The 57,671-nt window shown below is 73.2% G+C and carries 49 protein-coding genes (2 of these 49 running past the window's edge); 24 read left to right on the top strand and 25 right to left on the bottom strand.

The genetic code is table 11. The annotated features are described in order from the left end of the window. The 3 genes from QMC84_RS13290 to QMC84_RS13280 form a co-directional block, all read right to left on the bottom strand. Positions 1-945, bottom strand: partial view of an ABC transporter ATP-binding protein gene (locus tag QMC84_RS13290; RefSeq protein WP_300375292.1) — the 5' portion only. It extends 924 nt beyond the left edge of the window; only the first 945 of its 1,869 coding nucleotides appear in the window; its start codon is at positions 943-945; its stop codon lies beyond the left edge, outside the window. Next, positions 942-2,729, bottom strand: coding sequence for an ABC transporter ATP-binding protein (locus QMC84_RS13285; protein ID WP_300375291.1), 1,788 nt, complete (start codon positions 2,727-2,729; stop codon positions 942-944). Before QMC84_RS13285 ends, QMC84_RS13290 begins: the two co-directional genes overlap by 4 nt. Positions 2,730-2,973: 244 nt before the next feature. Beyond that, the gene (locus tag QMC84_RS13280; protein ID WP_300375290.1) at positions 2,974-7,860 is read right to left on the bottom strand and encodes an NAD-glutamate dehydrogenase; all 4,887 of its coding nucleotides are present in this window, start codon (positions 7,858-7,860) and stop codon (positions 2,974-2,976) included. A gap of 187 nt (positions 7,861-8,047) precedes the next feature. On the opposite strand from QMC84_RS13280, the gene QMC84_RS13275 reads away from it, so the two are divergent. Next, positions 8,048-9,010: an IS481 family transposase gene (locus QMC84_RS13275; protein ID WP_300375289.1), complete on the top strand. Its 963-nt coding sequence runs from the start codon at positions 8,048-8,050 to the stop codon at positions 9,008-9,010. A gap of 36 nt (positions 9,011-9,046) precedes the next feature. Then, entirely contained in the window at positions 9,047-9,922 is an 876-nt protein-coding gene (locus tag QMC84_RS13270; RefSeq protein WP_300375288.1) for a patatin-like phospholipase family protein, read from the top strand. 15 nt (positions 9,923-9,937) lie between these two features. Here QMC84_RS13270 and QMC84_RS13265 read toward each other — a convergent pair whose 3' ends face one another. Then, entirely contained in the window at positions 9,938-10,918 is a 981-nt protein-coding gene (locus QMC84_RS13265; RefSeq protein ID WP_300375287.1) for a DUF2804 domain-containing protein, read from the bottom strand. A 33-nt stretch (positions 10,919-10,951) separates the two neighbouring features. On the opposite strand from QMC84_RS13265, the gene QMC84_RS13260 reads away from it, so the two are divergent. Beyond that, positions 10,952-12,220 carry an ArgE/DapE family deacylase gene (locus QMC84_RS13260; RefSeq protein ID WP_300375286.1) on the top strand — a complete coding sequence of 423 codons (1,269 nt, stop codon included), beginning with the start codon at positions 10,952-10,954 and terminating at the stop codon, positions 12,218-12,220. Between the two features lie 105 nt (positions 12,221-12,325). Here QMC84_RS13260 and QMC84_RS13255 read toward each other — a convergent pair whose 3' ends face one another. From QMC84_RS13255 to QMC84_RS13240, 4 genes are all read right to left on the bottom strand, one after another. Further along, positions 12,326-13,735 carry a dihydrolipoamide acetyltransferase family protein gene (locus tag QMC84_RS13255; protein WP_300375285.1) on the bottom strand — a complete coding sequence of 470 codons (1,410 nt, stop codon included), beginning with the start codon at positions 13,733-13,735 and terminating at the stop codon, positions 12,326-12,328. Between the two features lie 11 nt (positions 13,736-13,746). Continuing rightward, on the bottom strand, positions 13,747-14,727 hold the full coding sequence (locus tag QMC84_RS13250) for an alpha-ketoacid dehydrogenase subunit beta (protein WP_300375284.1): 981 nt from the start codon (positions 14,725-14,727) through the stop codon (positions 13,747-13,749). Then, positions 14,724-15,806: a pyruvate dehydrogenase (acetyl-transferring) E1 component subunit alpha gene (pdhA, locus tag QMC84_RS13245; protein ID WP_300375356.1), complete on the bottom strand. Its 1,083-nt coding sequence runs from the start codon at positions 15,804-15,806 to the stop codon at positions 14,724-14,726. The genes QMC84_RS13250 and pdhA overlap by 4 nt, the downstream gene beginning before the upstream one ends. 327 nt (positions 15,807-16,133) lie before the next feature. After that, entirely contained in the window at positions 16,134-17,048 is a 915-nt protein-coding gene (locus QMC84_RS13240) for a cation diffusion facilitator family transporter (protein ID WP_300375283.1), read from the bottom strand. 99 nt (positions 17,049-17,147) lie between these two features. On the opposite strand from QMC84_RS13240, the gene QMC84_RS13235 reads away from it, so the two are divergent. Next, on the top strand, positions 17,148-18,167 hold the full coding sequence (locus QMC84_RS13235; RefSeq protein ID WP_300375282.1) for a glycoside hydrolase family 43 protein: 1,020 nt from the start codon (positions 17,148-17,150) through the stop codon (positions 18,165-18,167). 22 nt (positions 18,168-18,189) lie between these two features. Next, a complete protein-coding gene (locus tag QMC84_RS13230; RefSeq protein ID WP_300375281.1) occupies positions 18,190-18,477 on the top strand; it encodes a DUF1905 domain-containing protein in 288 nt (95 codons plus the stop codon). Positions 18,478-18,619: 142 nt separating this feature from the next. On the opposite strand, the gene QMC84_RS13225 is transcribed toward QMC84_RS13230, so the two are convergent. The 4 genes from QMC84_RS13225 to QMC84_RS13210 are packed head-to-tail and all read right to left on the bottom strand — an operon-like array spanning position 18,620 to position 22,458. Next, complete coding sequence (locus QMC84_RS13225; RefSeq protein WP_300375280.1) at positions 18,620-19,588, bottom strand: glutathione S-transferase C-terminal domain-containing protein; 969 nt, start codon at positions 19,586-19,588, stop codon at positions 18,620-18,622. Between the two features lie 43 nt (positions 19,589-19,631). Then, a complete protein-coding gene (locus tag QMC84_RS13220) occupies positions 19,632-20,804 on the bottom strand; it encodes a glycoside hydrolase family 3 N-terminal domain-containing protein (protein ID WP_300375279.1) in 1,173 nt (390 codons plus the stop codon). A gap of 19 nt (positions 20,805-20,823) precedes the next feature. Then, a complete protein-coding gene (hisC, locus tag QMC84_RS13215; RefSeq protein WP_300375278.1) occupies positions 20,824-21,894 on the bottom strand; it encodes a histidinol-phosphate transaminase in 1,071 nt (356 codons plus the stop codon). Between the two features lie 9 nt (positions 21,895-21,903). Beyond that, the gene (locus QMC84_RS13210; RefSeq protein WP_300375277.1) at positions 21,904-22,458 is read right to left on the bottom strand and encodes a VanZ family protein; all 555 of its coding nucleotides are present in this window, start codon (positions 22,456-22,458) and stop codon (positions 21,904-21,906) included. A 183-nt stretch (positions 22,459-22,641) separates the two neighbouring features. Between QMC84_RS13210 and QMC84_RS13205 the strand changes: the two genes are divergently transcribed. The 8 genes from QMC84_RS13205 to rocD all read left to right on the top strand — a co-directional run bounded on the left by QMC84_RS13205 (position 22,642) and on the right by rocD (position 29,367). Further along, positions 22,642-23,049, top strand: a complete 408-nt coding sequence (locus tag QMC84_RS13205) for a phage holin family protein (protein WP_300375276.1) — start codon at positions 22,642-22,644, stop codon at positions 23,047-23,049. 3 nt (positions 23,050-23,052) lie between these two features. Further along, positions 23,053-23,637, top strand: a complete 585-nt coding sequence (locus QMC84_RS13200) for a low molecular weight protein-tyrosine-phosphatase (RefSeq protein ID WP_300375275.1) — start codon at positions 23,053-23,055, stop codon at positions 23,635-23,637. Beyond that, entirely contained in the window at positions 23,634-24,512 is an 879-nt protein-coding gene (locus QMC84_RS13195) for a fructosamine kinase family protein (RefSeq protein WP_300375274.1), read from the top strand. Before QMC84_RS13200 ends, QMC84_RS13195 begins: the two co-directional genes overlap by 4 nt. A gap of 75 nt (positions 24,513-24,587) precedes the next feature. Continuing rightward, positions 24,588-25,292: a response regulator transcription factor gene (locus QMC84_RS13190; RefSeq protein WP_300375273.1), complete on the top strand. Its 705-nt coding sequence runs from the start codon at positions 24,588-24,590 to the stop codon at positions 25,290-25,292. Further along, complete coding sequence (locus QMC84_RS13185; protein ID WP_300375272.1) at positions 25,289-26,704, top strand: HAMP domain-containing sensor histidine kinase; 1,416 nt, start codon at positions 25,289-25,291, stop codon at positions 26,702-26,704. The genes QMC84_RS13190 and QMC84_RS13185 overlap by 4 nt, the downstream gene beginning before the upstream one ends. Further along, a complete protein-coding gene (locus QMC84_RS13180; protein ID WP_300375271.1) occupies positions 26,701-27,249 on the top strand; it encodes a hypothetical protein in 549 nt (182 codons plus the stop codon). Before QMC84_RS13185 ends, QMC84_RS13180 begins: the two co-directional genes overlap by 4 nt. Positions 27,250-27,260: 11 nt before the next feature. Continuing rightward, positions 27,261-28,103, top strand: coding sequence for an acyl-CoA thioesterase domain-containing protein (locus tag QMC84_RS13175; RefSeq protein ID WP_300375270.1), 843 nt, complete (start codon positions 27,261-27,263; stop codon positions 28,101-28,103). Between the two features lie 22 nt (positions 28,104-28,125). Beyond that, the gene (gene rocD / locus QMC84_RS13170; RefSeq protein ID WP_300375269.1) at positions 28,126-29,367 is read left to right on the top strand and encodes an ornithine--oxo-acid transaminase; all 1,242 of its coding nucleotides are present in this window, start codon (positions 28,126-28,128) and stop codon (positions 29,365-29,367) included. A 49-nt stretch (positions 29,368-29,416) separates the two neighbouring features. Here rocD and QMC84_RS13165 read toward each other — a convergent pair whose 3' ends face one another. From QMC84_RS13165 to QMC84_RS13135, 7 genes are all read right to left on the bottom strand, one after another. Further along, positions 29,417-31,285 carry a sialidase family protein gene (locus QMC84_RS13165; RefSeq protein WP_300375268.1) on the bottom strand — a complete coding sequence of 623 codons (1,869 nt, stop codon included), beginning with the start codon at positions 31,283-31,285 and terminating at the stop codon, positions 29,417-29,419. Positions 31,286-31,471: 186 nt separating this feature from the next. Continuing rightward, on the bottom strand, positions 31,472-32,920 hold the full coding sequence (gene zwf, locus QMC84_RS13160; RefSeq protein WP_300375267.1) for a glucose-6-phosphate dehydrogenase: 1,449 nt from the start codon (positions 32,918-32,920) through the stop codon (positions 31,472-31,474). 81 nt (positions 32,921-33,001) lie between these two features. Further along, positions 33,002-34,285 carry an anthranilate synthase component I family protein gene (locus tag QMC84_RS13155; protein WP_300375266.1) on the bottom strand — a complete coding sequence of 428 codons (1,284 nt, stop codon included), beginning with the start codon at positions 34,283-34,285 and terminating at the stop codon, positions 33,002-33,004. A 20-nt stretch (positions 34,286-34,305) separates the two neighbouring features. Further along, on the bottom strand, positions 34,306-34,869 hold the full coding sequence (locus QMC84_RS13150; protein WP_300375265.1) for an aminodeoxychorismate/anthranilate synthase component II: 564 nt from the start codon (positions 34,867-34,869) through the stop codon (positions 34,306-34,308). 124 nt (positions 34,870-34,993) lie between these two features. After that, positions 34,994-36,970, bottom strand: coding sequence for an anthranilate synthase family protein (locus QMC84_RS13145; protein ID WP_300375264.1), 1,977 nt, complete (start codon positions 36,968-36,970; stop codon positions 34,994-34,996). A 115-nt stretch (positions 36,971-37,085) separates the two neighbouring features. Continuing rightward, positions 37,086-39,278: a UvrD-helicase domain-containing protein gene (locus QMC84_RS13140; RefSeq protein ID WP_300375263.1), complete on the bottom strand. Its 2,193-nt coding sequence runs from the start codon at positions 39,276-39,278 to the stop codon at positions 37,086-37,088. 237 nt (positions 39,279-39,515) lie between these two features. Beyond that, positions 39,516-40,286 carry an enoyl-CoA hydratase-related protein gene (locus QMC84_RS13135; RefSeq protein ID WP_366145751.1) on the bottom strand — a complete coding sequence of 257 codons (771 nt, stop codon included), beginning with the start codon at positions 40,284-40,286 and terminating at the stop codon, positions 39,516-39,518. Between the two features lie 55 nt (positions 40,287-40,341). Between QMC84_RS13135 and QMC84_RS13130 the strand changes: the two genes are divergently transcribed. From QMC84_RS13130 to QMC84_RS13100, 7 genes are all read left to right on the top strand, one after another. Beyond that, complete coding sequence (locus QMC84_RS13130; RefSeq protein WP_300375261.1) at positions 40,342-41,871, top strand: molybdopterin-dependent oxidoreductase; 1,530 nt, start codon at positions 40,342-40,344, stop codon at positions 41,869-41,871. Between the two features lie 133 nt (positions 41,872-42,004). Further along, on the top strand, positions 42,005-42,661 hold the full coding sequence (locus QMC84_RS13125) for a fasciclin domain-containing protein (RefSeq protein WP_300375260.1): 657 nt from the start codon (positions 42,005-42,007) through the stop codon (positions 42,659-42,661). A 54-nt stretch (positions 42,662-42,715) separates the two neighbouring features. After that, positions 42,716-43,342 (top strand): ECF RNA polymerase sigma factor SigK, encoded by a 627-nt coding sequence (gene sigK / locus QMC84_RS13120; protein WP_300375259.1) that lies wholly within the window; start codon positions 42,716-42,718, stop codon positions 43,340-43,342. Then, on the top strand, positions 43,339-44,070 hold the full coding sequence (locus tag QMC84_RS13115) for an anti-sigma factor (RefSeq protein ID WP_300375258.1): 732 nt from the start codon (positions 43,339-43,341) through the stop codon (positions 44,068-44,070). Before sigK ends, QMC84_RS13115 begins: the two co-directional genes overlap by 4 nt. Further along, a complete protein-coding gene (locus QMC84_RS13110; protein ID WP_300375257.1) occupies positions 44,067-46,052 on the top strand; it encodes an FAD-dependent oxidoreductase in 1,986 nt (661 codons plus the stop codon). Before QMC84_RS13115 ends, QMC84_RS13110 begins: the two co-directional genes overlap by 4 nt. Then, positions 46,049-47,299, top strand: coding sequence for a cyclopropane-fatty-acyl-phospholipid synthase family protein (locus QMC84_RS13105; RefSeq protein ID WP_300375256.1), 1,251 nt, complete (start codon positions 46,049-46,051; stop codon positions 47,297-47,299). The genes QMC84_RS13110 and QMC84_RS13105 overlap by 4 nt, the downstream gene beginning before the upstream one ends. Then, positions 47,296-48,078 (top strand): DUF1295 domain-containing protein, encoded by a 783-nt coding sequence (locus QMC84_RS13100; RefSeq protein ID WP_300375255.1) that lies wholly within the window; start codon positions 47,296-47,298, stop codon positions 48,076-48,078. The genes QMC84_RS13105 and QMC84_RS13100 overlap by 4 nt, the downstream gene beginning before the upstream one ends. A gap of 4 nt (positions 48,079-48,082) precedes the next feature. Here QMC84_RS13100 and QMC84_RS13095 read toward each other — a convergent pair whose 3' ends face one another. After that, the gene (locus QMC84_RS13095) at positions 48,083-48,475 is read right to left on the bottom strand and encodes a PLD nuclease N-terminal domain-containing protein (RefSeq protein ID WP_300375254.1); all 393 of its coding nucleotides are present in this window, start codon (positions 48,473-48,475) and stop codon (positions 48,083-48,085) included. A gap of 160 nt (positions 48,476-48,635) precedes the next feature. On the opposite strand from QMC84_RS13095, the gene QMC84_RS13090 reads away from it, so the two are divergent. The 3 genes from QMC84_RS13090 (at position 48,636) to QMC84_RS13080 (ending at position 50,516) form a co-directional block, all read left to right on the top strand. After that, a complete protein-coding gene (locus QMC84_RS13090; RefSeq protein ID WP_300375253.1) occupies positions 48,636-49,202 on the top strand; it encodes a protein-L-isoaspartate O-methyltransferase in 567 nt (188 codons plus the stop codon). Between the two features lie 41 nt (positions 49,203-49,243). Further along, positions 49,244-50,011, top strand: a complete 768-nt coding sequence (locus tag QMC84_RS13085) for a tyrosine-protein phosphatase (protein ID WP_300375252.1) — start codon at positions 49,244-49,246, stop codon at positions 50,009-50,011. 94 nt (positions 50,012-50,105) lie between these two features. After that, complete coding sequence (locus QMC84_RS13080) at positions 50,106-50,516, top strand: DUF3054 domain-containing protein (protein WP_300375355.1); 411 nt, start codon at positions 50,106-50,108, stop codon at positions 50,514-50,516. Here QMC84_RS13080 and QMC84_RS13075 read toward each other — a convergent pair. Beyond that, entirely contained in the window at positions 50,473-51,540 is a 1,068-nt protein-coding gene (locus QMC84_RS13075) for an NADH:flavin oxidoreductase (protein WP_300375251.1), read from the bottom strand. The genes QMC84_RS13080 and QMC84_RS13075 overlap by 44 nt on opposite strands. A gap of 452 nt (positions 51,541-51,992) precedes the next feature. Between QMC84_RS13075 and QMC84_RS13070 the strand changes: the two genes are divergently transcribed. Next, positions 51,993-53,609, top strand: coding sequence for a hypothetical protein (locus QMC84_RS13070; protein ID WP_300375250.1), 1,617 nt, complete (start codon positions 51,993-51,995; stop codon positions 53,607-53,609). A gap of 31 nt (positions 53,610-53,640) precedes the next feature. On the opposite strand, the gene QMC84_RS13065 is transcribed toward QMC84_RS13070, so the two are convergent. The 4 genes from QMC84_RS13065 to QMC84_RS13050 all read right to left on the bottom strand — a co-directional run. Beyond that, positions 53,641-54,675 (bottom strand): YihY/virulence factor BrkB family protein, encoded by a 1,035-nt coding sequence (locus QMC84_RS13065; protein ID WP_300375249.1) that lies wholly within the window; start codon positions 54,673-54,675, stop codon positions 53,641-53,643. Positions 54,676-54,679: 4 nt separating this feature from the next. Further along, entirely contained in the window at positions 54,680-55,912 is a 1,233-nt protein-coding gene (gene dinB / locus QMC84_RS13060) for a DNA polymerase IV (RefSeq protein ID WP_300375248.1), read from the bottom strand. Positions 55,913-56,048: 136 nt separating this feature from the next. Beyond that, positions 56,049-56,843 (bottom strand): hypothetical protein, encoded by a 795-nt coding sequence (locus QMC84_RS13055; RefSeq protein ID WP_300375247.1) that lies wholly within the window; start codon positions 56,841-56,843, stop codon positions 56,049-56,051. Positions 56,844-56,868: 25 nt separating this feature from the next. Beyond that, on the bottom strand, positions 56,869-57,671 hold the 3' portion of the coding sequence (locus QMC84_RS13050; protein ID WP_300375246.1) for an acyl-CoA dehydrogenase family protein. It continues 358 nt past the right edge of the window; 803 of the gene's 1,161 nt are visible here — the last part of the coding sequence; its start codon lies beyond the right edge, outside the window; it ends in the stop codon at positions 56,869-56,871.

Genomic DNA, 57,671 nt, shown 5'->3' with positions numbered 1-57,671 from the left:
CTCGCCCTGGTAGGCGCGGTAGCCGCCGTACAGCAGGACCAGCGCGATGGTGATGTTGCCGATCAGGCGGATGCCGGGCATGAACCAGGCGACCAGCCGGAACGCGACCAGGTTGGCGGCGCGGTACTGGTCGTTGACGTCGTCGAAGATCTCCTGGTTGCGCGACTCGCGCCGGAAGGCCTGCACCGCGCGGATGCCGCCCATCGACTCCACGAAGTGGACGATGACCAGCGCGACCTTCTCGCGGGTGACCTGGTAGCTGCGCGCGGACTCCTTGCGGAACCAGTTGGTCAGCCAGGCGAGGAACGGGCCGCACAGCAGCGCGACCAGCCCGAGCTTCACGTCGAGGAGCACCAGGATCCCGGCGGTGCCGACCAGGGTGAGCGCGGCGGTGACCAGGCCGTCGAAGCCCGTCTCGAGCATCTCGTAGATCGCGTCGACATCAGAGGTCTGCCGCGAGATCACCCGCCCGGAGGTGTAGCCGTCGTGGAACGCCGGGCTGAGCGCCTGGAAGTGGCGGAACACCCGGCGTCGTACCTCGAAGAGCACGTCCTGGCCGATCCGCCCCGAGCGCACGAGGAAGAGGTTGCGCGACACCGCCTGCACCAGCGTCGCCACCAGCACGGCCCCGACGATCAGGAGCAGCGGATCGAGGTCGCCGGACTCCTGGATCGGCGGGATGCCGGTGTCGATGCCCTCCTTGACGAGGTACGGGATCGACAGCCGCGCGGCGTTCTCGACCACGACGATGAGGACCAGCGCCTGGATCGCGCGGCGGTACGGCGCGAGCAGCTCGCGGAGCAGCCGCCGGGAACCGCCCCCCAGGCCGCCGGCGGTCATCCGCTCCGCCGCCTCGTCGGCGTCGACCTCCGCCACGCCCCGCCAGCGCCGGACGTCGGTGTCGGCCTCGGTCCCGATGTCGGCGCGGTCGGCGGGCTGGTTCATGCCGCACCGCCCTCGGTGTCGTCGAGGGCCTCCGCGGCCAGCAGCTCCCGGTAGGCGGGCACGGTGGCCAGCAGCTCGCGGTGGTCGCCGACGTGGGTGATGGTGCCGTCCTGGATCAGCGCGACCCGGTCGGCGAGCAGCACGGTGGAGGCGCGGTGGGCGACGACCAGGCCGGTGGTGTCCGCGAGCACCCGGCGCAGCGCCTCCTCGACCAGCCGCTCGGTGTGCACGTCGAGTGCGGAGAGGGTGTCGTCGAGGACCAGCACCGTCGGGTGGGCGAGCACCGCCCGGGCCAGGGCGAGGCGCTGGCGCTGGCCGCCCGAGAGCGCCATCCCCTGCTCGCCGATCCGGGTGTCCAGCGCCCAGGGCAGGTCCCGGGCGAACCCGGCCTGGCTGACCTCGAGCGCGGAGTGGATCTCCTCCTCGGTGGCGTCGGCCCGGCCCAGGGTGAGGTTCTCCCGGGCGCTCATCGAGAACAGCGTCGGCTCCTCGAAGGCCGTGGCGACCAGCTGGCGCAAGTGCCGCAGGCGCAGCTCGCGGACGTCGACCCCGTCGATGGTGACCCGACCGGCGGTCACGTCGTACAACCGCGGCACCAGCGCGGTGAGGATCGTCTTGCCGGAGCCGGTGGCGCCGACCAGCGCCACGGTCTCGCCCGGCGCGATGTCGAGGTTGACGTCGTGCAGCACCAGCTCGTCGGGGGCGTCGGGGAACGCGAAGTCGACGTGCTCGAAGCGCACGTGCCCGCGGGGCCGCTCGATCTCGCGCGTGCCGGTCACGATGGCGGGGGTGGTGTCGAAGATCTCCAGGATGCGGGCGGCCGCGGTCATCGCCTCCTGGGCCATCGCGAGGATCACGCCGAGCGACGCGATCGGCCACACCAGCGAGAGCATCAGGGTGATGAACGCGACCAGCTCGCCGGGCGTCAGGTAGCCCTTGCCGACGCCGATCGCGCCGAGCAGCAGCACGACGACCACGGCGAGGTTGGGGATCACCTCGAGGAAGGTCCAGAACTTCGCCGACAGGCGGACCTTGTCCATGCTGGTCGCGTGGAGGGAGCGGGCGGCGGCTTCGTACTGCGCGGAGACGTGCTCGCTGCGCCCGAAGGACTTGATCACGCGGATGCCGACCGCGCCCTCCTCGGCCAGGGTCGCCAGATCGCCCTGCTCGTCCTGGACCCGGCGCGAGATCAGCACGTAGGACCTCTCGAACCGCATCGAGAGCCACACGATCGGCGCGGCGGTCGCCGCGACGACCAGGCCGAGCGGCCAGTACATCTCCAGCAGCACGACGGTCACGATCGTCAGCTGGAGGACGTTGGTGATCAGGAAGATCAGCCCGAAGCCGCTGAACCGGCGGATCGCGGACAGGTCCGTGGTGGCGCGCGAGAGCAGCTGGCCGGACTGCCACCGGCTGTGGAAGCTCATCGGCAGCTGCTGGAGGTGGTCGTAGAGGTCGCCGCGCAGGGCGGTCTCCAGGTCGAGCACGGTGGCCGACTGGACCCACCGGCGCCACCAGATCAGCACCGCCTCGAGCACGCCGAGCGCGAGCGCGAGCAGCCCGAGGCCGATCAGGCCGCGGGACTCGTGGTGGGTGACCGGGCCGTCGATCAGCGCCTTGGTGACCAGCGGGATCGCGATCGAGAGCCCGACCCCGCCGAGGGACGCGAGCAGCATGATCGTCATCGACAGGGCGTGCGGGCGGAGGTAGCCGCGCAGCCGCCACAGCGAGTGGACCCCGGCGGGTGGGTCCTGGTCGGGCGCGGGGCCGGCAGAGTCGGGCATCGTTGCTCGATCCTAGGTCGGCCCGCCGACACCCGGCGACGGGATTGATGCCGCTACCTCTCGACGGCGATCACCTCGTCCGGACGCGCGCGGGGCGCGCCGGCCGTCCATGCCCCCCGCGCCGCACCGGCGGCGGAACTCCACGTCGTTTGGTCACCAACGGCGGACCGAACCGGGCCCAGTCACGCCGTTGGTGACCAAACGACGACGTTCTGGACGGGCGGGGCGGGCCGCCCGGCTCGGGTCAGCCGGTCGCGAGCAGCCCGCGCACGATGCGCAGCCCGACCGAGAGCCGGGCCAGGTCGGCCGCGTCGTCGGCGCAGATCTCCTCGAGCGTGGCGGCCGCACGCGGCACCAGCACGCCGTCGGCGTCCTCCCAGGCGGCGATCCGGTCCGCTGCCGGGTCGTCCGCGGAGGTCGTCGCGAGCACCTGCGCGGTGAGCTGGGTGTGCACGTCGTGCAGGTCGTCGCGCAGCGCCGCCCGGGCCATCGTCTGCCACCGGTCGTCGCGCGGCAGGCCCAGGATCCGCTGCACGAGCGCGGCCAGTCCGAGCCGCTCCCCCAGCGCGAAGTGCACCCGGGTCACCTCGGCCGGGTCGAGACCCTCCCGGGCGGCCACCTCGACGATGCCGAGCAGCATGTAGGCCGGCGGCAGCACGGCGACCCGGCTCGCCACCTCGGCCGGCACGCCCTCGGCCTCGAGGCGGTCACGCCGGTCCTGGTACGCCGCGAGCTCGCGGCCGGTCATCAGGTCCGGCAGCTCGGCCAGCACCCGCTGGACCGGCCCGGAGAACTGGTCCACAGTGCCCTGGCTGTCCAGCGGCGGCCGCCGGTTGTTGACCAGCCACCGCGAGGCCCGCTCCACCAGCGTGCGCATCTCCAGCCGCATCCGGGTCTGCACCGCGGCGTCCAGCTGGTTGTCGAGCTCGCGCAGGGCGTCACGCACGGGCAGCGAGCCGAAGATCTCGCGGGCCACGAAGTTGGCGCGGGTCAGCTCGGCGCCACTGGCGCCGGTCTCCCCGGACAGCCGCGGCCAGAACGTGATCCCGGCGCCGTTCACGATGTCGTTGACGACCTGGGTCACGATGATCTCGCGGCGCAGCGGGTGCTCGTGGATCTGCGGACCGAAGCCGTCCTGGACCGGCTGCGGGAAGTACGCCCGCAGGTCCAGGTCGAGGTACGGGTCGTCGGGCAGGTCGGAGGCCAGCAGCTCCTCGGCCAGCGCGATCTTGGTCCAGGCGAGCAGCACCGACATCTCCGGGGTGGTGAGGCCCGCCCCGCGGTCGAGCCGGCGGCGCACCTCGCGGCTCGTGGGCAGGCCCTCGAGCTCACGGTTGATGAGACCGTCGCGCTCCAGGCTGCGGATCCACTCCTCGTGGACGTGCAGCATCGACCCGGCGTTCGCGGCCGCGTTCGCCAGCGCGAGGTTCTGCTCGTAGTTGTCCCGCAGCACCAGGTCAGCGACCTCGTCGGTCATCTCGGCGAGCAGGGTGTTGCGCTGCTTCTCGGTGAGGTCGCCGTTCTTGACCACCCGGTCCAGCAGGATCTTCAGGTTCACCTCGTGGTCGGAGGTGTCGACGCCCGCGGAGTTGTCGATGAAGTCGGTGTTGATCCGGCCCCCACGCCCGGCATCGGCGGCTCCGGGACCGCCCTCCAGGGCGTACTCCACGCGGCCGAGCTGGGTGAACCCGAGGTTGCCGCCCTCGCCGACGCAGCGGGCCCGCAGCTCACGGCCGTCGACGCGGATGCCGTCGTTCGCCTTGTCCCCGGCGTCGGCGTTGGACTCCTCCGAGGACTTCACGTAGGTGCCGATGCCGCCGTTCCAGAGCAGGTCGACCGGCGCGAGCAGGATGGCGCGCATCAGCTCGGCCGGCGTCATCGACTCGATGCCGTCGGCGATGCCGAGCGCGCCGCGCACCGCGTCGTTGAGCGCGATCTTCTTCAGCGAGCGCGAGTAGACGCCGCCGCCCTCGGAGATCAGCGCATGGTCGTAGTCCTGCCAGCTCGAGCGGGGCAGCTCGAAGAGCCGCTTGCGCTCGGCGTACGACGCGGCCGCGTCCGGGCTCGGGTCCAGGAAGATGTCGCGGTGGTCGAAGGCCGCGACCAGGCGGGTGTGCTCGGAGCGGAGCATGCCGTTGCCGAAGACGTCGCCGGACATGTCGCCGATGCCGACGCAGGTGAAGTCCTCGGTCTGGCAGTCGACCCCGCGCTCGCGGAAGTGCCGCTGCACCGCGACCCACGCGCCTCGGGCGGTGATGCCCATGCCCTTGTGGTCGTAGCCGACCGACCCGCCGCTGGCGAACGCGTCGCCCAGCCAGAAGCCGTAGTCCTTGGCGACGCCGTTCGCGATGTCGGAGAACGCAGCGGTGCCCTTGTCGGCGGCCACCACCAGGTAGGAGTCGTCGCCGTCGTGGCGCACCACCTGCTCCGGCGGGACCGTCTCTCCGTCGACGAGGTTGTCGGTGATGTCGAGGAGCCCGGAGATGAACGTCTTGTAGCAGGCGACGCCCTCGGCCAGCCACGCGTCGCGGTCGCTGGGGGCAGGGAGCTGCTTGCAGAAGAACCCGCCCTTGGCGCCGACCGGCACGATCACGGTGTTCTTCACCATCTGCGCCTTCACCAGGCCCAGCACCTCGGTGCGGAAGTCGTCGCGCCGGTCCGACCAGCGCAGGCCGCCCCGGGCGACCGCGCCGAAGCGCAGGTGCACGCCCTCGACGCGTGGGGAGTACACGAAGATCTCGAAGCGCGGCCGCGGCTCGGGCAGGTCCGGGATCCCGGCCGGGTCGAGCTTGAACGAGATGTAGGAGCGCACCCCGCCCCCGCGGGGCGTCTGGAAGTAGTTGGTGCGCAGCGTGCCGTGGATGTGCGCGAGGTAGGAGCGCAGGATCCGGTCGTGGTCGAGGCTCGCGACGTCGTCGAGGGCCCGGATGATCCGCTCCTCGATCATCTCGGCTCGGCTGAGGTCCGCCGTCGGGTCGAAGCGGACCTCGAAGAGCAGCACCAGCAGCCGGGTGATGTCGACGTTGCTGCTGAGTGCCTCGTGGATGTAGTCCAGCGCGAACGGCGAGTTCCCCTGGCGCATGTACTTGGCGTACGCGCGCAGCACCGTCGCCTGGCGCCAGGTCAGGCCGGCCCCGAGGACCAGCGAGTTGAAGCCGTCGATCTCGTTGTGCCCGTCCCACACCGCCCGGATGGCGTCCTGGAACAGCTCGCGTGAGTTGTCCGGCAGGGCCCGGTCGTAGCGCAGGCCGAACTCGTAGATGTACGTCGGCCGCTCGAGCCCGTCGAGGTCGTAGGGCCGCTCGTCGACGACCTCGACCCCCATCGAGGACAGCATCGGCAGGACCTCCGAGAGCGACAGCGGCGGCCCGATCCGGTACACCTTCAGCCGCGCCTCGCCCTGGCCCGCGTCGAGGTCCTGGTGGAGCGACAGGTCGAGTCCCGCGCCGTTCTCGCCGAGGCGGACGTCCTCGAGCCGGCCGAGGTCGAGCGCCCCGATCCGGGCTGGGAAGTCCTCCTTGTAGGCCTCCGGGAACGAGTCGAGGTAGCGGCGGGCCAGCCGTGCGCCGTCCTCCTCGCCGTACTCCGCGAGCACCGCGGTGGCGAAGTCGTCGCGCCACGAGCGGGACGCCTCGGTGAGGCGGCGCTCGAGCTCGGCGGAGTCGACCTCGTGGATCGCCGAGCCCTTGGGCGGGTGCACGACGAAGTGCACCCGGGCGGTCGTGGACTCGGTCAGCCGGACGGTGAACTCCACGGTGGCGCCGCCCAGGCTCTCGCGCAGGATCTCGGAGAACCGCTCCCGGACCGCGGTGTTGTAGCGGTCGCGGGGGAGGTAGACCAGCACCGACACGTAGCGCCCGTAGGTGTCGCGCCGGATGAACATCTTCAGCTGGCGGCGCTCGCGGGCATGCATCGCGGCCTCGGCCATCGGGGCCAGCTCGTCCACGCTGGTGTGGAACAGCTCGTCGCGCGGATAGGTCTCGAGCGTGTCCAGCAGCGCCTTGCCGTCGTGGCTCTGCGGCGAGAAGCCGATCCGCTTGAGGACCGCGGCCGCGCGGTCGCGCAGCAGCGGGATGCGGGTCAGTGACTCGGTGTAGGCCGCGCTGGAGAACAGGCCGAGGAACCTGCGCTCGCCGACGACCTCGCCGTTCTCGAACCTCTTCACGCCGACGTAGTCGAGGTACGCCGGGCGGTGCACCGTCGAGCGGGAGTTCGCCTTGGTCAGCACCAGCATGGTCTTCTCGCGCGCCTTGGCCGCTGCCTGGGCCGGCAGCTTGCCCGACGAGGTCGACATGTCCTGGTCGGCGCGCAGGATGCCCAGGCCGGTGCCGGGGACGCCGCGGAGGTGCTCGCTGTCGTCCTGCCGCTCGAGGTGGTACTCGCGGTAGCCGAGGAACGTGAAGTGGTCGTCGGCCAGCCACTGGAGCAGGTCCCGCGCCTCGCGCACCTCGTCGGCGTCGACGCCCTCGGGCGGCTCGACGGTCAGCTCGTGGACGATGTCGGCGACCTGGGCGTGCATCTTCGACCAGTCCTCGACCGACTCGCGCACGTCGCGCAGCACCCGTTGGATCGACTCCTCGACCTGCCCGAGGTCCTCGCCCTCGGGGATCCGGTCGATCTCGACGTGCATCCACGACTCGCGGCCGAGCTCGCGGCCGGTCTCGTCGGAGTCGGTCTCGTCGGAGCCGGGACCGACCTCGCGCAGGTCGCCGGTGATGTCGCGGACCACGTCGAAGAGCGGGTGGATGACCAGGTGCACGTCGCGCATCTGGCGCGACAGCTCCATGGTCAGCGAGTCGACCAGGAACGGCATGTCATCGACGACGACCTCGACGACGGAGTGCCCCGCGGCCGACCAGCCCTGGTCGCCCGGCGTCGGCGTGAACACCCGGACCCGGGCCGTGCCCTGGGGGCGCTCGGCAGCCAGCCGGTAGTGCGACGCGAACGCGCCGTACACGTCGACGGCGGAGCGCTCGCACACGTCCTCGGCGGCGACATGGCGGTAGTAGGCCCGGATCAGGCCCTCTGCGGCGTCGTGGGGTGGGCTGCCCGTCCCCTTGCCCCTGCGGGCCAGGGCAGCCGCTTCGGACAGCAGCTCGGACAGGTCCTGCTCACGCGTCGTCGTTGACACGGGTCCGACATTAGGACGCCGCCGTCCGTCCACCAACTCCGCCCCGCCGAGTCGACGGTCCCGGACCTCTGAGAGGCCCCTAGATGTACCCGGCCAGGACGTTGGTAGCGGCGAGCCTGGTTGAACGAACGAGAACCTCCGAATGGGATGTGGCTTGTCTAAGGCCCACTCCCACCCGGAGGTTCTCGTGTCCCACGGTAGTGCCCGGCTGACCGTCCATGGTCGCCGCTTGATCGTCCAGCGCCACCAGGCCGGTTGGCCTCAAGCCCATATCGCGGCCGCGATGGGCGTCTCCCGCAAGTGCGTCAGAACCTGGATCGACCGCTTCGAGGCTGAAGGCGATCCCGGGCTGGTGACGCGGTCCTCGCGTCCGCACACGATGCCGACTCGCACCAGCCCCGAGGTCGAACAAAAGGTCCTGGCCGCCCGGGCCACACATCGCGACGGCGCAGACGTGCTCGGCCCGAAGGTCGGGGTGCCGGCCCGGACGGTGTCTCGGATCCTGCGCCGCCACGAGATGCCCTACCTGCGTGAGTGCGACCCGATCACCGGCGAGGTGATCCGCTCCTCGAAGGCGACCGCGGTCCGCTACGAACGCGAACGGCCAGGCGAGCTGGTCCACATGGACGTCAAGAAGCTCGGACGCATCCCCGATGGTGGTGGCTGGCGCGTCCACGGACGAGGCATCCCGCGTGACCGCGTCAACGGCCCCGGCTACGACTACGTGCACTCACTGGTCGACGACTACACCCGCCTGGCCTACAGCGAGGCCCTGGCCGATGAGAAGGGCGCGACCTGCGCAGGGTTTCTCGAACGCGCCATCGTCTACTTCGCCGAGCATGGAATCGCTCGAATCGAGCGGTTGATGACCGACAACGCCTTCGCCTACCGCCACTCCGCAGACCTCAAGCGCGTGTGCGCCGAGCACGACATCCGGCAGAAGTTCATTCGCCCCCACTGTCCCTGGCAGAACGGCAAGGTAGAGCGCCTCAACCGCACCCTGGCCACCGAGTGGGCCTACCGACAGACCTTCACCAGCAACGCCGAACGCGTAGCAGCTCTTGCCCCCTGGCTCGAGCACTACAACACTGAGCGCCGCCACAGCGCACTCGGAGGCAAGCCGCCGATCAGCCGCCTGCTACCAACCTGATGGCCGGGTACACCTAGGCGCCGTACCCTCGGAGTCATGCGCGTGGCCCTCGCCCTCGGCTCCGGCGGGGCCCGCGGCTACGCCCACATCGGCGCGATCGAGGAGATCCGGGCCCGCGGCCACGAGATCGTCGCGATCGCCGGCTCGTCGATGGGCGCGCTCGTCGGCGGCCTGGCCGCCGCCGACCGGCTCGAGCCCTACACCGAGTGGGCCCGCTCGCTGACCCAGCGCGACCTGTTCCGGCTCCTCGACCCGAAGTGGTCGGCCCCCGGCGCCATCGCCGCCGGCCGGTTCTTCGCCGAGGTCGAGCGGCTGGTCGGCGGGCAGCGGATCGAGGACCTGCCGGTCCCGTTCACCGCCGTCGCCACCGACCTGCACGCCCGCCGCGAGGTGTGGTTCCAGCGCGGCCCGTTGGTCTCCGCGATCCGCGCCTCGACCGCGATCCCGGGCGTGATCACGCCGGTGGAGATGAACGGCCGGCTGCTCGCCGACGGTGGGCTGATGAACCCGGTCCCGATCGAGCCCACCGCCATCTCCGTGGCCGAGCTCACCATCGCGATCTCCCTCCAGGGCGCCCGCACCGCGCACGAGCGGGCCACCCCGGCGCGCGAGCCCGCGAGCCCGACCTGGCGCGAGGAGCTCGTCGAGCGGGTACGCCGTACCGTCGGCCGGACCGCGGAGCCCGAGCCGCCCACGCTGCTCGAGCAGGTGCGGCTCTCCGACGTCGTCGGGCTGTCCATGGACGCGATGCAGGGGCTGATCACCCGGTACCGGATGGCCGGGCTCCCGCCGGACGTGCTGGTGACGGTGCCGGTCGGCGCCGCCCGGTCGCTGGAGTTCCACCGCGCCGCGGAGATGATCGAGCTCGGCCGCACCCTCACCGCCGAGGCGCTGGACGCGGCCGGGCACTGACCGGCACCCGACGGGTCACCAGCGGTTGCGGGCCTCCTCGGCCCAACCGACCAGCCCGTCGAGCGGCACCCGCTCGCCGTCGTCGGTGGCGGCCCAGCCGCTGAAGCGGCCGAAGCACTGGTGGGTCTCGTTGGCCACCACCCCGAGGTTGGTCTTGTCCACGCGCTCGTGGAACGGCTCGAGCCGGGCGTCGACACGCGGCCCGTGGATCCGCCACGGTCGTCGCCAGTCGGTGCGGTCGTACTCCCAGGCCAGCTCCTCGCCGATCTTGTGCGCCCGGCCGTCGACGAACAGCGCGTTCTCGGTCAACCCGGTGCCGTCGGTCCACTTCCCGCCGAGCGTGATGCCGACCCGCTCCGACGAGCCGGCCGCCCAGTTCCAGGTGATCGCGTAGGGCCACTTGCCGCGCCCGTGGTCGAGGACCGCCCACCCCTCGGTCACGTCGTACGGCGTGCCCTCGAGCACGACCCGCCCGGTGACGGAGCGGGCGACGTCCTTGACCGTGTACTGGAAGCGGCGGGTGCTCCACGGCACCACCACCCCGACGCACTCGCCCCCGGCGCCGACCGCCAGGTCCACCTCGATCCCCGGCGCGCTCGCCCGGACCACGACCCCGCCGGGCGCACCGGTCCCGCCGGGCGCGTCGGCCAGCTCGATCCGCAGCCGCCCGGCCTCGACCAGCGTGCGGCCGCCGACCCCCGGCGCCAGCGCCACCCCGCGGGCCAACGGCGGCACCTCCTCGTGCGACCAGGTCCGCCCGGTCTCACGGTCCAGCACCCACACCGAGCAGACCCCGGCGTAGCCGAGCGACGAGGCGACCACCCCGAGGCAGAGCCGCGGCGTCACGACGCCCCAGTACTCCCAGCGCTTCGCCCGGCCCCAGCCGCGCAGGTTCGCGCGGTGCAGCGGCCGGCGCGACCAGCCGACCGCGTCCGGGTCGAGCCGGCCGCCGGGCAGGCACAGGTCGACCGGCGTCGTGATCTCGCGTTCTGCCACAGGGGTGGTCTATCAGTTACTAACCTTCGGCCCGTGCCCTACCGAGATCTCAGCGACCGTGAGCTGCGCGCACTCGCGTTCGTCGACGAGCGCGAGCTGGTCCGTGACCTCGTGGAGCTCGTCTCGGTCCCCAGCATCAGCGGCAGCGACGCCGAGTGCGACGTCCAGCACCGGCTCGCCAAGCAGCTGGGCGAGCTCGGGCTCGACGTCGACCTGTGGCAGCTCGACCTGGACCGGCTGACCGCCGACCCGGCGTTCCCCGGTTGGGAGGCGCCGCGCACCGAGAGCTGGGGCCTGGTGGCCGCCAGCGGGCCCGGCGAGCCCGAGCTGGTCCTCCAGGGCCACGTCGACGTGGTGCCGCCGGGCGACCTCGGCGCGTGGCGCGCCGACCCGTTCGGCGGGACCGTCACCGGCCGGCGCGTGCACGGCCGCGGCACCTGCGACATGAAGGCCGGCGTGGTCGCCAACCTGGCCGCGGTCCGCGCCGTGCGCGCCGCGGGGATCGCGCTCACGAGGCCGTACGCCGTGCAGCTGGTGGTCGGCGAGGAGGACGGCGGACTCGGCGCCTTCGCCACGCTCGAGCGCGGGCACCGGGGCCGGGCCTGCATCATCACCGAGCCCACCAGCGGCACGATCACCACCGCGAACGCCGGAGCCCTCACCTTCGAGCTCCGGGTCCCGGGGGCCGCGACCCACGCGAGCACGTCGTACGCCGGCGTCAGCGCGCTGGAGAAGTTCTGGCCGCTGCACGCCGCGCTCGCCGCGCTCGAGGCGCGCCGCAACCGCGACGTCCACCCGCTGATGGCCGAGTACCCGCTCGCCTACCCGCTCTCGATCGGCAAGGTCGGCTGCGGCGACTGGGCCAGCACCGTCCCGGACCTGCTGGTCGCCGAGGGCCGGCTCGGCGTCGCGCTCGGCGAGGACCCCGACGACGCGCGCGCCGAGCTCGAGGAGGCGATCGCCGAGGCCGCGTGCGCGGACCTGTGGCTGCGCGACCACGCGCCGACCGTCGCGTGGACCGGGGGGCAGTTCGCCAGCGGGCAGTACGCCGAGGGGAGCAGCGCGCTGCTCGACCTGGTCGCGACCGCGCACGCCGATGTCACCCAGGGGCCCCGGCCGCGCGAGCGCGGGGCGCCGTACGGCAGCGACCTGCGGCTGTACGCCGCCGCCGGCATCCCCACGCTCCACTACGGCCCCGGCGACGTCCGGCTCGCCCACGGCCCGCAGGAGGCGGTCGACGTGGACGAGCTGGTCGCCGTCACCGAGAGCCTGGTGCTCGCCCTGATGCGGGCCTGCCGCTGATCACCAGCGGTTGCGGGCCTCCTCGGCCCGGCCGCGTTCGCCGGGACGTCATACCGACGGAGGAGGGGGACACACTGTCCGTATGACGTCCCGGCGACGAGCGGCTCAGAAGAGCAGCGCGGAGGCCGGGTCCGCCATGATCCCCGCGACGTCGGCGAGGTAGCGCGAGCCCTTCTCCCCGTCGATGTGCCGGTGGTCGAAGGAGAGCGCCAACGTGGTCAGGTCGCGTGCCACGATCTCGCCGGTCGCCTCGTCGACCCACGGCTGCTTGCGGATCGCGCCGAAGCAGAGGATCGCGGACTCGCCGGGGTTGATGATCGGCGTACCGGAGTCGACGCCGAAGACGCCCACGTTGGTGATCGTGAACGTGCCGCCGGCCATCTCGGCCGGCTGGGTCTTCCCCTCGCGCGCGGTCGCGGTCAGCGCGTTCAGCGCCTGCGCGAGCTCGAGCAGGCTCATCGAGTCGGCGTCCTTGACGTTGGGGACGACGAGTCCGCGCGGGGTGGCCGCGGCGATGCCAAGGTTCACGTAGCGCTTGTAGACGACCTCCTGCGCCGCGTCGTCCCACCACGAGTTGATCTCGGGGGTCCGCCGCATCGCGAGCAGGCACGCCCGGGCCAGCACCAGCAGCGGTGAGACCCTGACCTCGCGGAACTCGCGCCGCGCCTTCAGCCGCTCGACCAGCTCCATCGTGCGGGTGACGTCGATGGTGACCCACTCGGTCACGTGCGGGCTGGTGAACGCCGACCGGCTCATCGCCTGCGCCATCATCTTCCGCACGCCCTTGATCGGCTCGCGCCACTCCCGCTCGCCGCCGCCGGCGGTCGAGGTGCGAGGCGCCCCGGCGCCGAGCCCCGGAGCCCCGGACGCGTCACCGCCGGCCGCGGACTCCACGTCCTCCCGCGACACGGTGCCGTTCGGCCCGCTCGGCGTGAGCGTGGTGATGTCGACGCCGAGGTCCTTGGCCAGCTTGCGCACCGGCGGCTTGGCCAGGGTGCGCGCCGCGGCCGGGGTGTCCAGCGGCGCGGCGGCGGTGGCGGGCACCGGCTCCTCGTCGGCCTCGACCATCGGCGCTCCGCCGGTCTCGAACGCGGCCTGCGCCTGCATGTGCGCGGCCATCGCCCCGGAGGGCACCTTGCGGGCCCGGCGGACCGGCCCCCGGTCGGCCTTGTTGCGGCCGACCAGGCTCTCGCCCTCGCCGCCCCCGGACGCGGCCGGGTTGGACAGGTCGATCGCCTCCGGCGCCTCCGGCGCGCCACCGGCCGCCGGCTCGTCGGCCACGTCGTCGCCGATCGCGATGATCGGCGTGCCGACCGGGATCATCTCGCCCTCGGCGACCAGGATCGCGCTGACCGCACCGGCGTACGGCGAGGGCAGCTCGACGATCGACTTCGCGGTCTCGATCTCGACGACGATCTGGTTGATCTCGACGACGTCGCCCACGGCGACGTGCCACTTGACGATCTCGGCCTCGGTCAGGCCCTCGCCCGGGTCGGGCAGCTTGTACTCAGGCACGCGGGCCTCCTTCAGAACTCGAGCGAGCGGTCGACGGCGTCCAGCACCCGGTCCAGGTCGGGGAGGTAGTCCTCCTCGATCCGGGACGCCGGGTAGGGCGTGTCGAAGGCTCCGACCCGCAGCACCGGTGCCTCCAGGGAGTAGAAGCACTGCTCGGTGATCCGGGCCGAGAGCTCCGCGCCCAGGCCGAGGTTGACGTGCGCCTCGTGGGTCACGACCACCCGGCCGGTGCGGCGTACCGACTCGTAGACGGGCGTCATGTCCAGCGGCGAGAGCGTGCGCAGGTCGATCACCTCGAGCGAGCGGCCCTCGGTGGCGGCGGCCTCCGCCGCTGCCATCGCGGTCTTCACCGTCGGGCCGTAGGCGAGCACCGTGATGTCGGTGCCGCGCCGCACCACCCGGGAGCTGAACAGCGGGGCCGGGGTGGCGGTGTCGTCGAGATCGGCCTTGTCGGCGTGGTACTGCCGCTTGGGCTCGAGGAAGATCACCGGGTCGTCGCACGCGATCGCCTGCTGGATCATCCAGTAGCCGTCCACGGGGTTGGAGCAGGCCACCACCTTCAGGCCCGGCGTGTGCGCGAACTGCGCCTCCGGGCTCTCGCTGTGGTGCTCGACCGCGCCGATGCCGCCGCCGAACGGGATCCGGATCACCATCGGCATCCGGGACTTGCCCTGGCTGCGGAACGTCATCTTCGCGACCTGGCAGACGATCTGGTCGTACGCCGGGTAGACGAACCCGTCGAACTGGATCTCGACCACGGGCCGGTAGCCGCGCAGCGCCAGCCCGACGGCGGTGCCGACGATGCCGGACTCGGCCAGCGGCGAGTCGATGACCCGGTCCTCGCCGAAGTCCTTCTGCAGCCCGTCGGTGATCCGGAAGACACCGCCGAGCTTGCCGACGTCCTCGCCCATGAGCAGGACCTTCGGGTCGTCCTCCATCGCCTTGCGCAGCCCCATGTTGAGGCCCTTGGCCAGCGTGATCTTGGTGCTCATGCCTGCGCCCCCTCAAAGGACTCGAGGTAGGCGGCGAACGCCTCCCGCTGCTGCTCGAGCTCCTCGGTGAGCTCGGTGTAGACGTGGTCGAAGATGCTCAGCGGCGAGGGGTCCGGCAGCGCCCTGCAGCCCTCGCGGAGCCGGGCACCGAGGTCGGCCGCCTCCTCCTGGACGCCGGCGAAGAACCCGTCGTCAGCGATCCCGTTGCGCCGCAGGTAGGCCTCGACGCGGGCGATCGGGTCCTTGAGCTTCCAGCGCTCCAGGTCGTCGGAGAGCCGGTAGCGGGTCGGGTCGTCGGTCGTGGTGTGCGCGCCCATCCGGTAGGTGTAGGCCTCCACGAACGTCGGGCCCTGGCCGTCGCGGGCCCGGTTGAGCGCGGCCTTGGTGACGGCGTACGTCGCCAGCACGTCGTTGCCGTCGACGCGGACGCCGGGGAAGCCGAAGCCGAGCGCGCGCTGGTAGAGCGGGATCCGGCTCTGCCGCTCGAACGGCTCGGAGATCGCCCACTGGTTGTTCTGGCAGAAGAAGACCACCGGTGCGTTGTAGGACGCGGCGAAGACGAACGACTCGTTGACGTCGCCCTGCGAGGAGGCGCCGTCGCCGAAGTGCGCGATGACCGCGGCGTCGCGGTCGGGGTCGCCGGTGCCGACGACGCCGTCGCGCTGCATGCCCATGGCGTAGCCGGTGGCGTGCAGGGTCTGGGCGCCGATCACGATCGTGTAGAGCCCGAAGTTGTTGGCCTTCGGGTCCCAGGAGCCCTGGTCGACGCCGCGGAACAGGCCGAGCAGGTCGAGCGGGTCGATGCCGCGGCACCAGGCGACGCCGTGCTCGCGGTAGGTCGGGAAGACGTAGTCCTGGGGGCGCAGCGCGCGGCCGGCGCCGATCTGTGCGGCCTCCTGGCCGAGCAGCTGGGCCCAGATGCCGAGCTCGCCGTGCCGCTGCAGCGCGGTCGCCTCGGTGTCGATGCGACGGGTGAGGACCATGTCGCGGTAGAAGCCGAGGATGGCGTCGTCGCCGAGGTCGAAGGAGAAGTCGGGGTGCTCCACCCGCTCTCCCTCGGGCGTGAGCAGCTGGACCAGCTCGGGTCCGCCGTCCTGCTGGGAGGGCCCGAAGACCTCGGCGAGGTCGGGGCCGAAGCCAGCCGTGTTCGCGGGGTTGCCACCCGCTGCCTGCTGGGTCACGTGCGCTCCTTCGAGTCGTCGGCGGTACGGGGTCTCCGCGTGCCGATGTCGGCCGCTCCGGACGCGGGGCGCGGGGGGTGTGGCGCCCTGTGACCCGGAACACAATCGTGCACGTTCAACCTACCGGTGCCACCGTCGGACCCGCCAATCAACCGGGGCAACCAACCGGGCAACCAACCGGGGCGATCGTTGCGCGAGCGGCTCACCTCGGCGCACCACGGGTCGTCAGTGGACCTCGCCGAGGTCCTCGTGCTCGCGGTGGCTGACCGGCTCGACCTGGAAGGTCGAGTGCCGCAGGTCGAAGTGCTCCGCGGTGCACTCGCACAGCCGGTCGAGGACGCCACCGACGCCGAGCTCGGCGAGCACCTCCTCGGTGACGGTCACGTGGGCCGACAGGCTCGGCATCCCGCTGGTGATCGTCCAGGCGTGCAGGTCGTGGACGTCGACGACGCCGGGCATCGCGAGCAGGTGCCGGCGTACGTCGTCCAGGTCGAGGCCCTGCGGGGCGACCTCGAGCAGGATCGACGCGGACTCGCGCAGCAGCACCAGCGAGCGCGGCAGGATCAGCGCGGCGATCACCAGGGACGCGATCGGGTCGGCGCGGTCGAGGCCCCAGGCCCAGATGACGGCGCCGGCCAGCACCGCGAGGACCGATCCGACCAGGTCGGCGAACACCTCGTTGGCCGCGCCGCGCAGGTTGAGCGATCCGGTGTCGGAACGGTTGAGGATCACCAGCGACACGGCGTTCGCGACCAGGCCGACCGCGGCGAACGCGACCATCGGCCCGGCGTCGACCGACACCGGGTCGGCGAGGCGGGAGATGCCGGCCCAGGCGAGGTAGCCGCAGACCACGAGCAGCACCAGGGCGTTGACCAGCGCTGCGAGGATCTCGGCCCGGTGCAGGCCGAACGTCGAGCGGGGGCCACCGCCGTGCGCCGCGACGTACGACGCCCCCAGCGCCAGCACCACGGCCGCGGCGTCGGTGGCCATGTGGCCGGCGTCGGCGAGCAGCGCCAGCGAGCCGGTGAGCAGCGCACCCACCACCTCGACCGCCATCACGAGGACGGTGATCGCGAGCACCACCCGCAGCCGGCCGCGGTCCTCCGCCCGCCCCGCCGCGTGGTCGTGGTCGTGCCCCATGTCCGCATTGTGCCAACTCCACAGATTCTGCTGCGCGGCGCCGATGCCCAGGTGATCCTGTCGCCGCACGACAGGACGCGACACGTTTGGCGGGGACACATGGGGTGGGGGAGGCGGGCGGCTGCGGCCGCTCTGACGACGATGCTGGCCGCGGTGCTGACCACGGCACTGACGGTTGAGCTGATGCCGGACGCGTCGGCGGTGCGGCTGCGGCCGCCGGCGCAGCGGGTGACTCCGGTCCTGCACCGGGAGGGGTTCGCCGACCCCTCGGTGGTGTCGATCGCGGGGGGCTACCTGGCGATCTCGACCGGGTGGCGGGCGCCACGAGCCGTGTCGAGCTCGCCGCGCGGTCCGTGGCACTCGGTGCGCCCGGCCCTGCCGGACCTCCCGCGGTGGGTGCGCTCACCGCAGATCTGGGCCTCCGAGCTGGTGCGGTCGCGCACCGGCTGGCTGCTCTACTACTCCGCGGTCGCGCACGGGAGGACCCGCCGCTGCATCGGCGTCGCGAGGGCACGGCGCCCCCTCGACGTGTTCCACACCGTCGGCCGCCGGCCGCTGGTGTGCCCGCGGCGCGGCGCGATCGACCCCTCCGGCTTCGTGCGCGGCAACGGCGTCCGCTACCTGCTGTTCAAGACCCAGGGGAACCCGACCTCGATCCGGCTGCTCCGGCTCACCCGCGACGGCCGGCACCGCGGCCACCACGCCCACCCGCGGGTGCTGCTGCGCAGCCGGCACACGGTCGAGAACCCGGTCCTGGTCCGGCACCGGCGGCACCTGGTGCTGTTCACGTCCGAGGGCTACTTCGGCAGCTGCGGCTACGAGACCACGTGGCGCCGCTCGAGGAGCCTGTTCCGCTGGGGCCGGTCCGAGCCGCACCCGCTGCTGCGGCGTACCAACACCGGCATCTGCGGGCCCGGCGGCGCCGACGTCGTCACCGCGGGCCGCAAGCACCCGGTGATCTACTTCCACGGCTGGACCTGCGGGAAGCGCCGGCCGTGCCCGCCGCGGTTCGTCCTCGGCCGGGCCAAGCGGCCCTTCGCGCGCCGGGTCATGTATGCCGCCCACCTGCGCTGGCGGCACGGCGCGCCACGGGTGCACGGCTTCATCCGGCGGCACTGAGCCAGCTCCTACCCTGTCCGGCATGGAGCTCGCCTTCGACGGGGAGGTCTGGGAGTGGCGCGGGCCGGCGCCGTACCACTTCGTCAGCGTGCCCGAGGACGACTGCGAGCAGCTGGCCGAGACCGCGGCGGCGGTGACCTACGGCTGGGGGATGATCCCGGTCACCGTCGAGGTCGGTGCGACCCGCTGGACCACATCGCTGTGGCCCAAGGACGGTGGCTACGTCGTGCCGCTGAAGGACCAGGTGCGCCGGGCAGAGGGCCTCGAGCTCGGCCAGCAGGTCACGGTGCGGCTGGTCGTCGACGTCTGAGCCGGCCGGTGGCGGCCGATCCCCGGACGGACGCGGCGCGGGCCGCCCGGACTTCTCAGGCAGAACCTGCACTTCTCGGGTGAAACTTCGGCCGATAGGTACTGGTTTCCCCGGGTACCCGGGGAAACCGACGACGGCAGCGCTACAGCCGGTCCCGCCCGTGCGGGGTCAGCCAGACCGACGGGTCCGGGCCCTGGGGGACCACGCCCGACGGGTTGATGTCCCGGTGCACGACGTAGTAGTGCCGCTTGATCTGGTCGAAGTCGGTGTTGTCGCCGAACCCCGGCGTCTGGAACAGGTCGCGGGCATAGCCCCACAGCGCCGGCATCTCGGTGAGCTTGTTGCGGTTGCACTTGAAGTGCCCGTGGTAGACCGCGTCGAAGCGGGCCAGCGTGGTGAACAGGCGTACGTCGGCCTCGGTGAGCCGGTCGCCCATCAGGTAGCGCCGGTCGGTGAGCCGCTCCTCGAGCCAGTCCAGCGCGGTCCACAGCCGGTCGTAGGCCTGGTCGTAGGCCTCCTGGGTGCCGGCGAACCCGCACCGGTACACGCCGTTGTTGACCTCGGTGAAGACCCGCCGCATCACCTGGTCCATCTCCTCGCGGAGGTCGTCGGGCCACAGGTCGGGCGCGTCCGGGCGGTGGTGGTCGCGCCACTCGAAGAACAGGTCGTGGGTGAGCCACGGGAAGTCGTTGGTGACCACCGCGCCGGTCGGCACGTCCACGACGGCGGGCACCGTGATGCCGCGCGGGTAGTCGGGATAGCGGGCGAAGTACGCCTCCTGCAGCCGCTCGATGCCGAGCACCGGGTCCCGGACCCCGGGGTCGAGGTCGAAGGTCCAGCTGCGCTCGTCGTGGGTGGGCCCGCAGAGCCCCATCGAGAGCACGTCCTCGAGCCCGAGCAGTTGGCGCACGATGATCGAGCGCGTCGCCCACGGGCAGGCCTTCGCCGCCACCAGCCGGTAGCGACCCGGCTCGACCGGCCACAGCTCGCCCTCGACCGGGCCGTGCTCGGGCCGGCGCCCCTCGCGGGTGATCCGGTCGGGGATGTATGTCATGTCGCGGTCGAACTCACCCGACGTGAGGTACCTGCCGCCGCCCGAGTCCTCGCCCATGCCTCCACCTTAGGTGAGAGTTCAACCATGGCGGGCCCACGGCTCAGAGCAGGTGCCGGTCCTGCTTGGCGCGCAGCACCCGCAGCACCGCGGCGTCCACCTTGGCCCGGAACCGCTCGCTGGTGCGCGCGCGACCGAGGACCGCGCGGTACATCGCCGGCACCGGGTCGGGGTCGACGCTGAGCACGATGTCGCCGCCGGCGCCGATGAAGCGCAGCGCCCGACCGGCCGGGCTGTAGCCCGCGACCTGCCTGGCCCGGGCCAGGTCGTCGGAGATCACCACGCCGCGGAACCCGAGGTCGCCGCGCAGCATGGTGCCGATCACGAACGGCGAGAACGCCGCGGGGTTCCGCCGGTCGAGGTGCTCGTAGTACGCCGTCGACATCATCACGAACGGAACCCCCGCGCCGATGGCCGCCCGGAACGGACGGAGGTAGGCGTCGTGCCGGGTCGTCACGTGGTCGGTGACGCCCGCGTGGGTGTCGGTGTTGGCGCGCACCCGGCCCAGTCCCGGGAAGTGCTTCACGGTGGGTACGACGTCGCCGTCGGCCATGCCGTTGAGGAACGCGACCCCGTGCCGGGCGACGACCTTGGTCGTGAAGCCGAACTCGCGGTCGTAGCGGCCGATCGGCGGGTTGTGCCGGGCGGCCTCGCGGCTGGGGACCGTGTCCATGACCGGCGCCAGGTCGAGGTTCACGCCGGCCCGGCGCAGCTGCCCGGCCCACACCTTCGCGGCGCCCCGCAGCCGGCGCGGCTCCCACGTCCCCTGCTCGAGCGCGGAGGGGATGTCGGAGAACCCGGGCCCCTGCAGGACGCGGACCGCTCCGCCCTCCTGGTCGGTGGCGACGAACAGGCGGACCCCGCCGGTCGACGCCCGGTCGACCTCGGCGCGCATCGCGCGGGAGACCCGCGCCGGGGCCCGGACGCCGTCGTAGCTGCGGCCGGCCAGCATCACGTTGCCGACGTGGAGGCGGTGGATCTGGGCGCGGGTGGCGCGGTCGACCCGGTCCGCGGGCGTGCCGACCATGAACAGCTGCCCGACCCGCTGGGCCAGGCTCAGCTCCCGGAACACCGACGCCGCGGTGCGGGTCTCCTGGTGCCGACCGCTGGTCGCGGACGCGTGCGCGTGGGCGGAGCCGGTGGCGGGCACCAGCAGCCCGGTGCCCAGGACGGCGGCCGCGAGGGCGACCCGGACCGGACGGAGCGACGACAACACGCGTCGGCACGCTACCCGGTCAGCGGGTGAATGCGGCAGCGACCCGGAGCAGCCGGTCGTTGGCCTCGGTCTCCCCGATCGAGACCCGGGCGCCCTCGCCCGCGAACGGGCGGACCACGATCCCGGCCTCGTCCGCGGCTGCGGCGAAGTCCGCCGTCCGCTCGCCGAGCTCGAACCAGACGAAGTTGCCCTGGGCGTCGGGGACGTCCCAGCCGGCCTCCGCGAGCCCCGCCACGACACGGGCGCGCTCGGCGACCAGGGCCTCGACCCGCTCCAGGAGCTCGGCCTGGCGCTCCAACGACGCGATGGCCGCGGCCTGGGCGACGGTGGAGACGCCGAACGGCAGCGACACGGCGCGCAGTGCGGCCGCGATCGGCGCGGGCGCGACGGCGTACCCGACACGGAACCCCGCCAGCCCGTAGGCCTTGGAGAAGGTGCGGGTGAGCACCACGTTCTCCCGGGCGCGGTAGGTCGCGAGGCCGTCGACCGGGTCGGCCATCCGCACGAACTCCAGGTACGCCTCGTCGACGACGACGAGCACGTGCGGCGGCACCTTCGCGAGGAACGCGTCCAGCTCGGCCTGGGTGACCGCGGGCCCGGTCGGGTTGTTGGGGGTGCAGACCAGCACCACCTTGGTGCGGTCGGTGAGGGCGGCGGCCATCGCGTCCAGGTCGTGCCGGCCGTCGGCCAGCACCGGCACCTTGACCGCGGTCGCGGCCGCGGCGGTCACCGCGATCGGGTAGGCCTCGAACGAGCGCCAGGCGAACACGACCTCGTCACCCGGCTCGCAGAACGCCTGCACCAGCTGGTAGATCAGCCCGACCGACCCGGTGGCCACCGACAGGTGGTCGGCCGGTACCGCGAACTTCTCCGACAGGGCGGCGTAGAGCCCGGCGCTGCCCATGTCGGGGTAGCGGTTCATCGCGGCGACGCCGGCCCGCACGGCCTCGATGACCCCGGGCAGCGGCGGGTAGGGGTTCTCGTTCGAGGAGAGCTTGTACGACGTCATCCCGGGTCGGACCGTCGGCGGCTTGCCGGCGACGTACGGCGGGATCTCCGCGACGGTGCGCCGGGGCTGGGGGCTGGTCATGGGGCCACCCTAGTGAGGACGGCGGCGGCGCCAGGGGCGCAGCAGCAGGGCCAGCACGATCCCGATCGCGACCCCGACGACCGCGCCGGTGACGTTGTCGACCACGTCGGTGACGTCGCAGGCCCGGTCGAGCCGGGCCAGGGCCAGCTGGGTGGCCTCGATCACCACGGAGTAGCCGGCCAGGACGGCCAGTCCGGCCGGCACCAGCACCCAGGCCGCGCGCCACCGAGCGGCCGCGAGGACGAGCAGGGCGCCGGGCGGCACGAACACGACCGTGTTGAGCAGCCGCTGACCGCCGGAGAAGATCCAGAACGCGTCCGGCGCCGGTCCGCCGAGGTCCCACGAGCAGGTGGTCAGCCGGCCCTCCGCGGGCACGATGCCCGGCGCGCCGTTCGCCGGGATCAGCGTGATCGAGGCGATCACCGCCAGCGACCAGACCAGCCCTCCGACCGACGCGGCGGTCACCCACCCCAGCCGGCGCAGCGCCAGGGTGAGCAGCAGGCAGGCCGCCGCGGACACGACGACCAGGAGCAGCATCACCTGCACGCCGCCGACCGGGAACACGGCGTCGAGGCTATCCGGCGGCCGGCGGGACAGCCCGGCTCGGACCTCTCGGCCAATACCTGCACTTCTAGGCCGAAGTTTCGGCCGAACAGTACCGGTTTCCCCGGGTACCCGGGGAAACCGCCGCCGGGACGGCAGCGCAGAGACCCCCGAGCCACACCTCGGTCCCCATAGGATCGAGGTGTGGGTCTCTTCAAGCTGCTCGGCTGGCTGCTGACGAACGCGGTCGCGCTCGCCGTCGCGTGCCAGCTCTTCGACGGGATCGGCTTCCACGGGGGCGCCAGGAACGGGTGGGACGAGGTGGCCGACAAGGTCTGGCCGCTGCTGTTCGTCGCGCTGATCCTGGGCGTCGTGAACTCGTTCGTGAGCCCGGTCCTGAAGTTCCTGTCGATCCCGTTCGTCATCATCACGCTGGGCCTGTTCCTGTTGGTGATCAACGCCCTGATGCTGCTGTTCACCGAGTGGCTGGCCGGCCTGTTCGACATCGACTTCTACGTGCACGGGTTCTGGACCGCGGTCGGCGGCGCGCTCGTGATCACGGTCGTCACCTGGATCGTCGGCCTCCTGCTCGGCGACGCCGAGGGGGCCTGAGCCGTGGTGGCGCCGGCGCTGCCCCCGGCCCGGACCCCCGGCCGGTACCACGTCGCGGTGGTGTGCCTGGGCAACATCTGCCGCTCGCCGATGGCGCAGGTCGTGCTCAGCGAGCGGGTCGCCGACGCGGGCCTCGACGACCGGGTCACGGTGACCAGCGCCGGCACCGGCGGCTGGCACGTCGGCGGCCCGATGGACCCTCGCGCCGCCGCCACGCTGACCCGGTCGGGGTACGACGCCTCCCGGCACCGGGTCCGCCAGTGGGACGCCCGGGACGCCGCGGACCTGGTGCTGGCGATGGACGCGCAGAACCACGCCGACCTCTCCGACCTCGAGGACCCCGCTGTGGGCACCGCCGAGGACCCCGCTGTGGACACCGCCGTGGACCCGCCGGACGGGACCGGCCGGGTCCGGCTGTTCCGCGAGTTCGACCCGGTCGAACCCGGCGGCGACGTGCCCGACCCGTACTACGGTGGGGACTCCGGATTCGAGGAGGTGTTCGCGATGGTGGAGCGCACGGCGAGGTCCCTGGTGCAGACCCTGGAGCGCGAGCGCCCCTGGAGCGGCGGGGGTGAGCGGGTCTCGTGACCCGACAGCCGCTGGTCGCGCGCCGGGCCGAGGAGCTCCTCGGATCCTCGGTGGTGGCCACGGCGCCGGTCGCCGGCGGCGACATCTCCACGGCCACCCGGCTACGGCTCAGCGACGGCACGACGGCGCTGATGAAGACGCTGCCGCACGCCCCGGAGGACTTCTTCGCCGCGGAGGCGGCGGGGCTGCGCTGGCTCGCCGAGGCGACGTCCGCCGGCGGGGCCCAGGTCCCCGCGGTCCTCGGCGTCGACCACGAGTGCGTGATCGTGCGCTGGGTCGAGCCGGGCAAGAACTCCGTCGACGCGGCCACCGGGTTCGGCCGCGCGCTCGCGGCCACCCACGCGGCCGGGGCGCCGTCGTACGGCGCGGACCGCGACGGCTTCATCGGCCGGCTGCCGCTGCCCAACCGGCCGACCGACAGCTGGGCGGAGTTCTACGCCGCGCGCCGGGTGCTGCCCTACCTCAAGCTCGCGCGCGACCGCGGCGCCGCGACCGCCGAGCAGGCGGCCGCGATCGAGGCGGTGCTCCCCCGGCTCGCCGACCTGGTCCCCGAGGAGCCGCCCGCCCGGCTGCACGGCGACCTGTGGAACGGCAACGTGCTGTGGGGCCTGGACGGGCAGGCGTGGCTGATCGACCCGGCGGCGTACGGCGGGCACCGTGAGGTCGACCTCGCGATGCTGGCGCTGTTCGGGCTGCCGCACCTGCCGCGGATGCTCGACGCGTACGCCGAGGCCGCCGCCGAGACCGCGCCCCTGACCGACGGGTGGACCGAGCGGGTGGCGCTGCACCAGGTGTTCCCGCTGCTCGTGCACGCCTGCCACTTCGGCGGCGGCTACGCCGGCCGGGCCGCCGAGGCCGCCGCCCGCTTCGCCTGAGCCGCCCGGCCGGGACCGGCCGCGGAGCCGGTCGGTTCTCAGTCCCGGCTCAGGCTCGGCTGGCAGAGTATGAGCGTGACCACGCCCATCGCTCCCCGGCCGCGCGTGCTCGTCGTCGACGACGACCGGGCCGTGCGCGAGTCGCTGCGGCGGTCGCTGGAGTTCAACGGCTACGAGGTGGTGCTGGCCGCCGACGGCGCCGAGGCGCTGGCCGGCATCTCCGCCGCCGCCCCCGACGTGGTCGTGATGGACGTGATGATGCCCCGGCTCGACGGCCTGGAGACCACCCGGGCGCTGCGCACCGCCGGCAACGACCTGCCGATCCTGGTGCTCACCGCCCGCGACGCCGTGGGCGACCGGGTCGAGGGCCTCGACGCCGGCGCCGACGACTACCTCACCAAGCCGTTCGCCCTCCAGGAGCTGCTCGCCCGGCTCCGGGCCCTGCTCCGCCGGGTGGTCCCGCACGAGGACGCCGACGACGAGGTGCTCTCGTTCTCGGACCTGTCGATGGACGTCGGCACCCGCGAGGTGCGCCGTGGCGAGCGGGTGATCGAGCTGACCCGCACCGAGTTCGCGCTCCTGGAGATGTTCCTGCGCCGCCCGCGACGGGTCCTGGAGCGCTCCTTCATCCTCGAGGAGGTGTGGGGCTACGACTTCCCCACGACCGCGAACTCCCTCGAGGTGTACGTCGGCTACCTGCGCCGCAAGACCGAGGCGGAGGGCGAGACCCGGCTGATCCACACCGTCCGCGGCGTGGGCTACGTGCTGAAGGAATCGTGAGCGTCTTCCCGCCGGTCCCTGCGGACGGGCGGTGGCACTACCGCCGCTCGCTCGCCAGCCGGGTCACGCTGCTCACCACGATCGCGGTCGGCGTGACCGTCGCGTTCGTCGCCGCCGGCGCCTATCTCACCGTCCGCATGCAGATGCAGACGACGCTCGACGACTCACTGGTCGAGCGGGCCGCGACCGCCTCCCTCGACCTGTGCCAGAACGACCTGCACATCCCCGACGAGTACCTCGGGGCGGCCGACGTCTGGGTCGCCTGCCTGCAGGGCGGCGTCGGGGTCGCGACCTCGGTCGACAACAGCTCCCCGATCAGCCTGCTCGGCTCCCCCGAGGCGGCGGTGGTCGCCGGCGAGCGGCAGCAGTCGCTGCGCACCGTGGTCAGCAAGGGCGGCGACACCCACTGGCGGGTGATCGCGCTACGTCGCGACGGCGGCCAGACGATGATCCTCGCCCAGTCGCTGGAGTCCCAGCAGAACGTCCTCAACCGGCTCGGCATCGTGATGTTCCTCTTCGGGCTCGCCGGGGTGATCGCCGCCGGCATGGCGGGCTGGGCGGTGGCCCGCAACGGGCTGCGACCGGTGCGGCGGCTCACCTCGTCGGTGGAGGAGATCGCCCGCACCGAGGACCTGCGCCCGCTCCCGATCGAGGGCGACGACGAGATCGCGCGGCTCGCCACCGCGTTCAACCAGATGCTCGCCGCACTGGCCGCCTCCCGGGACCGGCAGCGCCAGCTGGTCGCCGACGCGGGCCACGAGCTGCGCACCCCGCTCACCTCGCTGCGCACCAACCTCGACCTGCTCGGCCAGGCCGACCGGGGCGGCGTCGACCTCCCGCCCGAGGCGCGCGCCGAGCTGCTCGACGACGTCGCCGCCCAGATCGAGGAGATGACGACGCTGATCGGCGACCTGATGGAGCTGGCGCGCGACGAGCCGCTCACTCACGTGGTCGAGCCGGTCGACCTGCCGGAGCTGGTCGACCGGGCCGTCGCGCGGGTCCGCCGGCGCGCGCCGGCGGTGACCTTCGACGTGGCCGTCGACCCCTGGTTCGTGGTCGGCGAGAGCTCCGGCCTCGAGCGCGCCGTGACGAACCTGCTCGACAACGCGGCCAAGTGGAGTCCGGCCGGTGGGACCGTGCGGGTCCGGCTCGAGGACGGCGTGCTGACCGTCGACGACGAGGGGACCGGCATCTCCGAGGAGGACCTGCCGCACGTCTTCGATCGGTTCTACCGCTCGCAGGAGTCCCGGTCGATGCCCGGCTCCGGGCTCGGGCTCTCGATCGTGCGGCAGGTCGCCGAGCGGCACTCCGGCACGGCTCGGGCCGGCAGCTCGCCGGCCGGCGGCGCCCGGCTCACCCTGTGGCTGCCCGGCTCCCACGCGCCGGTCCCGGACTGGACCCCCGCCCCGTGAGGCGGGCGCTGCCCGCCGTCGCGCTCCTCGCGGCGGCGCTCGCCGCCGGCTGCTCGTCTGACGGCGCGGGCGGCTCGGGCGGCCCGGGCGGTCCGGGGTCAGCGGCGTCGGACGCCGCCGACGTGGGCTGGAGCCCCTGCGACGGGCTGGACGCCGTGCAGGTGAGCCGTTGGGCCGGGCAGCGGATGACCGAGCAGACCGGCACCGCCGACCAGCCGCGGTGCGCGTTCACGCCGGTGGCCGACGGCGGTCCGGCGTTCGACGTCAACTACCTCTTCTTCGGCGGCGGGCTCGACGAGGCCTGGCGGACGATGGGCTCGATCCAGGGCCGGGTCACCCGGCTCGCGGTGCCCGGCGCCGACGCCGCCCGCCTGGTCGTGCACGCCCGCCGCCCGGCCGTGCTCGTCACCGGCTTCGTGCAGAGCGGCGGCCTGGTGCAGAGCGTGAACGCCGTCCAGCTCCGCCCGTACGACGAGCGGCGGGTCGTCTCCGCGACCCGACGGCTGCTCGCGGCCCTGGTGCGCGCCGCCCCCGAGCGGCCCTGAACAATGGCGCCGTGACCGACGCGATCTCCTTCTTCACCCGCGACGGCGACGACCTGGTCCCCGAGCCGCTGGCCTGCAGCATGTGGAGCCAGGACCAGATGCACGGCGTCGCCCTCAGCGGCGCGCTGGCCTGGGCCGCGGAGCGGCGGCTCGCCGAGGCCGGCCGCACCGACCTGCGCCCGGCCCGCTGGGCGGTCGACCTGTTCCGCCCGGCCCGGATGGTGCCGTGCACCCTGAGCGCGGCGGTCGAGCGGGAGGGCCGCCGGATCTGCCTGGTCGACGTGATCCTGTCCCAGGACGGGGAGCGGGTGGCCCGCGGCACCGCGACCTTCCTGCAGCCCTCGGCGAGCACCGCAGGCGAGGTGTGGGAGCCCGCCGAGCGCCCGGAGGCCCCGGCGCCGGAGGTCGTGCCGCCCTCGGCGGTCCCCCGGGCGCCGTACGTGCGCTCCTCGGCCGGTTGGTCCCAGGACTTCCTCGCCCACCAGAACGCGGCCCGCAAGGCCACCTGGAGCACGGCGGTGCCGGTGGTGGCCGGCGAGCCGGTGACCGGCTTCCAGGCCGCGGCCGCGACCGCCGACGGCGCCAGCATGGTGACCAACTGGGGCACCCGCGGCATCGAGTACATCAACACCGACATCACGCTGACCCTGGCGCGCGAGCCCGAGGGCGTCGAGATCGGGCTGCTGGCCACCGACCGGGTCGAGCACGACGGCATCGCGGTCGGCACGGCGACGGTGTTCGACCGGCGCGGGCCCCTGGGCAGCGTGCTGGTGGCAGCGCTCGCCAACGCCCGCCGTACCGTCGATCTCGGGTCCGTCACCTACACCGACGACGGGCGACGCGGCAGTCCTTGAGGAGCGGTGAGACGATGCAGGCATGACGGGCATCCAGACCACCGAGGCGGGCATCCTGCCGTTCAGCGACACCCAGGCTCACGTCGAGCTCACCGAGGCGTACGCCGCGCACAACTACCACCCCCTGCGGGTGGTGCTGTCCTCCGGCGAGGGCGCCTGGGTCACCGACGTCGAGGGCCGTCGCTACCTCGACTGCCTGGCCGGCTACAGCGCCCTCAACTTCGGGCACTCCCATCCCCGCCTGGTCGCCCGGGCCACCGAGCAGCTGACCCGGCTGACGCTGACCTCGCGGGCGTTCTACAACGACCAGCTCGGCCCGTTCGCCCGCGACCTCGCGGCGCTGACCGGCAAGGAGCTGATCCTGCCGATGAACTCCGGCGCCGAGGCGGTGGAGACCGCGATCAAGGTGGCCCGGAAGTGGGCCTACCTGGTCAAGGGGGTGCCCGAGTCCCAGGCCACGATCGTCGCGATGGAGGGCAACTTCCACGGCCGCACGACCACGATCGTGTCGTTCTCGAACGACGCCGCGGCCACCGCCCACTACGCGCCGTACACCCCCGGGTTCCGGCTGGTGCCGTACGGCGACCTCGAGGCGCTCGCGGCCGCGGTCGACGAGACGACCGCGGCGGTGCTGCTCGAGCCGGTGCAGGGCGAGGCCGGCGTGATCGTGCCACCCGAGGGCTACCTGCAGGGCGTCCGGGCGCTGTGCAACTCCAGCGGCGTGCTGATGATGGCCGACGAGATCCAGTCCGGCCTGGCGCGCACCGGCCGGACCTTCGCCTGCGACCACGAGGACGTGGTCCCCGACGTGTACATCCTCGGCAAGGCGCTCGGCGGCGGCCTCTACCCCGTCTCGGCGATCGCCGCGGACGGCGACGTGCTCTCGGTGATCACCCCGGGCACCCACGGCTCGACGTTCGGCGGCAACCCGCTGGCGGCCGCGATCGGCCGCGAGGTCGTCGCGATGCTGGAGACCGGCGAGTTCCAGGAGCGCGCGGCCACGCTCGGCGCGCGGCTCGACGCCGGGCTCGGCGCGCTCATCGGCCAGGGCATCGACACGGTCCGCACCCGCGGGCTGTGGGCGGGGGTCGACATCAGCCCGGACCTGGCCACCGGCCGGCACGTCTGCGAGCAGCTGCTCGACCTCGGCATCCTCGCCAAGGAGGCGCACGGCCAGACGGTGCGGCTCGCGCCGCCGCTGGTCGCCTCCGAGGAGGACGTCGACCTGCTGGTCGGGGCGTTCGCGGAGATCTGCTCGGGCTGAGCGCCCGCGGCGTGGGGGCCGGACCGCCCGGCCCGACCCCCCGTGTGCCTCAGTTGCTGTACGCCGCGCCGAAGATGTCCTGGTCGAGACCTCCCGCGTTCGGGCAGGTGTCGGTGCCGAAGCTGCCGTCCGGGTTCGCGGTCCGGCACTGCAGGACGTCGAACCCCTCGCCACCGTCGTAGCGCGGGTCGTCGCCACCGACCACCTGCCGGGTGTCGGTCCAGGTGCCGAAGGCGAAGTTCCCGACGCTCGACACGTAGTTGTAGTCGCCGTGGAACGGGACCCGCCGGTCACCGAACATCTCGTAGTTCGGCATCTGTGAGCTCGACGACAGCCGGACCACCGACCAGGTGGCGCCGCCGTCGGCCGAGGACGCGCCGTACGTGTCGAGCCCGACCGTCGGCAGGTGGAAGCCGGCGGCGTCGGTCGCCGACGCGTTGCCGGGCGGGTTCTGCACGCTGTAGCCGGGGTCGTTGCGGCTGTCGTGCCAGAGCGCGAACAGGTATCCGCCGTCGGCGCTGATGTCGGGGAACAGCTGGTGGCCGACCGGGGTCGGAGCCAGCAGCCGCGGCGTCACCCAGCCGCCGTTGCCGACCTTCACGGTGAGGTAGACCGCGCCCTGCCCCACCATCAGCGTGCCGTTGCGGACCGGCGCGGTGTTGTACGTCGACGTCGACGGCACCTCGGTCGAGGGGATCGTGGCGTCGTACACCAGGTAGACGGTGTTGGACGGGTCGGCCGGGTCGGCGGTGATCCGAGGCTGGCTGTCATGCCGGAAGAACACGAAGCCGCTCCGGCAGGCGAACGGGCCGGACCCGCAGTCGCGGGAGTCGCCGGCCGAGCTGGGCTCGACGTCGGACTCCGGGCCGTCGGCGTGCTCGAAGGCGTCCTCGTGGGCCGCCTCGGCCGCCTGCGGGTCGCCGGCCGAGTCGGCGGCGTCGAAGCCGTCGAACTGCGCCGCGACCGCGGGCCTGGTGAAGCTGCGGCCACCGTCGGTGGACCGCACCCACAGCATCGCGTCGTGGCCGGTGGCGCGGCTGCCGACCGTGCCGTTCCACGCGACGTAGACGGTGCCGTTCCGGGTCACCGCGATGTCGGCGAACTGGTTGCCGAGCGAGCCCTCGGAGATCCGCATGGGCTGGCTGAAGGTCCGTCCGTGGTCGGTGGACCGGGCGAACATGATCTCGTTGTTGCCGCGCAGGCCCTGGAAGACGCTCCAGGCGACGTAGACGTTGCCGGCGTAGCTGCTCGAGAGACCGCGGTCCACCTCGATCGAGGTCTTGTCGTTGAAGCGGCTGTTGAGCGCGGGGCCGCCCTTGCCGACGACCACCGTGCGCACGTAGTGCGCGGCGTGCTGGTCGTAGGTCGCGACCCAGACGCTGCCGTTCTGCGGTGCGACCCGGTTGAAGGCGTTGCCCATGTAGAACAGGCGGCCGTCACGGTCCCAGGCCTGCACGGGGTCACCGGCGTTGGTGATGCCGCGCTGGTGCAGCGGGCTCGCAAGACCCTCGGCGGAGCTGTCGGTGGGGTAGCCGGGCAGCAGCGAGTCCGTCCAGGTGCCGCCGCCGTCGGTGGACCGGTAGAAGCCGGCCCAGGTGCCGCCGGCGAGCTCGACGGTGCAGTAGTCGTTCGACCCGGCGGTGACGATGCTCGGGTTGCCGGGGTCGACCGCGGCGGTCGGCTCGTTCTGCTGCCGGCGGTTGGTGCCGCAGGTGGTGATCGCGTCTCCGGTCGACGGGGTCGCGCCGTTGGCCTTCACGTAGGAGCTGTCGACGCTGACCGGGGTGTCGGGGCCGGTGGCGGCCTCGGCGACCGAGGTGAGGGCGAGCGGAAGCGCAGCGGCCGAGACGGCCGCGAGCAGGACGATGCCTCGGTGGAGGCGCCTGGGGTGCTGGCTGGGGTGGTGGTGGGTGGCCATGACTCTCCCGAAAAGAAGTGATGGCGCGGCACCGTGATCGGTGCCGTGGGTCCGACCGGGCTCCGCCGTGGTGGGCGGAGCGGGTCTGAGCCATCTCGCAAGGTACGCCCGCGGGGCGCCCGTCGTCACCCCACGGATCCGCACCGGGTTCCGCGGGCCGCCGCCGGTGGTGAGCGCCGGCCCCGACTAGGGCCGGTACGCGTCCTTGGACTCGCGCCAGGACCGCTCGAACGGCAGCCGCCACGCGTGCGGGGCGACCAGCTGGTGGATCGCGTTGGGGCCCCAGCTGCCGGGGGCGTAGGTGCGGACCGGCGGCGGGCTCTCCAGTACCGGCGTGGACCGCTCCCACAGCGTCTCGATGCCCTCGGCGGTGGTGAACAGGGTGTGGTCGCCGCGGATCGCGTCGTGGATCAGCCGCTCGTAGGCCTCGAGCACCCCGCCCGACGACGTGGTCTCGTGGGTGGCGAACTGCATGGACAGCTTCTCCAGCTTCATGCCCGGGCCGGGCCGCTTGCCGTAGAAGGACAACGACATCCGGGACTGGTCGGCGAGGTCGAACGTGAGGTGGTCGGGGCCCTGGGTGCCCGCGTTGGACCCGGGCGGGAACATCGCGAGCGGGGGCTCCTTGAACGCGATCGAGATGATCCGGGCGCCCTCGGCCAGCTTCTTGCCGGTGCGCAGGAAGAACGGCACCCCGGCCCAGCGCCAGTTGTCGATCTCGACCCGGAGGGCCACGAACGTCTCGGTGTCGGAGTCGTCGGCCACGTCGGGGTGGTCGCGGTAGCCGGCGTACTGGCCGCGCACCACGTTCCGCGGCTCGATCGGGAGCATCGAGCGGAACACCTTGAGCTTCTCGTCGCTGATCGGGTCCGGCGCGAGCGAGGTGGGCGGCTCCATCGCCATGAACGCGAGCACCTGCATCAGGTGGGTGACGACCATGTCCCGGAAGGCGCCGGTGGTCTCGTAGAACCGGGTGCGGCCCTCGAGGCCGAGGGTCTCGGGTACGTCGATCTGCACGTGGTCGATGAAGTTGCGGTTCCAGATCGGCTCGAAGAGGCCGTTCGCGAAGCGGAACGCGAGGATGTTCTGGGCCGCCTCCTTGCCGAGGAAGTGGTCGATGCGGAAGATCTGGCTCTCGTCGAACACCTCGTGGAGCCGGGCGTTGAGGCGCCGGGCCGAGGCCAGGTCGGTGCCGAACGGCTTCTCCATGATGATCCGCGAGTGCTCGACCAGCCCGGCCGCGTCGAGCTGGTGGACCACGTCGAGCGCGGCCTGGGGCGGCACGCTCAGGTAGTGCAGACAGTCGACGTCGCGGCCCGGGGAGCCCAGGTCGGCCCGGCAGCCGCGGACCGCCTCGGCGAGCGCCGCCGGGCCGGCGGACTGCGAGACGTAGCGCAGCATCGTGCTGAACCGGTCCCAGCGGTCCTCGTCGAAGCGGCCGTGGCCGAACTCCTCGCAGGCGGCGCGGGCGATCTTCACGAACGTCTCGGTGTCGATGTCCTCCAGCGAGGTGCCCACGATCCGGGCGTCCTGGATCAGGCCCGCCTGCCACAGCCGGAGCAGACCCGGCAGCAGCTTGCGCCGGGACAGGTCGCCGGTGGCCCCGAACAGCACGATGACGTGCGGGTTCTCCATGGCGTGGCCGGTATCCACGCGGCGCGGATCTGACACCCGCGCCGGCAGCCCTCAGTCGCCCTCGGTCGCCCTCGGTCGCCCTCAGTCGCCCTGCGGCAGCTCGTCGAGCGCGGTCAGCAGCCGGTCGGCCTTCCACCGGGACTCGGCGTACTCCTCGGCGACCTCGGAGCGGACCGTGATGCCGCCGCCGGTGCCGAGGAGGTAGTCCCCGTCGCCGGTGGTCGTCAGGGTGCGGATGACCACGCCGAGGTCGGCGCGCCCGTCGGCGCAGACCCACCCGAAGGCGCCGGCGTACGGCCCGCGCGGGGTGGCCTCGACGTGCTCGATCACCTGCATCGTGCGCAGCTTCGGCGCACCGGTCATCGAGCCGGCCGGGAACAGCGCGCGCAGCGCCTGGACCGTGGTCACGTCGTCGCGCAGCCGGCCACGGACCGCGCTGACCAGCTGGTGCACGGTCGCGTAGGACTCGACGTCCATCAGCGTCGGGACGTCCACGGTGCCGGGCCGGCACACCATCGAGAGGTCGTTGCGGAGCAGGTCGACGATCATCAGGTTCTCGGCCCGGAACTTCGGGTCGGTCGCCAGCCGGTGGCGGCCGGCCTCGTCCTCGGCCGGCGTCGCGCCGCGCGCCGTAGTGCCCTTGATCGGCTTGGTCTCGATGGTGCGGTCGGCGGTGACCAGCGCGTAGCGCTCCGGGCTGGAGCTGAGCAGCCAGGCGCGGGCGTCCGGCACGTCGCGGACGTCGTGCTGGAGGAACCCGGCGTACGGCGCCGGGTTGAGCTCGCGCAGCCGCAGGTACGCCGTCACCGGGTCGACCCCGCTCTCCGTCCGCACCCGGTAGGTCAGGTTGACCTCGTAGCTGTTCCCCGCCCGCAGCTGCTCCTGGACCTCCTCGAACGCGGTGCAGTAGGCGGCGGGGGCGGCGTCGGTTTCCCCGGGTACCCGGGGAAACCTGCACTGTTCGGGGGAAACTTCGGCCGATAAGTGCAGGGATTGCCCCACCAGCTCGTGGTCGAAGAACCGGACGCCCGCCGGCCGCATCCAGACGGCGTCGGGCAGGCCGGGGCCGGTCGCGGCGGGCAGGTCGGGGCGGCAGGCGTAGCCGAGGTACCCCACCCAGTGGTCGTCGGGCGAGCCGGCCGCGAGCTCGGCCTCGAGCGCCGCGAACACGTCGTCGCCGACCACCTGGGACCGGCCGCCGACGTGGCGACGCACCTCCCGGCGGGCCGCGGAGTAGGTCAGCGACACGTCGTCCTCGCCCAGCCAGCCCACCATCGAGCGGCGGCCCGACCACTCCCGGGCGCCGCCGCCGTCGAGCCAGAAGCAGCGCGGGTACGCCGCCGCCACGTCGCGGAAGAACGCCACCGGATCAGTCCCGCGCCCGGTCACGACAGCCCCAGGAAGTTCGCCACCAGCAGCGCGCCGTGCTCGGAGAGGATCGACTCCGGGTGGAACTGCACGCCCTCCAGCGGCAGCGTCCGGTGTCGCACCCCCATCACCACGTCCCCGGCCCACGCGGTGACCTCCAGGACCTCGGGCACCGCCAGCGCGGCGAGCGAGTGGTAGCGGACGGCGGCGAACGACGGGGGCAGCCCGGCGAACACGCCGCGGCCGTCGTGGGTCACCCGCGCCACCTCGCCGTGCGCGGGCTCGACCCGCCCGACGGTCCCGCCGTACGCCGTCACCAGGCCCTGCATGCCCAGGCACACGCCGAGCACCGGCCGGGCCCCGCGCCGGAGCACCTCGCCACCCACCGCGAAGTCGGCGGGCACGTCCGGGTGGCCCGGTCCGGGCGAGAGCACCACGTGGCTGAACGCGAGCACCTCGTCGGCGGACACCTCGTCGTGCTGCACGACCGCGGGCAGCGCGCCGGTGACCGAGGCGACCAGGTGCACGAGGTTCCACGTGTAGGAGTCGTGATGGTCGACCACGACGACGTCCGGGACCACGGGCGCAACCTACTCCAGGGACGGGACGGGCCCGATGAAGCTGGGGGGCAGTCTTCACCGGGCCCATGAGCGGGTTCCCGCCGTGTTACACCGACAAGCCTACCGGGCAGCGGGACCGGACGCCTCAAACATCGAGCAGAAGCTGCGACACGATCTCGTGCAGCAGGTCGTAGCCGTGCTCGGTGAGGATGGATTCAGCGTGGAACTGGATGCCTCGGTAGTGCGGACCGCGAACGAGGTGGATGTCACCGGTCTGGACATCCGCCTCGACCTCGACCCCCTGCGGTGGCCCGGAGCCGGCCTCGAGCCGCGCGACGAAGGTGTTGTAGAAGCCCACCCGCTCGGTCCGGCCGCCGATCGGCACCGGGGACTGGGTGCCCTGGAAGACGATGTCCTTGTAGGCCAGCGGGATCCCGAGGTGGTGGCACAGCGCCTGGTGGCCCAGGCACACCGCGAGGAACGGCCGCCCGGCGGCCATCAGCTCGGCGACGGCGGCGCGCAGGTTGGCCATCTTCGGGTCGTCGCCGTCGCGCGGGTCGCCCGGCCCCGGGCCGACGATGACCAGGTCGAACCCGTCCAGGCGGCCCGGCGCGTAGTCCTCGTGGCGCACCACCTCGCTGGTCAGGCCGAGCACGCCGAGCACGTGGCGCAGCATGTTCACGAAGTCGTCCTCGCCATCGAGGATCACGACACTCCTCCCGGCCAGCCGCGGGTCCGGCGGGGCGCCGCCCTGGTCGGTGAGCCAGAACCGGCTGAGCCGCTGGTTGCGGGCGTTCAGCGCCAGCAGCACGTCCTCGTCGCTGACCAGCTCCGCGAGGTTGACGTCGGGCCGCGGCGCGGGTGGGACCAGTCCGAAGGCGCTGAGGATGCCGCCGGCCTTCGCGTGCGTCTCGGCGACCTCGTACGCCGGGTCCGAGTCGCGGACCAGGGTCGCCCCGGCGGTGACCGTGAGCCGGCCGTCCAGCCCGACGTCCGCCGTGCGGATCACGATCGGGCTGTCCACGACCGGGCCGCCGACCTCGTCGCGACCGAGGATCGCCAGCGCGGCGCCGTAGTAGCCGCGGCCCCCGGCCTCGTACCGCTTGATCAGCCGGCAGGCGTTCTCCACGGGCGAGCCGGTGACCGTCGCGGCGTACATCGTGTCCCGCAGCACCTCGCGGGGGTCGCGGCTGGTCCGCCCGGCGAGGAGGTACTCGGTGTGCACCAAGTGGCTCATCGGCTTGAGGAACGGGCCGAGCACCTGGCCGCCCTCGTTGCAGATGTCGCACATCATCTTCAGCTCCTCGTCGACGACCATGAAGAGCTCGAAGATCTCCTTCTCGTCGCGCAGGAACTCCAGCAGCCGGCCCTTCACCGGGGCGTCGCCCTCGCGCGGGATCCGGAACGTGCCGCTGATCGGGTTCATCCGCACGTCGGCCAACCCGAACGGTCCGCTCGGTCGCTCGCTCGTCCCTCGCTCGGCTCCGTCGCGGACGGGGTGGATGGAGACGTGCCGCTCGGGGCTGGCGCCGATCAGGTAGCGGTCGCCGGTGAAGAAGACGTAGGTCCAGTACGCGCCGCGCTCGCGCTCCAGCAGCCGCCGGAAGACCGTGAGCGCCTTGTCGGCGCCCCAGTCCGCGACGGTCGCGCGGTAGTGGCGGCCGACCACCAGGTTGGCGCCCTCGCCCTGCCCGATCTCGTCGTGGATGATCGCGGCGACCAGCTCGGCGTACTCCTCGTCGCCGGTCTCGAAGCCGCCGCGGTCGGCGAACTCCACGCCGGTGTCGTCGATGGCGTCGAGCACCTCGGCGACCGAGAACTCCAGCTCGGTCTCCACGTCGACGACCACCAGCGGCGTGCCGTCGTCGTGGGCCTCGAAGCCGCGCTCGCGGACCTGGCGGAACGGCACGGCCAGCAGCCGGTCGGCGATGTGCCCCTCCTGGGGCACGCCCTCCTCGAGGGGTACGTCGAGGATCGACTCGACCACGCGGCGCCGGCCCCCGACCAGGCCGACCGTGTCCCGGTCGCCGGCCCGCGTCGAGCGGCGGATGATCGCCCAGGCCTCGTGTCCCTGGAGGGCCGCGATGGCTTCCCGGGCATCAGGCGTGGGCTGCTGGGTCATGGCGCGACTCTAGTTCTCGCCGAGTCGGCGCATCGTGCCCGTCTCAACCCGCCGAGTCGGCGCGTCCTGCCCGGCAACGTGGGCAAGATGCGCCGACTCGGCATCTCCGGGTGCGTCAGGACAGGGTCGTGAGCAGCTGGGTCGCGCGGGTGAGCACGACGTACAGCGTGGCCCGGCCGATGGCCGACTCGTCCTCGATCTCCTGGGGCCGCACGACGACGATGCCGTCGAACTCCAGGCCCTTGGTGTCCAGGCCGGTGAGCACGACGATCCGGTCGTCGCCGGAGGGCGTGACCGAGGAGTCGACGGCCGCGCGGGAGCCGGGGGCGTCGTCGGCGACCTCGGGCCAGGACGCCAGCCACGCGTTGACCTCCGAGCGACGGGCCGCCGGGACCACGATGCCCACGGTGCCCGGGACGGCGGCCGCCATCCGCACCACGGCCTCCCGGGTCGCGGACTCCAGGTCGGTGATCCCGGCCAGGACCGTGGGCTCGACCCCCGTCGACCGGACCGCGGTCGGCAGGTCGGCCTCCAGGCCGACCCGCTCGGCGTACGCCGCGGCGTGGGCGTAGATCTCCGAGGAGTTGCGGTAGTTGGTCGACAGGTGGAACTCGTGGACCTCCTTGCCCTCGAGCGCGGCAGCCCGGGCGGCGGCGGACTCGTCGGGCACCGGCCACGAGGACTGGGCGGGGTCGCCGACGATCGTCCAGGACGCCGCGCGGCCGCGCCGGCCGACCATCCGCCACTGCATCGGCGTGAGGTCCTGGGCCTCGTCGATCAGCACGTGCGCGAACGGGTCGTCCTCGATGCGGTGCGTGGGCGGCGCCCAGGCCCGGCCGGTCGGGGCGTACTCGCGGTCGGCCGCGGTGAACAGCTCCTGCATGTCCACCCCGCCCTCGAGCAGGCCGGTGTCGTCGAGCTCGCGCTCGTCGTCGGTGCGGGCCGGCACGTCGCCGAGCGCGTAGCGCAGCTCGTCGAGCAGGGGCACGTCCTCGATGGACAGGCCGGTCGCCTCGCCCCACGACTTGGCCAGCAGGCGCTGCTCCTCCGGGGTCACCACGCCGTCGCCGACGCGGGAGAGCAGCTCGGGGTCACGCAGCCAGCCGAACACCTCGGCGGCATCCAGCGGCGGCCACCAGCCGGCGGCGAAGTCCACGAACGACTGGTTCGACAGCATCTCGTCGTCGAACGCCTCGCGGCCCCGGTCGCGGCCCCGCTCACCGCGGACCTGGCGCCACATGGCGTCGAGCAGGGCGTGCGCGACCCGGGGCAGCTGCCGGTTGCGGCGGCCCTGGGACATCAGCTGGCGGCGCAGCCGGCCCAGCTCGCCGCGGTCGAGCACGATCGTGTCGTCACGCCAGAAGATCCGGAACCCCTGAGGACTGCCCGGCGCCTGCTGGCGCGCCGTACGACGCATCAGCTCGGCCATCCGCGCCGAGCCCTTGACGTCGGCGACCGAGGGCTCGTCGTGGCGGGTGGCGCGCAGGCCGTCGACGACCTCGCCCAGCGACCGCAGCGCGACCGCGGTCTCGCCGAGGCTCGGCAGCACCCGCTCGATGTAGCGCATGAAGACGCCGCTGGGGCCGACGATCAGGACGCCTCCGCCCTCGTAGCGGCGGCGGTCGTTGTAGAGCAGGTACGCCGCGCGGTGCAGCGCGACCACGGTCTTGCCGGTGCCGGGGCCGCCGGAGATCGACACGACGCCCTTGCCGGGCGCCCGGATCGCCTTGTCCTGCTCGGCCTGGATGGTCGCGACGATCGAGTGCATCGAGCGGTCGCGGGCCCGGGAGAGCTGCGCCATCAGCGCGCCCTCGCCGACGATCGGCAGGTCGACGTCCGAGCGCTCCATCGCCTCCGCGTCGAGCAGCTCGTCCTCGACGCCGACCACCGAGGGACCGGCGCACCGCAGCACCCGGCGGCGGACGACGTCGTGGGGCTCGGCGGCGGTGGCCTGGTAGAACACGGCGGCCGCGGGGGCGCGCCAGTCGATGAGCAGCGAGTCGCGGTTGGCGTCGCGCAGGCCGATCCTGCCGACGTACCGCGGCTCGGTGTCGACCTCGGCCGTCATGTCCAGACGGCCGAAGACCAGGCCCTCGTGCGCGGCGTCGAGCTGCGCGATGCGGCGCGCGGCCTGGAAGACCATCGCGTCCCGCTCGACCAGCCCGCCCTCGTGACCCAGCCGGCCGCGGCTGTGCCCTTCCTTGGCCAGTGCCTGCGCCTGCCGGGCGGACTCGGTCAGCTGGACGTACACCCGGTCGACGAACGCCTGCTCTGCGGCGATCTCGCGCTCGACCAGCTCTTCTGACAACTCTCGATTCCCCTCACCCGGAACGTCCCCACTCAGAACCCACCCGACAGCCCGGTGATTCCGGCAAGTCGACAAGCCTACCCGCTGCACCCCTTCGAGAAGGTGGGGTTCGCCGGATGCCCACCTGGCAGGCGGATCCCACCCCGGGACCTCTCAGGCAATCCCTGCACTTCTCGGCCGAAGTTTCGGCCCAACAGTGATGGTTTCCCCGGGTACCCGGGGAAACCGACGCCCGGCCTAGCGGCGCCGCGACAGGAACGCGGTCATCGCCTCCCGCGCCTCGTCGGAGGCGAACAGGCGGGTGGAGAGCTCGGCCATCTCGGCTCCGTGGGCGTCGATGCGGGCCACCAGGTCACGGTTGAGGATCCGCTTCGACTCGCGCAGGCCCTGGGCGGCGCCGGTGACCAGCGACGCGCAGACCCGGTCCACCTCCTCGTCGAGCGCCTCGCTCGGCACCGCGGTGGTGACCAGGCCGTACGCCGCGGCCTGGGCGCCGGTGAACACCTCGCCGCCGAGGGTGGTCAGGGCGGCCGCGCGGGGGGTCATCCGGTGGTGGACGGTCAGCGAGATGATCGCGGCAGCGAGCCCGAGCTTGACCTCGGTGAGGGCGAACGTCGCGTCCTCGGCCGCGATCGCGATGTCCGAGGCGGCCACGATGCCGATGCCGCCGGCCCGGACCGCGCCGGACAGCCGGGTGACCACCGGCTTGTCGAGGGTCACGATCAGCCGCTGCAGGTCGACGATCCGGCGGGTGCCCTCCTCCATGCCGCCGCTGGACGCCTCGGACAGGTCGGCGCCGGAGCAGAACACCCGACCCTCGGCGCCGATCAGCACCACCGCGACCTCGTCGTCGGCCGCGGCGCGCTCCAGGCCCTCGAACAGCTCGGTGACGAGCTGGCGCGAGAGCGCGTTGCGGTTGTGCGGGGAGTCGAGGGTGAGGGAGGCGATCGCCTCGCCGGCTACGCCGGAGACGGCGTAGTGCACGAGTTCGGTCGGGGCGTCGGGCATGCGGCTCATCCTGCCGCATGCCCATCCGCCGGGGCCTCCGCTCCGAACAACACCCATGACGACTCGCCTCGCCCACGCCACCGCCGCCATGGGCGTCGGCATCCTGGCGACCCTGGTCGGCGTCGCCGCGGGCCATCTGGTCGCCGGCCTGACCGAGCCCGCCGCCTCCCCCGTCCTCGTGGTCGGGTCCACGGTGATCGACCTGACGCCGACCCCGCTCAAGGAGTGGGCGATCGCGCGCTTCGGCACCCACGACAAGACCGTCCTGGTGGGGTCGGTGCTGCTCGGCGTACTGGTGCTCGCCGCGCTCGCCGGGCTGCTGGCGCGCAGACGCTTCGCGTACGGCGCGGCCCTGCTGCTCGCGCTCGTCGCGATCCCCGCCGGAGCCGCCCTCACCCGCCCCGGCGCCGCGACCAGCGACGTGCTGCCCAGCGTCGTCGCGGGCGGGGCCGGGCTGGCCGCGCTCGCCTGGCTGACCCGGGCCCGCATCCGCGAGGAGCGGCGCCCGGCCGGGTCGGACGGTCCCAGCCGGCGCGGCGTCCTGGTCGCCGCGGGCACGCTCGGCATCGCCGCCGCGGCGATGGGCGGTGCGGGCCGCCGGATCGCGTCGTACCGCAGCCGCACCACGGTCGTCGACCTGCCCGCCGCGGCCGACCCGGCGCCGCCGTTCCCCACCGGCCTCGACGGCCGGGTCCCCGGGATCAGCGGCTTCCGCACCCCGACCGGGGACTTCTACCGGGTCGACACCCGCCTCACGCTGCCGATCGTGGACGTCGACAGCTGGACGCTGACGATCGACGGCGACGTCGACCAGGAGGTCACCTTCACCTTCGCCGAGCTGCTCGCGATGCCCCTCGTCGAGCGGGACATCACGCTCACCTGCGTCTCCAACGAGGTCGGCGGCACCTACATCGGTGCGGCGAGGTGGCTCGGCGTGCGGCTCACCGACCTGCTCGAGCGGGCCGGCATCGACGGCACCCGGGCCGACCAGCTGCTCAGCACCGACGTCGACGGGATGACGATCAGCACCCCGCTCGCCCTGGCCACGGACGGTCGCGACGCCATGATCGCCGTCGGGATGAACGGCAGCTCCCTGACCCGCGAGCACGGCTTCCCCGCCCGGATGGTGGTGCCCGGGCTCTACGGCTTCGTGAGCGCGTGCAAGTGGATCAGCAGGATCACGCTCACGACGTACGCCGAGCAGGAGGCGTACTGGACCCGGCGCGACTGGGCGACCGACGCCCCGATCAAGATCTCCAGCCGCATCGACACGCCCCGGCCGCTCGCCACGGTCCAGGCCGGCCGCACGGTGATCGGCGGGGTGGCCTGGGCCCAGCACCAGGGCGGCATCGAGCGGGTCGAGGTGCGGGTCGACGGCGGCGCCTGGCAGCAGGCGCGGCTCGGCCCGTCGGCGGGCAACGACTACTGGCGGCAGTGGTACCTGCCGTGGACCGCCGAGCCGGGCCGGCACTCGCTGGCGGTGCGGGCCGTCGACGGCGAGGGCGACGTGCAGACCGCCGTACGCGCCACGCCGTTCCCGGAGGGCTCGAGCGGCATCCAGGAGATCGTCGTCAACGTCGCGTGAGCCCCACCTGAGATTCCTGCAGCCGGGACCAATCCGTTCCTGCCGCTGGTCCGAAGACCACATGTCACGACCTCGATCGCAGACCCACACAGACCCACACAGACCCCAGCAGACCCCAGCGAAAGGCTCCACCATGAACAACCGCTCCCTCCGCCGCTCGACCGGCCTCGCCTCGCTCGCGCTGATCGCCACGTTCGGCCTCGCGGCCTGTGGTGGCTCCGACAGCGACGCCAACGACGCCACGGCCACCACGCCGGCCTCGAGCGCCCCGGCGGACGACATGTCCTCGGGTGCCGCCGGTGACGCGATGGACGCCGGCGCCGCGACCTTCGGTCCGGGCTGCTCGGCGATCCCGGCCTCCGGTGCCGGCTCGTTCAACGGCATGGCCACCGAGCCGGTCGCCACCGCCGCGAGCGCCAACCCGCTGCTCACGACCCTGGTCGCCGCCGTCGGCAAGGCCGGCCTGGGCGACACGCTCAACTCCGCGGACGGCATCACGGTCTTCGCGCCCACCGACGACGCCTTCGGCAAGATCCCGCCGAAGGACCTCGACGCCGTGCTGGCCGACAAGGACCTGCTCACCAAGGTGCTGACCTACCACGTGGTCGCCGGGCAGCTCACCCCCGAGGACCTCGCCGGCACCCACGAGACGCTCGAGGGCGAGCAGGTCACCGTCGAGGGCTCCGGCGACAGCTTCACCGTCGGCGACGGCGACGCCAAGGTGCTGTGCGGCAACATCCCGACGGCCAACGCGACGGTCTACGTCATCGACTCCGTCCTGATGCCCTGATCCTCGGACCGAACCAGGGTTTCCCGAGACCCCCAGCGAGCAAGGATCCCTTCCGTGGACCACATCCGATCCGTCGGCGCCGGCGCCCCGTCCCCCGAGGACGGGGCGCCCGGCGCCGACGCCGCAGCGCGGCGGACGGCCGACCTGGTCGACCTCATGCGTCGCTCGGCCCGCGGTGACGAGCAGGCGTTCGCGCGCCTGTACGACGCCACCGCGTCCCGGGTGCACGGGCTCGCGCTGCGGGTGGTGCGCGACCCGGCCCAGGCCGAGGAGGTCACCCAGGAGGCGTTCCTGGAGATCTGGCGCACCGCCACCCGGTTCGACCCCGACCGCGGCAGCCCGCTCGCCTGGCTGCTGACGATCACCCACCGCAAGGCCGTCGACCGGGTCCGGTCGGCGCAGGCGGCGACCCGCCGCGACACGACGTACCACGAGCAGAACCAGCCGGTCGAGCACGACGAGACCGCCGAGGCCGCACACGCGACCCTCGAAGCCCACCGGGTCCGCGGCGCGCTCGCGGCCCTGACCGAGGTGCAGCGCGAGGCCGTCGGCCTCGCCTACTTCGGCGGATACACGCACACGGAGGTGGCGACCATGCTCGACCTACCGGTCGGCACCGCCAAGACCCGCATCAGGGACGGCCTGATCCGGCTGCGCGACGCGATGGGAGTGGGCTCATGAGTCACGAGTACGACGTCCACGCGCTGTCCGGCGCGTACGCCGTCGACGCCCTCGACGACCTCGAGCGGGCCGCGTTCGAGCGGCACCTGGCCGAGTGCGCCGAGTGCCGCGCCGAGGTCGCGAGCCTCCGCGAGGCCGCGAGCACGCTCGCCGAGACCACCGCCACCGAGCCGCCCGCCGGGCTGCGCGACCGGGTGCTCGCCGGGATCGCCACGACCCGGCCGTTGCCGCCGGAGGCGCCCGCGCCCACCCACGTCGACTCTCGCCGGCCGCGACGCCGGCTGAACCTGCTCGTCGCCGCGGCCGCCGCGGTCCTCGTCGTCGGGGCGGGCACGGTGTTCTGGCAGCAGCCGTGGCAGGAGTCCAGCCAGACCCAGTCGCCGGTGGCCGCGGTACTCTCGGCCGCCGACGCCCGCAGCACCTCGCTGGACTTCGAGGGCGGCGCGAGGGCGACGCTCGTCCACTCCGACAGCGTCGGCGGCGCCGTGCTCGTCACCGAGAAGATGCCGCCGCCCCCGCCGGGCAAGGTCTACCAGCTCTGGCTCCAGCAGCCGGGCGAGGGCATGGTCTCGGCCGGCCTGATGCCGGTGGAGGCCGACCAGCGGGTGTTGCTCACCGGCGACGCCGCGACCGCGACCGCCGCCGGGATCACCGTCGAGCCCGAGGGTGGCTCGTCCGAGCCGACCAGCGACCCGATCGCGCTGTTCGACTTCGGCAGGAAGGCGTGAGCGGCCGGCACGTCGCGGTCATCGGGTCCGGCGTCGCCGGACTGACCGCGGCGTACGTCGCGTCCCGCACCGCGCGGGTCACCCTGCTCGAGGCCGACGACCGGCTCGGCGGGCACGCCGACACCCACCAGGTCGAGGACCCCGTGGCCGGTCCGCTGGCCATCGACACCGGGTTCATCGTGCACAACGAGCGCACCTACCCGACGCTGCTGAGGCTGTTCGGCGAGCTCGGGGTCGCCACGCAGGAGTCCGAGATGTCGATGTCGGTGCGCGACGACGCGACCGGGCTCGAGTACGCCGGCGCGCTCGGTCCGCGGGGACTGTTCCCCCGCGGCCGCAACCTCTCGCGCCCGGCGTACCTGCGGATGCTCGGCGAGGTGCCGCGCTTCCACCGGCTGGCCCGGACGCTGCTCGAGGGCGACGGCACCGGCACCGGCACCGGCGACACCAGGCTCGGCGACTTCCTCGACGGGCACGGCTTCACGGCGTACTTCCGCCGGCACTTCATGGAGCCCCTGGTCGCCGCCGTGTGGTCGTGCGACCCCGACGTGGCGCTGGAGTACCCCGCTCGCTACCTGTTCGCCTTCCTCGCCCACCACGGGATGCTCGGCGTCACCGGCTCGCCGCAGTGGCGCACGGTGAGCGGCGGCTCGCACGAGTACGTCCACCGGGTCGCCGCCGCGATCGACGAGGTCCGCACCGGCGCCAAGGTCACCTCGGTTCTCGAGACGCCCGACGGCGTCGACGTGACCGACGGCAACGGCGCCGTGACGACGTACGACGCGGTCGTGGTCGCCACCCACCCGGGGCAGGCACTGGCGATGCTCGCCGACCCGACACCCGTGCAGCGCGAGGTGCTCGGCGCGATCGGCTACTCGCCCAACGTCGCGTTGCTGCACACCGACGCCTCGCTGCTGCCGCGGGCCGAGCAGGCGCGGGCGTCGTGGAACTTCCGCCGTCCCCTCGGGGAGCGCGGCCACGTCACGGTCACCTACGACCTGACCCGGCTGCAGCGGCTGCCCACGCGGACCCGCTACCTCGTCACGCTCGGCGGCGAGGACCTCGTCGACCCGGCCACGATCGTCGCCCGGATGGAGTACGAGCACCCGCTCTACACCCCCGCGTCGGTCGCCGCCCAGCGACGGCTGCCCGAGCTCGACAGCGACCGGGTCGCGTTCGCGGGCGCCTACCACGGCTGGGGGTTCCACGAGGACGGCGCGCGCTCCGGCCTGGCGGCCGCCGAGCGGCTGGGGTTCGCGTGGAGCACGCCGAACGTCGCGGCCACCCCGACCGGGATCTACGACACCACGATCACCCACGTCCGCAGGTCGCCGTTCAAGCGCACGTTCACCCACCGCTCCCACACCTGGCTGGTCGACCTCGACGCGCTGCCGGACCACGGCCTGCTCGGCCGGTTCGAGGGCCGCGACCACCTGGGCGACCCCGGCCGCTCGATCAAGGACAACCTCGCGACCTTCGTGGCCGGCCACGGCGTCGAGCTGGGCACCGGGCGGGTGCTGATGGCCGCCCACCCCCGGGCGTTCGGCCACTGCTTCAACCCGATCAGCGTGTTCTGGGTGACCCCCGAGCACGCCGAGCCGTGCGTGGTGGTCGAGGTCCACAACACCTACGGCGACCGGCACGCCTACCTCGTGCACCCCGACGGGCAGGGCCGGGCCACGACGCCCAAGCAGATGTACGTCTCGCCGTTCCACGGCGCCGACGGCAGCTACGACCTGCGGGTGCCCGTGCCCGGCGAGCACCTCCAGGTGAGCGTGGCGCTGCACGACCACGAGGACACCGACGACGGCGCCCGGTTCAGCGCCTCGCTCACCGGCACCCGCTCGGGCCACGGTCCGTGGCGGGCGGCCCCCGCGGCGCTGCGGGGCGCCGCGCTGATCCGCGCCCACGGCATCGCGCTGTGGCTGCGCCGACTGCCGATCCGACCGCGACCCGCACACCACCAGGAGGGAGTCCGGTGACCGTCACACCCACCCGATCCATCCCCGGCCGCTGGCCCGGCCTGGACGCCGTACCGTCCGGCCTCCGCACGGGCGTCGAGTCCCGCGTCGCGCGCCGGCTGTTCGTCGGTGCCGTCGACCGGCTCGACGTCACCGTCCACGTCGGAGCGGACACGTTCGGCCGCGGCGGCCCGGCGATGACCGTGCACCGGCCCGAGGAGCTCTTCGCCCGGCTCGGCCGCGACGGCCTGATCGGCTTCGGCGAGGCCTACCTGACCGGGGCCTGGACCGCCGAGGACCTGACCGGGTTCCTCACGGTCATCGCCGCGAACGTCGCCGACCTGATCCCCCGGCCGCTGCAGCGGGCGCGGGCGCTGGTACGGCGGCGCACGCCGCGGGCGCACCGGACGACCGCCGACCGCACCCGCGACCTGATCGCCCACCACTACGACCTGTCCAACGACCTGTTCGGGCTCTTCCTCGACGAGTCGCTGAGCTATTCCTCGGCGCTCTTCGACGCCGACCCCGACGAGGCGCTGCTCCCCGCGCAGCACCGCAAGATCGACCGGCTGCTCGACCGGGCCGGCGTCGGCGCCGGCACCCGCGTGCTCGAGATCGGGACCGGGTGGGGCGAGCTGGCGATCCGGGCCGCCGCCCGGGGCGCGACCGTGCACACCGTCACCCTGTCCTCCGAGCAGCTCGCGCTCGCGCGGCAGCGGGTCGCGGCGGCCGGGGCGTCCGACCGGGTGAGCATCGAGCTGTGCGACTACCGCGAGGTCCGCGGCGAGTACGACGCCGTGGTGTCCGTGGAGATGATCGAGGCGGTCGGCCACGCGTACTGGCCGACGTACTTCCGCACGATCGACCGTCTGCTCGCGCCGGGTGGCCGGGTGGCGATCCAGGCGATCCTGATGCCGCACGAGCGGATGCTCGCGACCCGCGGCAGCTTCACCTGGATCAACAAGTACATCTTCCCGGGCGGGTTCCTGCCCTCGGCCCAGGTGATCGACGAGGTCACCGAGCGGCACACCGCGCTGCGGGTGACCGACCGGCTGGCGTTCGGCGCCGACTACGCCGAGACGCTGCGGCGGTGGGACGAGGCCTTCCTCGGCGCGGAGGACCGGGTGCGGCTCCTCGGCTTCGACGCGACGTTCGTGAGGATGTGGCACTTCTACCTGTGCTACTCCCGCGCCGGCTTCGCGTCGGGCTACCTCGACGTGCAGCAGCTGACGCTGGAGCGGCCCGGGTCCGTCATGATCGCCTCATGACCGACCTGCTGCTCGTCGCCGGGCTGGCACTGCTCGCCGCGGCCGTGGTGATGACGGCCACCGCGCTGGTGGCCCGCCGGGTCGGCCGGGTGTCGGTCGTCGACGTCGGCTGGGGCCTCGCGCTGGTCGCGGTGGCGCTGGTCTGCGCGCTGCTCTCCGGCAGCTGGCAGTCCTGGCTGCTGGCCGGGCTCGTCGTCGCCTGGGGCGGCCGCCTGTCCTCGCACATCTTCACCCGCTCCCTGGGCCACGGCGAGGACCCGCGCTACGAGGAGCTGCTCGGCGGCACCCTCGACCGGGTCGGCATGGCCCGCGCGGTCCGCAAGGTGTTCCTCGTGCAGGGCGCGGCCGTGTGGCTGGTCTCCCTGCCGCTGCAGGCCGCCGCCCTCGCCGGGCCGGAGTGGCCATGGCTGGCCTGGGCCGGGGTGGGCGTGTGGCTGGTGGGCGTCCTCTTCGAGACGGTCGGCGACGCCCAGCTCGCGGCGTACAAGCGCGACCCCGACCGCGGCCCGGTGATGGACCGCGGGCTGTGGTCCTGGACCCGGCACCCCAACTACTTCGGGGACGCCTGCGTGTGGTGGGGGCTCTGGCTCGCCGGCGGCGCCGCGTCCGGCTGGGTCGCCGGCCTGGCCAGCGTCCTCTCGCCGGTCGCGATGACGATCTGGCTGGTGTGGATCACCGGCGCGCGGCTGCTGGAGCGGACGATGATGCGGCGCCCCGGCTACGCGGAGTACGCCGCTCGCACCTCGATGTTCGTGCCGCTGCCGCCGAAGCGCGCGTGACGCGCTACTGCTGTTCGCCGGCCTCGCGCTCCCGCTTGCGCTGGGCCTCGTAGGCCCGGCGCTGCGCCTCGGCGCGCTCGCGGACCTGGCGGAGGAACGCCTCGTCCTGCCCCGGGTCGAGCGCCGCGGCGCGGCCGGGTCGGTCGTACTCCGGGAAGTCCGGCGTCTCGCGCCGGTAGGCCCGCCCGTCGGCCGCGCGCCGGGCCACCCCCGGGTCGGGGCGGCCGGCGACCAGCCAGGCGATCGACCCGACGAACGGGAAGAACAGGATCAGCAGCACCCACGCCACCTTGGGCAGGTTGCGGACCCGGTCGGTGGGGCTGCCGATCGCGTCCACCAGGCAGAAGACCCACAGGGCGAACGTCGCGACACCGAGAAGCAGCTCGAGCTTGATCACGACGTGAGTCTGCTGCCCGATCGGCCCCGCCGTCACCCGTTCGGCCCGATCGGCTCGGTTCCGACCGGCTCGCTCCGACCGGTTCGCTCCGACCGGTTCGGGCCAACCGGTGCGGTCCGACCGGGTCGGTCCGAGCGGGTGTGGTGGTTGACTGGGCCGCATGGCGCCCGACCGGGTCGACGAGGCGTTCGCGGCGGCGCCGCGCGAGTGGTTCCTGCCCGAGCGCGAGCGGGACCGGGCGTCCTACGACGGACCGATCGAGATCGGCCAGGGGCAGACCAACTCCCAGCCCCGCACGGTCGCCGCGATGCTGCGCCTGCTGGAGGTCCGGGCCGGCGACCGGGTCCTCGACGTCGGCTCGGGCTCCGGCTGGACCACCGGCCTGCTGGCCGAGCTGACCGGTCCCGCGGGCGACGTGCGGGGCCTGGAGCTGGAGCCCGACCTGGTCGCGTTCGGCCGGGCCAACCTGGCGCGCGGCGACTGGGCCTGGGCGCGGATCGAGCAGGCGACGCCCGGCGTGTACGGCGCGCCCGCGGACGCGCCGTACGACCGGATCCTGGTGTCCGCCGAGGCCCGCGAGCTGCCGGCGACGCTGGTCGAGCAGCTGGCGCCGGAGGGCCGGATGGTGGTCCCGGTCGCCGGCGAGATGCTGCTGGTCGACGTCGACCCCGACGGTGAGCAGACCGTCACCCGGCACGGCTTCTACCGGTTCGTGCCGCTGCGCTGACCGCGTTCCGTGCGACCGCCGGGTCCTCCTATCCTGCGGGGGTGACCGACGCCCCGACCGAGCTGCTGCGGCTGGCCTCCGCCGACAACTTCCGCGACGTCGCGGGGACCGGACCCGGCCTCCCGACCGGCGACGGTGGCCGCGTACGGCGCGGCGTCTTCTACCGGTCGAACGAGCTGCAGCTCACCCATGAGGACGCCAGATCCCTTGCCGGGCTGGGGATCCGGGCGATCCACGACCTGCGGAGCTCCCCCGAGATCGAAGCGCATCCGGACGTCGACGTCCCGGGCGCCACCTGGCGGCACGCGGAGGTCACCGGCGTCCCGATGGAGACGGTCGCGTCCTTGCACGACGTCGACGCGGCGCACCGGGTGATGCACGAGGTGTACGTCGCGTTCGTCCGCTCGGAGGCCGCGCGAGCGTCGTACGCCGGGCTGCTCATCGAGCTCGCGACCGGCGCCGTGCCGCAGCTGTTCCACTGCACCGCCGGCAAGGACCGGACCGGCTGGGCCGCGGCGCTGCTGCTGGAGATCGCGGGCGTGGAGCGGGACACGATCCTCGCGGACTACCTGCTGACCAACGAGGTCTCCTCGACCACCCGGGAGAAGTACCTCGCGCTGGTCGCCGAGCATCTCGGCCCCGAGCTGGTCGCGGTCTACGAGCCGACGATGGTGGTCGAGGAGTCCTACCTGCAGGCCGGGTACGCCGCCGCGGAGACGGACTACGGCTCGGTCGCCGGCTATCTGCGCGCCGGTCTCGGGCTGGGCGAGGACGTCCTGGGCGAGCTGCGCGCCCGGTTGCGTGCATGAGCACGGCCGACCCGCCACACCCCGCCGAAGCCACCGACATCGCGCTCGACCTCGACACGCCATCGCCCGGCCACGCTGACATCCTGGGCCCGTGATGACGCCCCTCCGACCGACCCGAGGCTGGCTCTGGCCGCTGGCCGCCGACCTCGCGTGCGTCCTGGCGCTCGCCCTCGGCGGCAAGAGCTCGCACGAGGCGGGCGAGTCCGACTGGGTGCTGCTGGCCATCGCATGGCCGTTCGCGGTGGCCGCCGGCGCCGCCCACGCCGGGCTGGTCTCCCAGGACCGGGAGACCCGTCGGGTCTGGCCCGGTGGGGCGAGCGTCGTGGCGGTGACCTACCTGCTCGGCATGCTCCTGCGCGCGCTCTCGGGCCGCGGCCTGGCGCCCGGCTTCCTCGTCGTGGCCGGCCTGTTCCTGACCGCGACGATGTTGGGCTGGCGCGGGGTGGTCTGGCTCGCCGGCCTCAGGCGACGACGTCGTCCCAGCCGGCGGCCAGGTAGTCGATGAAGGCCGGGCCCACCGCCTCCGCGCGGAGCTCCTCGCGGCTCAGCGGCCCGGGTCGCGCCGCGAAGTCGGGGTCGGCGAGCACCCGGGACGCGAAGTCGTGGTGGAAGATCGCGCCGAAGCCGACCGTCACGATGTCCGCGCCCTGCTCGAGGCACCACCGGGCGTCGGCGCCCGAGAGCACCCGGCCGGCGACCCCGAGCCGGGTCGCGCCGCGGGGCAGGTCGGTGAAGTGCTCGATGAGCAGCCCCGCCGCACCGCCGCGGGGGCGCATGAACACGTCCCACAGCGACATGTCCAGGTAGTCCAGGAGGCCGGAGTCGAGCATCCGCCGGGCCGTCTCCCGGCCCTCCTCGAGGGTGATGCCGTTGCCCTCCGGGGTCAGCCGCAGGCCCAGCTGGAAGTCCGGCCCGGTGGCCGCCCGGATGCTCTCGACCACCTCGAGGACCACGCGGATCCGGTGGTCCAGGGAGCCGCCGTACCCGTCGGTGCGCAGGTTGCGCCCGTCGAGGAACTGCCCGAGCAGGTAGCCGTGCGCCCCGTGCACCTCGACCCCGTCGAAGCCCGCGCGCTCGGCCCGGACGGCCGCGGCGACGAAGTCGGCCACCAGCTGCTCGACCTCGGCGGTGGTCATCGCGACCGCCTGCTTGGCCGGGTCGTCCCACGGGCACTGGTTCGGCCGGCCGCTGAGCGCCGGGTCCGCCCGTCGACCGCCGTGGTGGAGCTGCACCGACGAGCGGGCCCCGGTCGCACGCAGCCGCTGCGCCAGCGCGGTCAGCCCCGGCAGGTGCGCGTCGGACGCGACCCCCAGCTGCCCGTCCCACGCGTGCCCGGCCGGAGCGACGTACGCCGCCGCGGTCATCACCAGCCCGAAGCCGCCCTCGCCGCGGGCCTCCAGCCAGCGGGTCTCGTCCTCCGACAGGGTGCCGTCCGCGTGGCTCTGGGTGTTGGTGAGCGGCGCCAGCGCGACGCGGTTGCGCCAGTCCGGGCCATGGGCGAACGAGAGGCGGTCGGCGATCGAGGTCACGGGATCATCCTCCCCGCGCCCCGTGGCCGCCCCGGACGCGGGTCGGTCCCGCGACGGTAGCGCCGGAATCCTCCAGGTTTCCTCAAGGCGCGGTACGCCGGGCCCGGACGGCTGCTGCGCCCGGTAGCGTTGTCCACGACCCCGCTGGCGACCCGAGACGCCGGCGGGGTCTTCTCCTTCCCGGCGGGGCGGGTGCTCGGCGTCGCTGCAGCTCCCACGCCAGGCGGTCCTCGACGTACCGGGCCGGACGCGACCCGGTCCGCTTCCGCTTCACCCGCGGCAGCGACCCGCTGCGTACCGGCTGACCTCCTCGGGGGTCACCGTGTCGGGGCCTTGGGCGTGGGCAGGGACATGCCTGACACGGTGCCCCCACGAGCCTCGACCGCCGAGTGTGACGGGGTCGATGGCCGGCCGCTCTCAACTCCCGGCACCAGCTGCCGATGTGTCTTCACATGCTGTCGTTCTCTCGGGATCGGTCCCACGACCCGTCGCAGCGGCGGGTGCTGGTCGTGCTCGCCAGCCTGTTCCTGGTCGTGGCGAGCCTCGCGCTGGTCACGGTGCCCTCCGGGCAGCCGGCGTATGGCGCCTCCGCGGCGCTCTCGGTGTCGCCCTCGACCTACGTCGGCGGGCAGCGGCTGACCTGGACCGGGAACGTCGGCGCCCCGGGCGTGCGCTCCCTCGCCCTGCAGTTCCACATGGGCCGGCCCGGCGACCGGTGGACCACCGTCGCCGGGTTCGACGCCAGGACCCGCGCCGACGGCAGCTTCTCGTTCAGCTACCCGGCGCCCGGGATGTTCAACATCCGCTACCGGGTCAAGGCCGGGTCGCACGTCTCGCCGTCCCGGCTGTTCCTTGCCAAGACCCAGGACCTCACGCTCCGGGTCGCCGGGCAGCGGGACAACAACACCGGTGAGCCCGGCCTCGTCCCTGCGGACCGGCCCTTCGACATCGTCGTCGACACGACCCCGGACAACATCTTCCGCAGCCCGTCCTCCCAGGGCCTGCCCGTGTTCGCCGGCCGGACGCTGACGCTGCAGCGGCGCGTGGACGGTGACACCTGGCGCGCGGTCGCCAGGACCGAGGTCGGCGACGACGGCCTCGGCCGGTTCAGCGGGCTCACCGAGCAGGCCGGCGTCGCGGTGTTCCGGGTCCGCGAGGAGGACTACCGCCAGGACGGCAACGAGATCGGCTGGACCCAGTCCTTCCCGCTCTGGGTCTACGTCGGCTCCGACGCGTGGGACCGGTACGAGCAGCAGCGCCGCGAGGCGCTCGCCACCGCCTCGTCGCCGCCGCGGGACAGCGCCGCCTTCGGCAGCGGGGCGCCGACCCCGACCGCGAGCGAGCGGTACGGCTGGTACCCGCTGTACTGGGACTTCGCGTGGGAGCACGGCCAGTCGCTCACCGGCGGTCCGGCGCGCGGGACCCGCCCCCGGGGGCACTGGGTCGACTACGTCGACGGCGCCGGCCGGGTCAGCAAGCAGAACGGGCAGCTGACCCTCGACAGCAAGCGCTTCTACGGCGCCGGCCCCGGCGACTTCGGCAGCACCCGCGCCACGCTGACCGGCAACGCCGCCGCCCAGGGCCGGTGGGAGGCCCGGATGCGGATCCGCGGCGCCTACGAGACCGGCGGTCGCGCGTACGGCGTACGCGCCGAGCTCGTCCCCGAGAGGACGTCCGGGCGCGCCTGCAGCAGCCACACCATCGAGATCGCGAGCATCTCGCCGTTCTCCCGCAGGGTGCGCTTCGGCGCCCGCTCCGCGAAGTACCGCTGGAGCGGTGCCGCGACGGCCTCGGCCACGCCGCTCCACTCGGCCTACGCGGTCGCGGTCGAGGTGTCCAAGAGCCACCTCACCTGGTTCCTGGACGGCAAGCCGGTCGGGTCGGTCTCCGACCCCGCGGCGTTCCCGGGCGTGCCGATGACGCTGCGGCTCACGCTGACCGGCGCGGGCCAGCAGGAGATGAACCAGGTGAGCCTGGTCTCGGACTGGCAGCGCGGGTTCCCGATCACCTCGGGGCGCCAGACGGTGAGCCGGGACAAGCTGAAGCGGCACCCCGCGACGGGCTGCTGACCGGCTGCTGACGAGCCCGGCACCGCACGGCCTACCCGTCCTGCGCCGGCTCCTCCGCCTCGCTGTCGTCGTCGGCCACCACGGGCAGCGCGACCGTGGGCCCGTCGAAGGTGACCTCGACGTTCTGGAACCCCTTGTGGCGCTGGGCCTTGACGTAGTCGGCGTAGGCCCGCTTGTCCGCGTCGGTCAGGTCCACCTTGTCGGTGAACGGCGTCAGCAGCGCTCGCGGCCAGAGGCGGTGGGAGAGCACGACGTTGACCTCGATGCCCAGCACCCCCATGACGGCGCCGATGAACAGGATCCCGATCAGGCCGAGGACCAGGCCGAAGGTCTTGTTCATCTGGCTCGTCTCGGCGAGCACGTTGGTCACGTAGAGCGTGCCGAAGTACTGCAGGGACTGCCACAGGACGGCGACCGTGAACGCGCCGGGCAGCGCAGCGCGGAAGTCGTGGCTTCGGGCGACGCCGAACTGGAACAGCACCGCCAGGACCGCGGTGATCACCAGGACGCTGCCGATCACGATCGGCCAGCGATAGCTGGCGATCGTGTCGCCGAGCACCTCGGTGCTGCTGCCCAGCGCGGAGAGGATCGAGAGCACCAGCAGGGCGACGCCGGCCGTGAGCAGCAGGCCGAGGCTCTTGAGCCGCAGCAGGAGCGGGTTCGGGCGGCGGTTGCGGGGGACGGACCAGGCGATGTTGAGCGCGTTCTGGAGCGCCTGGCCCAGGCCGAGCGAGCCGTACAGCGCCACCAGCGCACCGACCACCACACCGGCGGTCGAGCCCTGCAGGCCCTCGGGCTGGCCGAGCTGGTCGCCGATGATCGGGAACTGGCTGAGCGCGGAGTCGAGCAGGTCGGACTCCAGGCCCGGGTTGCCCTGGAGGATGAAGCCCAGGATCGACGTACCGAGCAGCAGCAGCGGGAAGATCGCGATGAACGCGTAGTAGGTGATGATCGCGGCCAGGTAGTTGCCCTGGTCGTCGGAGTACTTGTAGATCACGGCCAGGGGCACGGCGATCGGCGGGAAGCGACGCTGCCCGCGGTCGACGGCGTCCAGTGCCCTGCCCACCCGCTCACGGTACCGGCGTCGGCGGTCCGGGGTCGGGGAGTGTGGGCATCTCGAGGCCGGTGCGTCGGCCGACCAGCACCGCCCGGGTCACCGAGGCGGACCCGAACCGCTCGCGCACCCGGTCCAGCGCGGCGTCGAGGCCGTGCTCGTGCACGGTGTCGGGGAACAGCGGCAGCTCGAGCTGCTGGGAGCGGCCGTCGACCAGCCCGGAGATCGTGACGCCGAGCAGCGTGCAGCCGCGCTCCTCGATGAGCGGCCAGCTGGTGGCCAGCAGCCGCCGTCCGGTCTCCAGCCAGGTCGCCGTGGTGGCGGTCGAGTGCGCCAGCGTCGCGGAGCGGGTCGCCCGGCTGAAGTCGTCGAACCGCAGCCGGAGCGTGAACGTCTGCCCGATCCGCTCGCCCGCGCGCAGCCGCCGCGCCACCCGGTCGACGAGGCCGGCCAGCAGGGCCTCGAGGTCACCGCGGCTCTTGGGCCTCCCCGGCCGGCCGATCGCGCACTGCGAGCCGATCGAGCGGCGCCGCCGGCCCACCTCGACCGGGCGCGGGTCGAGCAGGTTCGCCAGCGCCCACAGGTGCCGGCCGGCGGCCTTGCCGACGGTCGCGCTCAGCTCGACCTGCTCGCGGGCCGCGAGCTCGCCGATGCTGCGGATGCCCTCGGCGTGCAGCTTGGCCGCGGTGACGGCGCCGACGCCCCAGAGCCGTTCGATCGGGAGCGGGTGGAGGAACGCCTCCTCGCCGTCCGGCGGCACGGTGAGCAGCCCGTCGGGCTTGGACACCGCGCTCGCGACCTTCGCGAGGTACTTGGTGCGCGCGATCCCGACCGAGATCGGCAGCCCGACCTCGTCGCGCACCCGGGACCGCAGGTCGCTGCCGATCTGCTCGGGCGGACCGACCAGGCGCCGCAGCCCGCCGACGTCGAGGAACGCCTCGTCGATCGAGATCCCCTCGACCAGCGGCGTGGTGTCCTCGAAGATCGCGAAGACCTGCTTGCTGGCCTCGACGTACGCCGAGAACCGCGGTGGCACCACGATCGCGTCGGGGCAGAGCCGCGAGGCCTCTCGTCCGCCCATCGCCGAGCGCACCCCGAAGGCCTTCGCCTCATAGCTCGCGGCCAGCACCACGCCGCCGCCGACGATCACCGCCCGGTTGCGCAGCCGAGGGTCGTCGCGCTGCTCGACCGAGGCGAAGAACGAGTCGAGGTCGGCGTGCAGGATGCTCGCCTCCGGCCTGCTCGCCATCCTGCCCACCCAACCAGTATCGAACAATTGTTCGGTCCTGTCGAGGTGGCGCGAGGAGGAGCCGGCGCGATGAGCGCGACGATCGTCGCGAACCCGTCGAAGACCCCTGCCACGGCCTCACCCGGGGAGTGCGGGTTCAGACGACCGTCAGGGTGCCGTCCGGCTCGGTGACGAACAGCTCCACGCCCTCGGTCACGGCCGCGGCGTCCGAGCCGAGCCCGACCGCGATCTTGTTGGCGGCGTTGCGGACCACGTCGAGCACGACCTCGACGGCCTGCGCCGGGGTGAGCTCGCGGCGTACGTCGGCGACGACCGACTCGGGGATCGCGAGCGGGGTCCAGATGATGGCGTCGGTCAGCGCCAGCGCCGCCTTGGCGACCGGCGACAGGTCACTGCTCTCGTAGTGGTCCACGGCCTCGAACGTCACGTCGTCGGCGCCCGCGTCGATCGCGGCCACCGAGCGGCGCGACGCACACAGTCGGCAGGCGTGCTGGCGCGCGCCGCGCAGCCGCACCAGCTCGGTGGTCGTCGGGTCGACCCGGTCGAGCAGCGCCACGCTCGCCAGGAACGACTCGACGAGGCTCCAGATATCCGCGACCGGCATCCGGCGCGGCACGGCCGGCCAGGCCGAGGGCGCGAACACGGCGTCGAGGGCCGCCTCCAGCCGGGGGCTCACGTCGGAGACCCACACCATCTGCGCCACGTCGAAGAGCCGCTTGCCGGTCGCGTCGGCGAAGCCGGAGCGCAGCCGCTCGTCGACCTGGGAGACGTCGACCCGGAACTGGTCGACGAACGCCACGACCGCCGGGCTCTCCAGCACCTCGTCGTAGAGACCCGAGGGGCGAACCTCCTGGACTCGACGGAACGCCGCCGCGGCCGCCGGGGCGTACTGCTCCAGCGCCGCGGCGCCGTCGAGCTCGAAGGAGGTCACCCCTTGAGTATGGGGCCGGTCCCGGTCAGTACGACTTCGGCAGCCCCAGGGAGTGCATCGCGACGAAGTTGAGGATCATCTCCCGGCTCACCGGCGCGATCCGGCCGGCGCGGCTGGCGACCAGCAGCCCGGCCACGCCGTACTCCTGGGTGATGCCGTTGCCGCCGTGGGTCTGCACGGCCCGGTCGACGGCCCGGCAGGCGGCCTCGGCGGCGGCGTACTTGGCCATGTTCGCGGCCTCCCCGGCGCCCATGTCGTCCCCGGCGTCGTAGAGGGCGGCGGCCTTCTGGGTCATCAGCCGCGCCATCTCGATCTCGATGTGCGACTCCGCCAGCGGGTGCGCGATCGCCTGATGCGCGCCGATCGGCCCCTGGAACACCGTGCGCTCCTTGGCGTACGCCGCGGCCTTGTCCAGCGCGTAGCGGGCCAGGCCGGTCGAGAACGACGCCGCCATGATCCGCTCGGGGTTGAGCCCGGCGAACAGCTGCACCAGGCCGCCGTCCTCGTCGCCCACCAGGGCGTCGGCGGGCAGCCGCACGTCATCGAGGAACACCGCGAACTGCAGCTCGGGGCTGACGATCTCCATCGCGATCGCCTTGGCCTCCAGACCCTCGGCGTCGGTCGGCACCACGAACAGGCAGGGCTTGAGCTTGCCGGTCCGCGCGTCCTCGGTGCGCGCGACGACCAGCATGTTGTCGGCCTCGTCGACGCCGGAGATGTAGATCTTGCGGCCGGTGAGCACCCAACCGTCGCCGTCACGCCGCGCGGTGGTGGTGATGTTGTGGGTGTTGGTGCCGGCGTCCGGCTCGGTGATCGCGAACGCCATCG

The sequence above is a fragment of the Nocardioides sp. genome (genome assembly GCF_030019515.1).
In the GTDB taxonomy this organism is placed as follows: Bacteria; Actinomycetota; Actinomycetes; order Propionibacteriales; family Nocardioidaceae; genus Nocardioides.
The sequence above is the reverse complement of the archived record's forward strand: the minus strand, read 5'-3'. Positions and strand labels throughout refer to the sequence as shown.

Coding starts and splice junctions, on each gene's coding strand:
- QMC84_RS13080 (WP_300375355.1), top strand. CDS start 50,106: ATGACGCCCCTCCGACCGACCCGAGGCTGGCTCTGGCCGCTGGCCGCC.
- QMC84_RS13070 (WP_300375250.1), top strand. CDS start 51,993: ATGCTGTCGTTCTCTCGGGATCGGTCCCACGACCCGTCGCAGCGGCGG.
- QMC84_RS13130 (WP_300375261.1), top strand. CDS start 40,342: ATGACGACTCGCCTCGCCCACGCCACCGCCGCCATGGGCGTCGGCATC.
- QMC84_RS13165 (WP_300375268.1), bottom strand. CDS start 31,285: ATGGCCACCCACCACCACCCCAGCCAGCACCCCAGGCGCCTCCACCGA.
- QMC84_RS13135 (WP_366145751.1), bottom strand. CDS start 40,286: ATGCCCGACGCCCCGACCGAACTCGTGCACTACGCCGTCTCCGGCGTA.
- QMC84_RS13100 (WP_300375255.1), top strand. CDS start 47,296: ATGACCGACCTGCTGCTCGTCGCCGGGCTGGCACTGCTCGCCGCGGCC.
- zwf (WP_300375267.1), bottom strand. CDS start 32,920: ATGGAGAACCCGCACGTCATCGTGCTGTTCGGGGCCACCGGCGACCTG.
- QMC84_RS13250 (WP_300375284.1), bottom strand. CDS start 14,727: ATGAGCACCAAGATCACGCTGGCCAAGGGCCTCAACATGGGGCTGCGC.
- QMC84_RS13125 (WP_300375260.1), top strand. CDS start 42,005: ATGAACAACCGCTCCCTCCGCCGCTCGACCGGCCTCGCCTCGCTCGCG.
- rocD (WP_300375269.1), top strand. CDS start 28,126: ATGACGGGCATCCAGACCACCGAGGCGGGCATCCTGCCGTTCAGCGAC.
- QMC84_RS13115 (WP_300375258.1), top strand. CDS start 43,339: ATGAGTCACGAGTACGACGTCCACGCGCTGTCCGGCGCGTACGCCGTC.
- QMC84_RS13240 (WP_300375283.1), bottom strand. CDS start 17,048: ATGGGGCACGACCACGACCACGCGGCGGGGCGGGCGGAGGACCGCGGC.
- QMC84_RS13145 (WP_300375264.1), bottom strand. CDS start 36,970: ATGACCCAGCAGCCCACGCCTGATGCCCGGGAAGCCATCGCGGCCCTC.
- QMC84_RS13285 (WP_300375291.1), bottom strand. CDS start 2,729: ATGCCCGACTCTGCCGGCCCCGCGCCCGACCAGGACCCACCCGCCGGG.
- QMC84_RS13090 (WP_300375253.1), top strand. CDS start 48,636: ATGGCGCCCGACCGGGTCGACGAGGCGTTCGCGGCGGCGCCGCGCGAG.
- hisC (WP_300375278.1), bottom strand. CDS start 21,894: ATGACCAGCCCCCAGCCCCGGCGCACCGTCGCGGAGATCCCGCCGTAC.
- QMC84_RS13235 (WP_300375282.1), top strand. CDS start 17,148: ATGGGGTGGGGGAGGCGGGCGGCTGCGGCCGCTCTGACGACGATGCTG.
- QMC84_RS13225 (WP_300375280.1), bottom strand. CDS start 19,588: ATGGGCGAGGACTCGGGCGGCGGCAGGTACCTCACGTCGGGTGAGTTC.
- dinB (WP_300375248.1), bottom strand. CDS start 55,912: ATGGCGAGCAGGCCGGAGGCGAGCATCCTGCACGCCGACCTCGACTCG.
- QMC84_RS13230 (WP_300375281.1), top strand. CDS start 18,190: ATGGAGCTCGCCTTCGACGGGGAGGTCTGGGAGTGGCGCGGGCCGGCG.
- QMC84_RS13270 (WP_300375288.1), top strand. CDS start 9,047: ATGCGCGTGGCCCTCGCCCTCGGCTCCGGCGGGGCCCGCGGCTACGCC.